Below are 57,671 nucleotides of genomic sequence, written 5' to 3' on the forward strand. Positions count from 1 at the left end.
GGCCTTGCGTGAGCCGGACACGCGCGGGCCGGACACACGAGGGCCGGGCGTGTTCGGGGCGGGCGTGTGCGGGGCGGTGCCGCCGTCGCGGGTCATGATCCGCCGGCCTCGGGGAAGAGGTGCGGCGCGTCGCCGCGCCCGTTCCAGCCGAGCAGGTTGAAGCGCGTGCGGCCGTCGTCGGCGCGGAACGTGCCGCCACCTCCGCCTCCTCCGCCTCCGCCGGCGGCCGTGTTCGCGGGCCTGCCGGGATGGAAGCTCTCCACGCCCATCGGGCCGTTGCCGCCCATGCCGGGCCCGCCCTCGCCGTCCAGGCTGCAGAACAGCTGCTCGTGCTGCGCCATCAGCCGGCCCGCGTCCTCCGCGTGCGCCTTCGGGACGACGTAGCGGTCCTCGTACTTGCCGATGGCGAGCAGCCGGTACAGGTCGTCGAGGTCGTCCGGGGTCGCGCCGACAGACGCGGGCAGGTCCTCGTCCAGGTCGAGGCCGAGCTGCCCCGCCCGCATGACGGCCCGGACCGCCGCCAGCTTCCGCAGCACGTCCCGGACCGTCCCGGTCCTCCCCGCGGTGAACAGGTTCGCCAGGTACTCGATGGGGATCCGCAGGTCGTCGATGGTGGCGAACACCCGGTCGGGGTCGCCGTGGTCGTAGCCCGCGGCGTGCGCCACGTCCGCGACCGGGGACAGCGGCGGGATGTACCAGACCATCGGCAGCGTCCGGTACTCCGGATGCAGCGGCAGCGCCACCCGGTGCCGGACGGCCAGCGCGTACACCGGGGACCGCTGCGCCGCCTCCACCCAGTCCGCCGGGATGCCCGCCTTCGCGGCCTCCGCCCGCACCTCCGGGTCGGACGGGTCGAGGAACACCGACAGCTGCGCCTCGTACAGGTCCTTCTCGTCGGGCGTCGCGGCCGCCTCGGTCACCTTGTCGGCGTCGTACAGGAACAGCCCGAGGTAGCGGAGACGCCCCACGCACGTCTCCGAGCAGATCGTCGGCTGCCCCTCCTCGATGCGCGGGAAGCACAGCGTGCACTTCTCCGCCTTGCCGGTCCGGTGGTTGAAGTACACCTTCTTGTACGGGCAGCCCGACACGCAGAACCGCCAGCCCCGGCAGCGGTCCTCGTCGACCAGCACGATCCCGTCCTCCGACCGCTTGTACATCGCGCCGGACGGGCACGACGCGACGCACGACGGGTTCAGGCAGTGCTCGCAGATCCGCGGCAGGTAGAACATGAACACCTGCTCGAACTCCATCTTGACCCGGTCCTCCAGGCCCGCGAGGTCCGGGTCGGAGAGCGCCGTCTCGGGCGCGCCCGCCAGGTCGTCGTCCCAGTTGCTGCCCCACCGCAGCCGCATGTCGCGGCCGGTCAGCGCCGAGATGGAGTGCACGCTCGGGTTCTGCGTGCCGAGCGGCGCGTCCACCACCGTCTGGTAGTCGTAGGTCCACGGGTCGCCGTAGTCGTCGATCGACGGCAGGTTCGGGTTGTAGAAGATCGACAGCAGCTTCAGCAGCCGCCCGCCCGCCTTCAGCTGGAGCCGCCCCTTGCGGTCGAGCTTCCAGCCGCCCTTCCACTGCGCCTGGTCCTCGTACCGCCTCGGGTAGCCGACCCCCGGCTTCGTCTCGACGTTGTTGAAGTACACGTACTCGGTGCCGGGACGATTCGTCCACGTCTGCTTGCACGTCACCGAGCAGGTGTGGCAGCCGATGCACTTGTCGAGGTTCATCACCATCGCGACCTGCGCCATCGGCCTCATCAGAACCGCACCTCCTGGGACCGCTTGCGGATCACCGCGATCTCGTCGCGCTGGTTGCCGGTCGGGCCGTAGTAGTTGAACGCGAAGCTGAGCTGCGCGTAGCCGCCGACCATGTGCGTCGGCTTGATCACCAGGCGGGTCAGCGAGTTGTCGGATCCGCCGTGCCAGCCGGAGATCTCCGACCGCGGCGTCATCAGATGCCGGTCCTTCGCGTGGTACATGAACACGGTGCCGCGCGGCATCCGGTGCGTGACGACGGCGCGGCACGCGACCACGCCGTTGCGGTTGTACGCCTCGATCCAGTCGTTGTCCTCGACATCGATCCGGGCGGCGTCCTGCGGGCTCATCCAGATCGTCGGGCCGCCCCGGAACAGCCGCAGCATGTGCAGGTTGTCCGCGTACTCCGAGTGGATCGACCACTTCGAATGCGGCGTGAGGTAGCGGACCGTGACCTCCGGGCGCCCCTCCTCGCGCAGCCCCAGCTCCCGGGCGAAGTGGCGGACGTGGTTCAGCGGCGGGCGGTACGCCGGCAGCGCCTCGCCGTACTCGCGGATCCAGTCGTGGTCGAGGAAGAAGTGCATCCGGCCGGTCAGGGTGTGCCAGGGCCTCTTCCGCTCGACGTTCACCGTGAACGGCGAGTACCTGCGCCCGCCCGACTCGCTGCCGCTCCACTCCGGGCTGGTGATGACGGCGCGCGGCTGGACGACGGTGTCGCCGAACGAGATGTGCTCCCCGGCGCGCTCCCCCGCCAGGTCCACCAGGTCGAGCCCGGTGCGCTTCTCCAGGTCCTCCCACGCCTGGACGGCGACGCGCCCGTTCGTCGTGCCGGACAGCGCGAGGATCGCCTCGGCCATGTGCACGTCGCGGGCCAGGGCGGGACGGCCGTCCGCGACCCCGCCGCGCACGACGCCGTTGGCCTTCCGCAGGTACTCCACGGCATCCTCCGGCACCCACGTCATGCCCTTGACGGACGTGCCGAGCGAGTCGACCAGCGGGCCGAGCGCCGCCATCTTCTCCGCGACCGCCGTGTAGTCGCGCTCGACCGTCACCAGCTTCGGCATCGTGACACCGGGCACCGGATCGCACTGCCCCGCCTTCCAGTCCAGGACCCGGCCGCCCGGCTGCGCCAGCTCGTCCGGGGTGTCGTGCATCAGCGGCACCGGCAGCACGTCGGTGCGCGTCCCGAGATGGTCGGCGGCGAGACGGGAGAAGTCCTCGGCGATGAGCCGGAACGCGTCGAAGTCGGTGCGGGTCTCCCACGGCGGCGCGATCGCCGGGTTGAACGAGTGCACGAACGGATGCATGTCCGTGCTCGACAGGTCGTGCTTCTCGTACCAGGTCGCCGCCGGCAGCACCACGTCCGCGTACGTGCACGAACTCGTCATCCGGAAGTCGATCGTGGTGAGCAGGTCCAGCTTGCCGCGCGGCGCCTCCTCCCGCCACACCACCTCCGCCGGGCGCAGCTCCGGCGGCGACTCCTCCGCCCGGACCGCGTCGTCGGTCCCCAGCAGGTGCCGCATGAAGTACTCCATGCCCTTGCCGGAGGAGCCGAGGACGTTCGCCCGCCAGATCGTCATCACCCGCGGCCAGTTCCGCGGCGCGTCCGGGTCCTCGCCCGCGAACCGCAGCCGGCCCGACGTCAGCTCGTCCACCACATGGTCCGCGACCGGACGGCCCGCCGCGGCCGCCTCGTCCGCGAGATCGAGCGGGTTGCGGTCGAACCCGGGATGGCTCGGCGTCCAGCCCATCCGCGACGCCTGCGCCAGGCAGTCGGCGAACGTCCTTTCCCGGAACAGGCCCCGGCCGAGCGGCGTCGCCAGCTCCTGCGGGCCGAACGTCTCGTACCGCCACTGGTCGGTGTGCAGATAGAAGAACGACGTGCCCGTCATGTGCCGGGTGGGGCGCTGCCAGTCCAGCGCGAACGCCGTCTGCTGCCAGCCCGTCAGCGGGCGGACCTTCTCCTGCCCGACGTAGTGCGCCCAGCCGCCGCCGTTCACGCCCTGGCAGCCGCACAGCATCACCAGCGTGAGGAACGTCCGGTAGATCTCGTCGGAGTGGTACCAGTGGTTCGTCCCGCCGCCCATGCAGATCATCGACCGGCCGCGCGACACCTCCGCGTTGCGGGCGAACTCCCGCGCCACCCTCGCCGCCGCCTCGGCCGGGACCGTGGTGATCTCCTCCTGCCAGGCGGGCGTGCCGGGCTGGGACGCGTCGCCGTACCCGTCCGGCCACTCCCCCGGCAGGCCGTCGCGGCGCACCGCGTACTGCGCCATCAGCAGGTCGAGGACCGTCGTCACCAGCCGCCCGCCGACCCGCGCCACCGGCACCCCGCGCCTGATCACCGCGCCGCCCTCGGTCTCGCCGGCGTCGAAGCGCGGCAGGTCCACCGGGCGCGTCTCCTCGTGGCGGCCGTACAGGGTGAGCAGCGGGTCCGTGTCGCCGAGATCCAGGTTCCACCGGCCCACCCCCGACGGCGCGAAGCGGAACCCCAGCGACCCGTTCGGCGCGACCGGCTCACCGGAGCGGGCGTCCAGCAGGACGGGCTTGTGCGCCGCGCCCTCCCCCTCGTCGCCCAGCTCGGCCGCCGTGAGGAACCTCCCCGGGACGACCGCGTCGCCGCGCTCCTCCAACGACACCAGGAACGGCAGGTCGGTGTAGGTCTTGGTGTACTCGGTGAAGTACGGCACCTGCCGGTCGCGGAAGAACTCGGTCAGCACCACATGGCCCATCGCCATCCCGAGCGCCCCGTCCGTGCCCGGCGCGGCGGCCAGCCAGTCGTCGGCGAACTTCGTGTGATCGGAGAAGTCCGGGGACACCACCACGACCTTCTGCCCCCGGTACCGCGCCTCCGTCATGAAGTGCGCGTCCGGCGTCCGCGTGATCGGCAGGTTCGTGCCCCAGACGATCAGGTACGAGGAGTTCCACCAGTCGCCCGACTCCGGGACGTCCGTCTGGTCGCCGAACACCTGCGGCGACGCGATCGGCAGGTCCGCGTACCAGTCGTAGAACGACAGGATCGTCCCGCCGATCATCGACAGGAAGCGGGTGCCCGCCGCGTACGACACCATCGACATCGCCGGGATCGGCGAGAACCCGACCACGCGGTCCGGGCCGTACTCCTTCACCGTGTGGACGTGCGCGGCGGCGATCAGCTCCGTGACCTCCGCCCACGTCGACCGCACGAACCCGCCCTTGCCGCGCGCCCCCTTGTACAGCGCCGACCGCGCCGGATCACCGGTGATCTCCGCCCACGCCGCCACCGGATCGCCGAGCCGCCGCCTGGTCTCCCGCCACATCTCCAGCAGCGGCCCCCGCACGTACGGGTACCGGACCCGCGAAGGCGAATACGTGTACCAGGAGAACGACGCCCCGCGCGGGCAGCCCCGAGGCTCGTACTCCGGGGAATCCGGACCGACCGACGGATAGTCGGTCTGCTGCGTCTCCCAGGTGATGATGCCGTCCTTGACGTACACCTTCCACGAGCACGAGCCCGTGCAGTTCACACCATGGGTCGAGCGGACCTCCCGGTCGTGCCGCCACCGCTCCCGGTAGAACTCCTCCGCGTCCCGGCCGCCGTGCCGGTGCAGCCGCCGGTAGTCGCCGGACGGTTTCCCCGGGACGAAGAATTGGGCCTGCCGCAACACCTTCTCGACCGGCTCACCACCGGGCAGCAACGGCGCCATCAACCCGCCCGGAGCGAGCTTGCTTCCGGCGCTGGTGGCTCGCGGGGTACCGGTGGGTTGCGGGCTGCCGGTGGGTTGCGGGGTCTCGCCGCTCCGCGGATTCTCGCCGTCCGATCCCGGCGGCTCGTGTGCCGATGCCATGCGTCCCCCTCGTCCGCCGAGACCCCCGATGCCGCAGACGCACGCCGGCCCACACCACGGACGTGCGCATACGGCCGGTTAGCTACCCCGGCCCCGGAATGCTCAACCAACCACCACCGGCAATGCGGCCGGCCTTCTCAAGGTGTTGCTGCACATTGGCACCAGAAGGACTGCACATGACCCTTACAAGGGGGCTGCATTGCGATCGCAGAGATTGACCGAAAGTACGAGACTAATCTCGTTCCATCCAGGATCCCAAGGTGGCAGATGTCCAGTTTTATGGCATTATGCCAATCTCTTCTGGGGCAGGCTTGGTCGCCGCAGATGCTTACCCGGGGCATGAATTAATCGCCAACGAACTTCGCCGAGAGAAGGGGACTGGGGTGGCCTTCGAGGTGACGGGGAGGCGCGCGCATCCGGAGATCGGGTGTTCGAGAGATTGGCAAGAGGGGTGTTCGGGTGGTGGGGTGGCGCTTGCGTACGGGGCCGCCCCTCCAAAGTCAAGGGCGCCTTCGGCGTCGCTTCGCGATGGACTTCGTCCACCCTTGACTTCGGAGCCTCTGCGGCCCCTGAGGCAGCGTTATGGGCAGGCTCCGCCTGCCCCGCCCGGGTCGCGCCACCCCACCACCCCCTTCCGTCAGGAGCCAGGCCCTGCGAGGGTTCCAGAGAACAAAATCTGCAAGGGCACACTTGCCTTTCCCGTCGAAATACCGAACGGAATGTGCCGTGAACGGCCTCGAATGTCGGTCACAGCGGGTACTATTTACGTATGCAATCAGTGACGGTCGAGCTTGAGGCCGCGTCCACCATGGAACTGGTGAACGCGCTCTCAACCATCGCCACTGAACTCGCCCAACGCGAAGCCCCGGAATCGGCAGCCGCGTGCCTAGAGTTGACTGAGACCCTCGTGGCCGCGTCCGATATGCAGGAAAGCGCGCTCGCCGCATTCATCGGCCGAGTCGACGCGACCAAGGAGCAGGCCCGGTGGGGATATCCCTCCACCCAGGCATGGCTGCGGTCGAGATTGGGCATGCGCGACAACCGCGCCAAGGAGCGACTCACTCTCGCCCGGCAGCGGCACCGCCTTCCACTGGTGGCTGAGCAGCTCGCAGCCGGGGAGCTGTCCTACGGTTACGCCGTCACCGTCGCCGACTCGGTCTCGCGTTTGGACGACACCGACTGCGCCGAGGCCGAGGCGGCCCTGCTCGGTTTCGTTGACCAGGGCTTCTCGGCGGGGAAGGTCGCCGCGTTCGGGCGCCGTATTCGCGACCTCATCGCCGAGCGCGACGACAGCGAAGACGCGCCGGATGAGGACACCAAGCACGGTTACGACAAGTCGTGGCTCACCACCACCCGATCGCTGGACGGCGGCCGCTACGTCAAAGGGTGGCTGAACCCCGAAGACGCCGCGATCTGGGACGGCGTCCTGGCTCCGCTGGCCAAGCCGGCCGGACCCGACGACCACCGCGACCTCCCCGAACGCACCGCAGCCGCCCTGACGAGCGTCCTGTCCGGCGGACACAAAGCCTCCAAGGTCACCGTCATCTGCGACCTGGAGACGCTCACCGGCGGCAACGCCCCCGCCCGCCTCACCGACGGCACTCCCATCCCCGCCGCGCAGGCACGACGCATCGCCCTGGCCGCCGGAGTCTCACCCCTGCTCCTCGGACGCGGGAACACCCCGCTCTACCTGGGCTACCGGGAACGGTTCGCCTCCGCAGCACAACGACAGGTGCTGGAAACGCTCTACCCCTCCTGCGCGGTACGCGGATGCGAAGTGCCCGGGACACTGTGCGAGGTCGACCATGTCCACGGTTGGGCACTCGGGCGGTCGCCGACCGACATCGATCAGCTCGCCCTCACCTGCGGGTGGCACAACCGGTTCAAGCACACCAACCCCGACCAGATCCAGATCGGCAAGGATCACGACGGGCGATACGTCTATCGGCTACTCCCACCGGCCGACGCCAGGGGATCCACAACCGGGGCCGGACCACCGGGAAGCATCGGCCCGCCCGACAACCCCGCCCTCGACTGGGCCGCATAACCGCACCACCCCGACACACCGCACCCGGCCATGCCCTGCACCGGTCTACCGCCCGCATCCACCCCGGTGACGGGCGGCCCCGGCATGCCCACACCACAGGCGACAACGACCCCACACCGGGCCGCGCATACCCCACCAGACAGCCCGCAGCGAAACCGCCCGAGCCAACCCGGCCACTATGCCGCCCAGCAGCACCGACCCAACCCACACCACCCTGGACTCGGGCCGCATCACCACCCCGCCCCGGCGACACGGCGCCCGGCCGCGCCCGGCGCCGGGCCATTCGCACCCACCCCCACGAAGGGCGATCCAGCCTCCCTCCATGACAGCGCCATGCCAACACGGAAGCGCGATACCGGTGCAACGGCCAAGGATGCCCTGCGAACTCAGCGCATTACCCCTACAGGCCGCAATGCCAGAGCCATCGCCAACACCGAATCCCAACGTCTCCCATCGTCTCTGACGACTTCACGGATGAAGTGCCGGAAGGGGGTGGTGGGGTGGCGCGACCCGGGGCGGGGCAGGCGGAGCCTGCCCCTTAACGCTGCCTCAGGGGCCGCAGAGGCTCCAAAGTCAAGGGTGGACGAAGTCCATCGCGAAGCGACGCCGAAGGCGCCCTTGACTTTGGAGGGGCGGCCCCGTACGCCAGCGTCACCCCACCACCCGAACACCCCTCTTGCCAATCTCCCGAACACCCGATCCCCCAATACACGCCCGACAACCCCACCCCACCCAGACCCCATCCGATTCAAGCCGCCCCCACCCCTAAGGGCTCCTATCAGCTAATGCACACCGCGCCCTCAACAAGGCTCAGAAATACGACCCCACCAGAACGCCACTCCCGCCGATTATCACCTCAGCCACCCGATCAAGCAGAAAAGGCGTAGAGATAGCCAACGGGCAGGGCTTGTTGCCGTTGTCGGCGGCCTCGTCCTTGGCCAGGACGCAGACGAACCGCGCCGCCGGTCGCGTCGACGCTGGAGACGCGGCCGTCCGTCGTGAAGGTGAGGGCGCCGTCGGCGAGGCGAGCGTCGCGTGCCGACACAGTCCGCATCTGGGTGTCGACCGCCCGGACGACGCTGTCCACGCTCGCAGGGCCACCGGGCCACCGGGCCACCAGGCCACCGGGCCACCAGGCCGCCGGGGAAACCGGCGCGGCCTCCGCGGGCGCGCCACCGCACCCTGCCAGTAGCCGCGTCGAGGCAGTGGAGATGGTCGGTGCTGGAGACGGCGACGTAGCTGCCGGGGCCGTCAGCGAACGGGGAGAGCCGTCCGCCTGCGGAGACACTCCAGCGGAGCCCTCCGGTGCCGGGATCGAGTGCCTGGAGGGTGCCTTGGTCATCGGGCTCGTTGCGGGCGGTGGTTAGCCGCGGTGTCGGCGCGTAGAGCTTGCCTTCGAAGGACGCCTAGAACGGTGGCGGATGCGGTCATCGAGTGCGTGAACAGGTCGGCGTTCCCTGAGCCTGAGGTGATGTGTCCGTCGTCCGCAGTGGTGGAGGTTGCTTCCGCAGCGGTTCCGCCCGGTCGTCCTGGTGCAGAGGTCCGGGCTCTGGCCACATCCGGAGGCGAGTGCGGCGGCGCCCGCCGGGGCGTGGCCCGCAGGAACGTGCGGCGCGGCACCGTCCCGTCCGCCGTCTGTCTCCCACCCTCCGGCAACGGGCGAATGGTCGTGGATGCCGGTGCGCGTCCGGTACACGGCGCCGTGTTGCAGGATGGAGGGCATGCGTGCACGACCGATCACGCCCGAACGGGCGGTCGAGGAGGTGTGCGGCCGGATCGCGGGGGCGCCGCGCGAGATGTGGCGGCGGGTGGCGGTGGACGGGCCGCCGGCGGCGGAGCCGTGGGTGCTCGCGGATGCGCTGGTAGGGCCGTTGCGCGCGGCGGGACGTGACGTGGTTCGGGTGTCGGCGCGTGATTTCCTCCGCCCGGCGTCGCTGCGGTACGAGTTCGGCCGTGAGGACCCGGACGTGTTCTACGACCAGTGGCTCGACGTGGGCGGGCTCGTGCGGGAGGTGCTGGGGCCGCTGGAGCCGGGCGGGTCGGGGAAGGTGCTGCCGAGCCTGTGGGACAGCGAGCTGGACCGCGCCACACGCGCGCGGTACACGGCTGTGCTGCCGGGCGGTGTCGTGCTGCTGGACGGTGCGCTGCTGCTGGGCCGGGGCCTTCCGCTCGACCTGGTCGTCCATCTGACGCTGTCGCCGGGCGCGCTGGCACGCCGCACCCCCGACGAGGACGCCTGGACGCTGCCCGCGTTCGCCCGTTACGAGCGCGAGATGGAGCCGCTGCGGGCCGCCGACGTCGTCCTGAAGATGGACGACCCGCGCCACCCCGCGCTCGTGGAGTCCGTCTAGGCGCGCCATTCCTCGTTGTAGTCGGGGTGGTGGGCGTAGGCGAGCGCGAGGAGGCGGAGGGTCTGTTCGCGGACGGCCTGGGCGGCCTGCTGTTCGGGGGTGGCCCGGCCCTGGGCGATGATCCAGGCGTGTTTCTCGTGGTCGTCGACGAGCTGCCGCCGGGCGGCGACCTCCTGGAGGGCGCGGGACGGGTCGTGGCGGGCGATGTGCTCGGCGTAGGCCTCGGTCTCCGCCGACGCGACGAGGGCCGGCTCGCCGTCGGCGTCGAGGTGGACGGCGCCGGAGGGGCCGGCCGCCCAGGACCCCCCGGAGCAGGCCTGGGCGACCTGTTCGTCCTTGGCGAGGCGGGCGCGCAGAAACTCCACCAGATCCATGCGCCCATCCTGCCTCGCGGGGACGACATCGGCGCCCGGATACACTCACGACGGGGAGGATCCATGTCATTGACGACATCCCACGGCGAGCCGGGCACGGTACGGACCGGGCTGCGCGCGCGCCGCGAGGGAGGGCCGCTGCGCGTGGTCGAGAGCGAGCTCGTCGACTACGCCGAGGCGATCGCGACCATGGAGCAGATGGTGCGGGACCGGCAGGCCGGGGCCGCCGACGACACACTCTGGATCCTGTCGCATCCGCGCACGTACACGGTGGGGCGGCGGACGCCGCCGGAGGAGCGGCCCGACCCGGCGCTCGGCATCCCCGTGGTGGAGGTGCGGCGCGGCGGGAAGCTCACCTACCACTCGCCGGAGCAGATCGTCGGGTACCCCGTCCTGAAGCTCGCCGACCAGCGGGACGTGGTGGGGCTGCTGCGCGACATCGAGGTCCTGCTGGTCGGGGTGCTCGGCGAGCTGGGCATCGAGGCGGAGCGGCGCGACACCCCGCCGGGCAGCCCGCTGCTGACGGGGGTGTGGACGGCGGAGGGCCGCAAGATCGTTTCGCTGGGGATGCACATCTCGCGGGGCGTGAGCGCGCACGGGTTCTCGATGGACGTCGACGCCGACCCGGCGCCGTGGACGTGGGCGGTGCCGTGCGGGATGCCGGACGTGGAGATGACGTCGGTGTGCCGGGAGCGGGAGCGGCGCGGGCTGGCTCCGGTCACGCAGGCGGAGGTGCGGCGGCTGATCGCGGACGCCTGGCGGCGCGAGGCCTGAGCACGGCCCGAGCCGCGACCGGGGGCCTGAGGGGCGGACCGTCGCCGGCCCGCCCCCGGAAGAGCTACTTGGCGGAGCAGTTGCCCTGGACGGGCTTACCGGCGAAGCGGTCGGCGAGGAAGCTCATCATGTCCCCCTCGCTCTCGAGCAGGCCGGTCGCGTGCTCGGCGAGCGGATAGCTCTTGTAGGTGACGTTGGCGCCCCGGGCGCACCAGTCGTGGTCGAGGGTCTCGGCCTGCTTCGCCGGGATGATCTCGTCCAGCAGCGCCTGTGCCTGGAAGACGGGGACGTTCGGCGCGGTGGAGCCGAGCTTGTTCTCGTCCAGCCGGGCCTGCCACTGCGGGGTGTCCAGCGGGTTGCTCGTGGTGTAGTCGCCGATCTTCTTGAAGGCGGTCTGGAGCACGGTGAGCGGGCCGTCGACGCTGACCAGGCACATGTCCTCGGCCTTCGCGAGCAGTGCGCGCCCGTTGTCGTTGAGGTAGCCGTCGAGCTTCAGTTCGGGGTAGGCGGCGTCGTAGCCGACGGCGGCCATGAACATCAGCGCGACGAACGGTCCGCCGTCGAGGCTCGCGGCGACGGCGCGCAGGTCGGCGGGGACGCCGCCGGCGGCGACGCCCTTGAGGTCGAGGTCGGGCGCGTAGGACGCCGCGAGTTCGGCGGCCCATCCGGCGGACGTCCCGCCCTGCGAGTAGCCCTTGATCGCGACGGGGGCGCCGGCGAGCCCGGCGTCCGGGAGGCGTTCGGCGGCGCGCGCCATGTTGAGCACGGCCATCCCCTGGGAACGGCCGACCTCGTAGGTGTGCTGGCCGGGGGTACCGAGGCCCTCCATGTCGGTGACGGCGACGGCCCAGCCCTGGTTGAGGGCGTCGATGATGAACAGTTCCTCGTAGTCCAGGCCCTGGGTGAGGGTGTAGGACGGGGCGCAGGAGTCGCCGAGCCCGCGCGTCCCGACGGCGTAGGAGACGAGGGGGCGCTTGCCGGTGCCCTGCCACGGCTTGTCCGGGACGAGGACGGTGCCGGACACGGCGGTCGGGGCGCCGGCGACGGTCTGCGACCGGTACAGCACCTGCCAGGACTTCACTCCGCCGTAGGGCGAGTGCCCGATCGGGTCGACGGTGAAGAGCGACGGGCGGGAGCGGATGACGTCGCCCGGCTGCCCGGCGGGCAGCGGCGAGGGCGGCCGGTAGAACGGGTCCTGGGCGGGAGGCTGGGCGGGAGGCGCGGTGTCCTGCGGCGCGGCGGCGGCGGTCCCCTGCAGGGCGGCCGCCGTCATGGCGGCGCCGGCGCAGGACGCCAGCACGGCGCGCAGGGCCCGGCGGGCACTGCTGTGCATGACGGTGAACCCTTCGTGTCGTCCCCCGTGCCGTCCGGGTGACGGCGAGCCGACCCTAAGGTAATTGGACACTTAATCCAATGCGCGCCGGGACAGATCCGCGGGCCCGATCTGTCAACCGCCTCACAAGACCCGTGCGGCCCGCCGCGCCTCGGAGCCGGGACCAGGGCCGGAGCCGGGACCGGAGCCGATCCGCCCGGGGGCGCGTCAGGACGTCTTGGCGCCGACCCCGCAGAGGAAGTAGCCGCCGGCGGCGCCGATCGTGCCGGTGCCGGGGTCGGGGCGCCATTCGTCCAGCTGGACCAGCCCCGGCTCCAGCAGCGTCCAGCCGTCGAAGAAGCGCAGCTGCTGTTCGCGGCTGCGGTGCGTCATGCCCGTGTTGGCGTTGCCGTAGACCTGGGTCGAGTTCTCCGTGACCGCGTCGTCGCCGGTGATGTGCGAGATCACGACGTGGCTGCCGGGCGGCAGGGCGTCGCGCAGCGCCGCGACGGACCCGTGGGGGTCCTCCTCGTCGCTCAGGCAGTGCAGGACGGCCAGCAGCATCAGCCCGACCGGCTCGCCGAAGTCGATAGTCTCCCGCAGCACCGGGTCGGCGAGGATGCCCTCGACGTTCCGCAGGTCGTGCTCCAGGACGATCGTCCGGTCGTCGGTGGCGGTGAGGGCGCGCCCGTGCGCGACCACGACCGGGTCGACGTCGAGGTAGGCGACCCGCGCGTCCGGCACGAGCTCCCGGACGACCTCGTGGACGTTGCCGCGCGTCGGCAGGCCCGTCCCGACGTCGAGGAACTGCCGGACGCCCGACGCGGCGAGGTGCCGGGCGGCGCGCCGCAGAAAGGCCCGGTTGTGCCTGGCCAGGACGGGGGTGAACGGGGCGCGGGCGAGGATCTGCTCGGCCGCCTCCCGGTCGACCGCGTAGTTGTCCTTGCCGCCGAGGTAATAGTCGTACATGCGCGCCACGTTCGGTACATGCATGTCCATTTCGCGGGGCGCCCAGCCGTCGTCCACCTCGTGCCTCTCCTCCGGCTCCGGAGCGGCCTTCAGCCTAGCCCGCCGGGGTGAGCCGGATTCACGTTTTCCCGGACGACCTCGCCCATCGCGGCCGGCCGTCCGGAAACGGCCGCTCCGCCGGCGGGCGCGCGGCGCGCGACGGCCGCGCCCGGCAGAGCCGCCGGCGGCCGGTGCTCGCGGGGCGGGCGCCGACTCCCTAGAGTCGCCGGTGTGACGGAGACCGGGATCGCGGAACTGCAGGACGTCCTGTGGAAGGCCGCCGCGAAACTGCGCGGGTCCATGGACTCCTCCCAGTACCGGGATTTCGTGCTCGGGCTCGTCTTCCTCAAGTACGCCTCGTCGGCGTTCGCGTCCGTTCCGGAATCGGCCCGGTGGCCCGCCGTCGTCTCCGGTCCCGGGCCGATCGGCGCGCGGATCGACGCGGCGATGGCGGCGGTGATGCGGGCCGAGCCGTCGCTGGACGGCGCGCTCCCGCTGATCTTCGGCGCGGAGAACGTCGACCAGCGGCGCCTCGCGGACCTGGCCGCGGTCATCGGCGACGCCCGCTTCACCGGCCGGGACGGGCGGGACGGCGGGCACGCCCACGGCGGCGGAGACGGCGGGGCGGGCGCGCGGGATCTGCTCGGCGAGGTCTACGAGTACTTCCTGGAGACGTTCGCCCGCGCGGAAGGCCGCCGGGGCGGCGAGTTCTACACGCCGAAGAGCGTCGTGAAACTGCTGGTCGAGATGCTCGAACCGTACAAGGGGCGGGTGTACGACCCGTGCTGCGGTTCGGGCGGGATGTTCGTCCAGGCGGAGAAGTTCGTGCTGAGCCGGCGGGGCCGCAGCGGGGACATCGCGGTCCACGGGCAGGAGGCCAACGCCCGGACGTGGCGGCTGGCCCGGATGAACCTCGCCATTCACGGGATCGCCGGGGACCTGTCCGCCCGGCACGCCGACACCTTCTTCGAGGACGCGCATCCCGGCCTTCTCGCCGACCATGTGCTGGCCAATCCGCCGTTCAACATGTCGGACTGGTATCGCGATCCCGCGGATCCGCGGTGGCGGTTCGGCGTGCCGCCCGCGGGCAACGCCAATTTCGCGTGGATGCAGCACATCGTCGCCAAACTCGGCCCGCGGGGCGGCGCCGGAGTGGTGATGGCGAACGGCTCGATGTCGTCCCGGCAGACGGCCGAGAGCGGGATACGCGCCGCGATGGTCGAGGCCGATCTGGTCTCCTGCGTCGTCGCCCTGCCCCCGCAGTTGTTCCGCACGACGCCGATCCCCGCGTGCCTCTGGCTCTTCTCCAAGGACAAGGGCCCCGGCGGCGGCCGCGACGACCGGAGAGGGCAGGTGCTCTTCGTCGACGCCCGTTCCATGGGGACGCTGCTCGACCGCACCGAACGCGTCCTGACCGGCGACGACATCGCCAGGATCGCCGGGACGTACCATTCCTGGCGCGGCGGTTCGAGCGCACGCGGACCGTACGCGGACGAGCCCGGTTTCTGCCGCTCGGCGGCGCTGGACGAGATCCGCGACCACGGTCACGTCCTCACTCCCGGCCGTTATGCCGGTGCGGCGGAAGCGGCGGACGACGGGGCCGAGCCGGTGCGCGACCGGGTCGAGCGGCTGGCCAAGGAACTGCTCGCCCGGATGGACGAGTCGGCGCGGCTCGACGACGTCGTCCGGGCGCGGCTGGAACGGCTGGACGGCTGAGGAGATGATCCGGCTCGGCGAGGTCGTCGCCTTCACGAACGGCAAGGCGCGGCCTTCGCCCGGCAACGGTCATCCGACATACGGGGCCAACGGCGTCATCGGCACGTCGGGGGATTTCAACGCCGAGAAGGAAAGCACCATCGTCGGGCGCGTCGGCTCCTATTGCGGCATCGTCCATTACGCGCGCGAGCGGTGCTGGGTCACCGACAACGCCATCATCGCGACGGCGCGGGAGGGCGTGAACCCGCGGTACGTCTATTACCTGCTCAAGGGCCTGGGCCTGAACCACCACCGCATCGGATCCGGGCAGCCGCTGCTCACCCACGCCATTCTGAACGGGCTCGCGGTGAGGGATGTGCCGCGCCCCGGGCAGGACGCGGTCGCGGAGATCCTCGGTGCGCTCGACGACAAGATCGCCGCCAACGAGGGGATCGCCGCCGCCGCCGACGACCTGGTCAGGGCCCGGTACACCGAACTCGCCGCGTCCGCGCCCGGCTCGGTCCGGCTGGACGAGCTCGGCCGGCCGGTGACGGTGAGCGTCGCCGCGGCGGACATCGGGCCCGGCGAGAACTACATCGGGCTCGAGCACATCGCGAAACGGCACATGTGGCTCTCCGGATGGGCGGACGCGTCCGCCGTGCTGAGCGTGAAGAAGCGGTTCCGGGCAGGCGACGTGCTCTTCGCGAAACTGCGGCCCTATTTCCACAAGGTCGGCCTGGCGTTCGTGGACGGCGTCGCCTCGACCGACGTGCACGTCGTCCGCCCGGTGGACGCCCGCCACCGCGGCTGGCTGCTGGCGGCGCTGTCCAGCGACGAGGTGGTGGCGCACGCCTCGGCGCTCAGCGACGGCACCCGGATGCCGCGGGTGAAGTGGGCCGACCTCGCCCGCCGCGAGGTGCCGTGGCCGGGCGGGCCCCGCGCCCGCGAGTTCGGCGCGTTCGCGGGCGCGATCGCCGAGCGGGTCGAGGCCGCCGCCGCCGAGAGCGCCGCGCTCGCCGCGCTGCGGGACGCGCTGCTCCCCGAACTGCTGACCGGAAGGATCGAGGCCACTCCATGACCGACGACCGCGGGTACCTGCTGGACAACCGGCGCACCGAGGCCGGGACCCGGTTCGAGGCGATCTCCGAGCTGTTCGACCAGTGGACGTTCCGGCACCTCGAAGCCCTGGGCGCCGGGCCCGGGATGCGCTGCTGGGAGGTCGGCGCGGGCGGGCCGTCCATCCCTGCGTGGCTCGGCGCGCGCGCAGGCGAGCATGGGCGCGTGCTGGCGACCGACATCGACGTCTCCTGGACGCGTCCCGCCGCCGGCGGCGCCGTGGAGGTGCGCCGGCACGACATCGTCGCGGACCCGCCGCCCGCGGAGACGTTCGACCTGGTGCACGCCCGGCTCGTCCTGGTCCACCTGGCCGACCGGGACCGGGCGCTGCGGACGATGGTCGACGCGCTGCGTCCCGGCGGGGTGCTGCTCGTCGAGGACGCGGACCCGGCGCTCCAGCCGCTCGCCTGCCTGGACGAGCACGGGCCCGAGCAGCGTCTCGCCAACCGGCTCCGCCACGACTTCCGCGCGCTGCTCGCCGACCGCGGCGCCGATCTCGCCTACGGCCGCACGCTGCCCCGCCTGCTGCGCGAGGCGGGGCTCGACGGCGTCCGCGCCGACGCCTACTTCCCGATCACGTCCCCGGCGTGCGGCGTGCTGGAGGCGGCGACGATCAGGCACGTCCGCGACGAGCTCATCGCCGCGGGCCACGCCACCCCGGACGAGATCGACCGGCACCTCGACGCCATCGCCGGCGGGCGGCTCGACATCACCCTCGCCCCGCTGATCTCCGCCTGGGGCCGCAAGCCCTGACCCCGCGTCCGGGCGCCGCATCGGCGCGAACAGATTCCATCCGAAAGAAAAACCCTTTTGCGTGGAAATAGCGGAGTTCTCTAGCCTGGAGCCCGACAGCGTGTAGCTCAGCAGTAGAGCATCGGGCTTCAGACCCGAAGGGCGCGGGGGCGGAACCCGCCACGCTGGCTATGAACAAGGACGTACAGGCGAATCCCGGCTACGCCGCGGGACAGATGTCCAAGGCCTTCGCGACCGCGCTGACCCACGAGAGCGAGGAGGCGCGGGAGCGGGCGGAGAAGCGGCTGGAGCGCTGGCGCCGCGTCCTCTCCGGAATGGCGGACGGGTCCCTCTCCATCGGATCCCGGACGCCCGTCAAGGGACTTCCCGCATGGGTGACGCCCGAGGTCGTCAGGGGCGGATTCGCCACCGGGACGGCCGCCGCGAGCGGCCCCCCGCTCCCCCACGAGGAGGACGCGGCGCGCCGCGCCGGCATCGCGGGCGACCGGCGCTCGCTGTTCCTGCACTACCTGACCGACGCGGGCCTCGAAGAGCTGTACGCGCTCCTGGACGGCGGCGAGTACGACGTCGCCCTCCCGGAGGAGGGCGCGCTCCTCACCGTCGCCTGGCTGCTGCGTGCGGGCGACCGCGCGGGCGCGCTGGAGGTCCTGAACGCCATCGGCCCGTTCGCCGACCGGCTGCGCTTCTCGCCCCGTCCCGGAGTTCCGCTGGGCGACGCCTCGCTCGTGCACCGGCAGACCGTCGGCCAGGTCCGCGAGCGCATCGAGGCGAAGCCGATGAACAAGGCCGTCGCCGTGATGAACGAAGCGCTCGTCGTGTGGAACCCGTTCGCGGACGAACTGCTGGAGCACTGGCTCGAGACCGTCGAGGACGGGCAGGTCCTCGCGGTGATGCCGCACGGCTGGGGCGAGCGCGGCGCGGAACTCCTGGCGCGGTACCGGCGGCTGGCGCGGAACCACACCCTCTGCGGCAAGCACCGCAACCCCAAGGAGAACCTCGCGATTCTCCGGTCGTCCCTGGAGAGCCTTTTCGCGGGCAAGGGCGTGTCGGGTCTGCTCCAGCACGCCGTCGACTCGATGGTCGCCAAGCGCGGCCTGCCCGGTTCTCCGGAGCACGCGGCGCTCCGGCGGCGGCAGGCGGCCGACGGCGCGCGTCCCGCGCACCACACGGTCGCGCAGATCGTGCTGGCGCGCCTCGCGGACGCCCGCCAGGACTCCGGTGTGCCGTCCATCGACCCGTTCGTGGCGCCCGTCACGGAGGGCGAGTCGCGCCGTACCGGCGTCGCGGCGGGCGCGGAACTGCCGCAGTGGCTGCGCGACACCGTCAAGAGCGCGCTCCGGGCACCGGTACCGACGCTCATCGAGCGCGGGATCGTCCCGTCGGCGGAGGTGCTGGCGGAGCTCACTCCGCAGCTCGTGGCCGCCACCACCGCGTCCTCCTATCCGGACCCGGCGCTTCGCCGCCTGATGGCGGCGCAGTACACCGCGTTCCGCAACAGGCGCAGCCTGCTCCTGCTGAACCTGGAGAGCCAGGTGCGCATGGAGGAGCTGCCTTGGGTGCGCGCCGTGCAGCGCTACCGCCACGCGGACGGGACCGGTGAGCGCGAGGCGCACGCCGTCCTCGTCCAGCTCGGCGAACTGGCGCTCCAGGGCTTCCCCGGGACCGTCCTGCCCAACCCGCTGCTCAGCGAGCTGGGAGCCCTCGCCAAGCGCGCGGGCCTGCGGGTGCCGTTCGTGGAGGAGCTGGCGGCCGACATCTTCATGGGCACGTTCTCCACCAAGTACCTCCGCGCCGCGCAGATCGCGGCGGACGTTCTCGAAGGCACCCTGTACGAGCGCTACTACGGGATCGACTACGCGGCCGTGCGGGCGATGCAGGGCGGGCGGCAAACGTCCGACGCCTTCGCCGCGCTGTGCCGGACCCGCGCCGGCGACCCCGGGGGACGCTCGTGGGTCGCCGCCAACGGCAAGGTCATCGAGCAGGCGCAGATCCTCACGACCCACAACCTCGCCGTGCTCGTGCACCCCGTCGGGGTGAGCCCGTCGCCCGGATGGGACGACCTGGCGCGCCGCGCGTTCGGCGTCGCCTGCCGCCTCGTCCGGCAGGTGCACGGCAACCCGCGTCCCCTCGGCACGGTCAAGGACGCCGCGTACGCGTGGCGGCAGGCGGTCTTCTTCCTCGCCCTGTGCGGGCTCAAGGAGCAGGTCTCCGCCATCGCGTGGATGCAGGACGAGCTGGACCGGCAGCCGCCGCACACCACCGCCCGCCTCGAGCCGGTCCTGGCGGGGCTCCGGCACGTCCTCACCGGCGGCCGCCTCGACGACGGGACGGCCCCCGCCGCGCGCCGCCTCACCGGCTGGGCGACGGGCGGCCACTGGCTGCTCAAAACCGGCTGACCTGCACTTTCACCGGTTCCGCCGGATTGTCGGTGCCCGCTGCAAGGCTTTCCCCGCCTGCCCGCTCCGGGCGGGGGAACGTCGCGCGGACCATGATCGTCCGCGCCGAGGGCGGAGGTCGAGGCGTTGGACGCGGAAGGGGCCGCCGGGCCCTCCCCGAGCGGCGGGGAGCGGCGCAGCATGGTGCGGGTGATGCGGCCGGTCCGGCCGCGCAGGCTGGCGAAGGTGCCGTTCGTCGAACTGGCGGAGGGCCGGCTGCAAGGGGTCGTGTCGAGCGGGTCGGACCTCGCGCGGGTGTACGTGTCGTCCATCGCGGCGGGCACCCACGACTTCAGCTGCAGCACCAACAACAACCGGCCGTGCGGCGGGCTGGGCGGCGCGTCGATGTGCAAGCACCTGCGCTCGCTCGTCGACGAGGCCGTCACCCAGTACGGCCTGGAGCGGGTGGCGCGCTACCTGAAGGCGGAGCCCGGCGACGACCTCGCCGGGGCGCTCCGCGGGTCCAGGGCGTCCGCGCCGGCGGCCGGGGTGTTCAGCCGGTTCCTGCGCCACCTGGCGTACCTGGAGGTGCCGGGCGTGAACGAGCCGCTGCCGGAGATGCACTGGTTCCCGGCGATGGGAGCGGCCCGCTGATGCTGCCGACCCACCTGGGCGAGCTGCTCGGCGCGACACCGCCGGGCGTGGACGAGGCCCTCGACGTCATCGCCGGGTTCGACGGCGCGCTCGTGCACGGTCTCGGCCGTCTCGGGGAGGACGGGACCGCCGCGCTCACCGCGCTGGCGGGCGCGCTCGGCGGGTCCCCGCTCGGCGGGCCGGCCGCCGAGGCGGCGGAGAAGGTCGCGGCCGGCTCGGTCGCCGACGCGCACCTGGCCGCGCTCGCCGGCGGGCGCACCGCCCTGCTCGGCGCCGTCCACGACGCGCTCCTCGCCCACCTCGACACCGCCCTCGGACGGTCCCGCGCCGCCTGGGCCCCCGGCGGCGATCTCCCGGCCACGCCCCCGAACCTGCTCGCCGGATGCCGGTCCTGGCTCGCCGAGCTGGCCATCGCCGGCTGGCGCGGCGTCGACCACGACCTGGTGTCCGCGTCCGACCAGGCGATCGAGGCGCTGCTCGGGGAGCCCGCGCTGCGCCGCCAGGCCGTCCTGCTCGACGGCCTCGCCGCCGAGCTGCGGGCCTGCTCCCCCGTCGCGACCATGGCGGAGATCCCGGTGCGCCGCTGGGCCGACCTGTGGGCGCGCGGCGTGCTGCTGGCCCAGCCGGGCGGCACCGCGCCCGCGCGCGAGACGGTCGCCGGGCGGCTGCTCCCGCTCGGCGTCGACGTCCACGAGCACGGGACGGCCGTCCAGGCGCAGGCGCACTGGCTGCTGGAGCCGGACGGCGACGGCCCGCCCCGGCTGGTCCGCACCAGCGCCGCCGCCGCGAAGGTCGACACCATCGTCGGCCCGATGGTCTGGCGCGTCCTCGCCGACCGTCCCGTCCTGCTGCGGGCGCTGGCCGAGCAGCGCGCCGTGCACGTCGAGGGCGTCACGCTCGTGGGCGGCGACCTGCTGTGGGAGGAGGACAAGGCGCGCCTCGGCTTCGTCGCCGACCCGTTCGCCACCGCCCGGCTGCACCTGTCCGGCGCGCATGCCGCCGCCGTCCCGCCGCTGGAACGGCACCCCGCCCGCATCGGCGAGCCCGTCCTCCTGGAGGGCTACACGGTGGACGGGACGTCGCTGCGGCTCGACGGGCACGCCCTCGACATCGACACGGACCGCTTCCCTGCGAGCGGCCCCCTCACCCCCGACCTGGTGACCGCGTCGTCCGCGTGCATCGGCCTCGTCCGCTGGGACGCGGGCCGCTGGACGCTCCAGCCCCTCGCCGTCCAGGCCACCGTGAAGAAGAAGCAGGTGGACGCGCACAACGGCGACTGGGCCCTCGGCCCCACCGACCCCAAGGTCGAGAAGGCCATGGCGAGATCCGGCGACACGGTCCTCGTCCTCCAGGAACGAGCAGGACGGCTGCTGCGCAAATGACCGCACGCGAAGCCAAGGCCGACGAGAACCGGCGGCAGGCCCTCTACTGGCGGCTGCTCGCCCGCCTCTTCGACCCGGAGGAGCACGCCTCGCTGGAGGCCGTGAGCGTCGCCGTCGTCGACGACCTCGGCCTGCCCGCCGCGCTCCTCGACCCGTCCGTCTCCGTCGACGCCCTCGTCCAGCGCTTCCCCGAACTCGCCGCCGACTTCGACGGGCTCCTCCCCTCCCCCGACGCGGCCGCCGACGGCACGCCCTCTCCCCTGGAGTCCGGCGGGGAGGACGGGCGGGAGCAGGTGCGGCGGGCCGCGTTGGTCTCGAAGCTGCTGCTCAACGTGTTCGCCACCAAGCCCGGAAGCATCACCGCGGCCCAGCTGTCGGATTGGCAGCGCGACGCGGGGTGGCTGCGGCGAGCGCTCGGCGACGACGGCGGAGCCGGAGCCTGCGGCGCCCCCGGAGCCGGAGACGGAGACGCGGGCGCCGGAGAGCCGGGCGCAGGTGCCGGGGGCAGGGGCGCCGGGGGTGCCGGGCGCGGGCTCGGGCCGGGGAACGGGCTGCGCCCCGTCCTCGCCGAGATCGAGGGCGACCTCGTCCGGCGGATGCAGCTCCGGGAGGTGCTGTCGGACGACCGGCTCGCGCGGCGGCTCACGCCGAGCATGTCGCTGATCGAGCAGTTGCTGCGGGACAAGGCGAACCTGTCGGGCGTGGCGCTCGCCAACGCCAAGGCGCTGATCCGCCGGTTCGTCGACGAGGTCGCCGAGGTGCTGCGCACGCAGGTGCAGCGGTCGAGCGCGGGCACGATCGACCGGTCCGTGCCGCCCAAGCGGGTGTTCCGCAACCTCGACATCGAGCGGACGATCTGGAAGAACCTCACGAACTGGAGCCCGGAGGACGAGCGGCTCTACGTCGACCGGCTCTTCTACCGGCACACCGCGAAACGCACCACGCCCGCGAAGATGATCGTGGTGGTGGACCAGTCGGGGTCGATGGTCGACTCGATGGTGAACTGCACCATCCTCGCGTCCATCTTCGCGGGGCTCCCGAAGGTGGACGTCCACCTGGTCGCCTACGACACGCGGGCGCTCGACCTGACGCCCTGGGTGCACGACCCGTTCGAGGTGCTGCTGCGCACGACGCTGGGCGGCGGCACCGACGGGACCGCCGCGATGGCGCTGGCCCGCCCGAAAATCACCGATCCGCGCAACACGGTGGTCGTGTGGATCTCCGACTTCTACGACAACCGGGCGCTGATGACCGACTTCGAGTCGCTGCACCGGTCCGGGGTGCGGCTCATCCCGGTCGGGTCGGTGAACGGCTCCGGGCAGGCGATGGTGGACGGCTGGTTCCGGGAGCGGCTGAAGAGCCTCGGCGCCCCGGTGCTCTCCGGCCACATCCGCAAGCTCGTGTTCGAACTGAAGACCTTCCTCGCGTGACGGACGCGAGCGCACCGATGAGGAGAGCGATGACCGACGACATGCTGCGCGCCCCGGCCGAGGTCAAGTACGCCGAGGAGCTGGACTACCTCGAATCGGTCGACGACGGCCCGAAGCCGTTCTCGTGGCGGCTGAGCCCGCGGATGGTGCGGCTGTTCGTCCTCGGGTCCGAGCGCGCCGACGGCCTGGACCGGGAGATCCCGCAGAAGTGGTTCGGCGACCGGAGCTTCGTCGAGCGGAGCATCGTGACGCTGGCGTCCGACCGGGGCCTGCTGCTGATCGGCGACCCCGGCACCGGGAAGAGCTGGCTCGCCGAGCTGCTGGCCGCGGCGATCTGCCGGAACTCGACGCTGGTCGTGCAGGGCACCGCGGGCACCACCGAGGACCACATCAAGTACTCCTGGAACGTCTCCATGGTCATCGCCAAGGGGCAGTCCCGGGAGTCGATGATCCCCTCGCCGATCATGACGGCGATGGAGGGCGGGATGATCGGCCGGTTCGAGGAGCTGACCCGCTCCACCAGCGACGTCCAGGACGCGCTGATCTCGATCCTGTCGGAGAAGTACGTCTCGATCCCCGAGCTGGACACCGACGGCATCGTGTTCGCCAAGCCCGGATTCTCGATCATCGCGACGGCCAACAGCCGGGACCGCGGCGTCAACGACCTGTCGTCCGCGCTGAAGCGGCGGTTCAACTTCGTCCGCATCCCGGTGGTGACGAACAAGAGGAGCGAGGCGGAGATCGTCCGGTTCCGCACGTCGGAGCTGCTGCGCCGGCACGCGATCGAGCTGGAGGTGCCGCCGTCGCTGCTGGACGTGCTGCTGCAGAGCTTCGCCGATCTGCGCGCGGCGGCGGCGTCCGCGACCAGCGACGACGAGCGGCTGGAGTCGGCGCTGTCGACGGCGGAGCAGATCGGCGTGCTGGAGGACGCGATCCTGCACAGCCGGTTCTTCGGCGACCGGACGCTCACCTCCGAGACGCTCGGGAGTTCGCTCGTCGCGTCGCTGGCCCGGCGCAGCCCGGAGGACCTGGCGATCCTCAACAGGTTCTGGCACGGGGTGGTGGAACCGCGCAGCCGCGACGACGACGGCGACGGCCCGTGGCGCGGCTTCCTCGACGGCGGCCGCCAGGCGATCTCGACCCTGTCGTGACGGTCTTCGAGCCGCTGCGGGAGCAGCTGACGGGCGCGGCCCGCGCGTTCGGCGGGGACGCGGTCGCGGGGATCCTCACCGGGATCGTCGACGACGTGGACCGGGCGCTGGCCGAGGAGCCGGAGATCTTCCCGGTGTGCCATCACTCGCCGGCGTCGGCGCTGGCGATGGCGCGGCGGCTGCGCGACAAGCGGCCGTCGGTGCTCTACCTGGAGCTGTGCGAGGACCTCGCGCCGCTGCTGGCGGAGCTGCGCAACTGCCGGCTGCCGGTCGCGCTGCAGGCGTTCGCGAGCCGGGTCGAGGGGTTCCCGGCGGCGTGGGCGCCGCTGAGCGTCGTCGCGCCGATCACCGAGGCGTCCGCGGAGTACCAGGCGATCGCGTACGCGCTGGACACGCCCGGCGTGGAGATCGTGCTGGTCGACCGGTCCACCGACCACGTGTTCCAGTGGGAGCCGCGCGACGACGCCGCGCCGGGCGCCGGCCCTCCGTCCGGGGACGGCGAGGAGCCGCAGGAGGCGCTGCACGGCGACGCGGTCGGCATCGAGATCGGCGAGCTGCGGCCCGGCTTCGCCAAGCTCGAGGAGCACCTGCTGCGGCACGGCAAGGTGCGGCACTGGTCGGAGTGGTGGGACCAGTACGTCGAGCAGCCGCTGGCGGGCGCCGACTACGCCACGTACCGGCAGGTCATGGTGCTGATCGGCAGCCTGTTCCGGCGGTTGCGCCCGCAGGACGCCGGCCGGCGCGACCGAGACGAGGACCGCGAGCGGTACATGTGGACGCGGATGCGCGAGCACCTCGCCGCGACCGGCACCGACCCGGCGGACTGCCTCTACGTGTGCGGGGCGTTCCACGCGGCGAGCCGCGTCGAGCAGTTCGGGCTCGCCTCGGACGCGGAGCCGTTCGAGATCACGCCGCGGACGGGGACGCGGTGGCGGTACGGGCTGATCCCGTCCAGCCACTCGGCGATCGAGGCGCAGTTCGGGCTCGCGCCCGGGTCGGTGTCGATCGCCGCGGCGACCTGGGAGAAGGCGGTCAAGCGCAGCGGCGTGAAGCCGTTCCGGCTCAGCGGGCAGGCGGGGCAGGCGCCGCGCGGGAGGAAGGCCGCGCCGGTCAAGGGCGGCCAGGTCAAGGGCGCGCCGGTCAAGGGCGCGCCGGTCAAGGGGACGGCGGCGGACGGCGAGCCGCCCGCCGACCGGCTGTCGGGGTTCCTGTCGGGTCCGCCCGCGCTGGACGGGCTGGACGAGGCGGAGCTGCTCGGCTGGTGCGTCGACATCGTCCGGCTGGCGCGCCGCAACGGCTACCTGGCGAGCACCGCCGACGCGATCGCGGTGTTCGAGACGTCGGTGCTGCTGGCGGGGATGCGCGGGCGGGCGCGCCCGACCCCGTACGACTTCCAGGACGCGGCCGTCACCTGCATCGAGAAGGACCGGGTGCCGGGCCGCCGGGACGTGGCGCGGCTGTGCGAGATCCTGCTCGGCGGCGACCGGATCGGCGCGGTCGGCTACGACGCGCTGCCGCCACTGGCCCGCGACGTCCACGACCGGCTCCGGCCGCTCGGCCTGGACCTGCAGAAGCGGACCGTGCAGCGCGCGCTGCTCGACCTGCACACCGAACCGGATCTGGTGCCGTGCTCGGAGCTGCTGTGGATCCTGCGGCGGCTGCTGCCGGACGGCGCCGTCCGGCCGATCATGGGGTCGCGGGAGCTGGGCGACCGGCCGATCCAGGAGAGCTGGGACCTCGCGATCGGCCGGCACCAGCGGGCGCTGGTCGAGCTCGGCTACGAGGGCGTGAGCGTCGAGCAGGTGCTGGAGCAGCGGCTGCGGCGCGCGGCGTGGGGCCCGGACGCGTCGGCGGTGAAGGCGCTCGAGGCGGTCGAGGACGCGATCCTCTACCTGGGCGGCGGCCGGTTCGCCGACGAGCTCGGCGCCCGCGCGGTGGAGCTGCTGGCCGCCGAGCGGACCGTGGACGAGGCGCCCGAGGTGGTGCGGCGGATCCGGCGGCTGCTCGCGCACTACCGGGCGTCGGAGCCGGCGCTGCCGCGCTGGTGCCAGGCGTTCGTGGTGGAGGGGTACGCGCACTACTGCACGCTGCTGCCGACGGCGTTCGCGGACGAGGGGGGCGGCGTCCGGCAGGTCGCGGCGATGCTGGGGTTCCTGTTCGGGATGGAGAGCCTGGCGCTGTCGCTGGGCTGCGACCACGCGCAGCTGGAGCTGGCGGTCCGGCAGTCGCATCCGGAGGCGCCCGCGAAGGTGGCGCTGCTGTGGGCGGCGAAGGCGCAGCTCGGCCTGATGACGCGGGACGAGCTGCGCTCCCGCTGCGACGCGCTGCTCGCGAACCCGCTGGTGGTGCCGTCGTTCCCGCTGTACATGAGCGGGTTCGTGCAGGCGCTGGACCCGGCGCCGGCGCTGGCGCCGCTGGTGGTGGAGGCGATGTCGAAGGCGTTCGGGCGGCTGCCGGACGCGGTGCTGCTGCCGTGGCTGCCGAACCTGGTCGCGACGCTGCGGGAGCACGCCCGGGAGCTGGTGCCGACGCTGGTGCGGGAGGCGGCGCGGACGTTCCCGGCGTCGCTTCCGGCGCTGGACGCGTGGACGCCGCCGTGGGAGCCGGCGGCGGCACCGGCGCCGTCCGCCGCTCCCGCCGCGTCCGGCCCGGTCGCGGACCTGCTCGCCGCGCACCCGCCGGCGTGCGAGGCCGTGGCCGCGCTGCTCGGCCACCCGGTGGAGTGGGACGCGCCCGCCGCGATCAACGGCGGCGAGGCCGGCGCCGGCGAGGTGCGCGGCCTCCTGGAGCGCCATCCGCAGGCCGCCCATGCGGTCGCCGGGCTGCTCACGCCGGCGGGCGCCGCGTCCCGTTGAGCGGGCCGGCGGCGGGGCGGGCGATGCGGCCCGCCCCGCCGCCGCGGCGTCCTGACAGGGCCTCCGCACCCGCCGTGACGTGGCGGATCTTGGACGGACGGTGACGGCCCGCAGCGTGCCGGAGGGCCCTTGCACGCGCGCAAGCGACGGTGACTGACTCCTGCTCCGTGCGTAAGAGTGTCTGTCGTGTGAGCCGCGCCATGGCGCTCGAAGGCCGTGGCCGCTCGCGCGCCCCACGTCCACAGCCGACTCCACACCAGGCCGAGAGCACATGTTCGCTTACAGCCCGACACGGAGACGTGAGACCGCCGCCGCCATGAACGCAACCGACGCGGGGACGCCCGCGCTCCTTCCGGCCCTCTCCCCCGCGCCCTCGCTGGAGCTCGGGAGCACCGCCGCCCGCAACGGCACGGCCGCCGGCCGGCTGCTCGGCGAGATCGACCTCGCCGCCACTCCCGCCGCCGTCCGGATCGCCCGGAGCTACGTCCGGGAGCTGGTCGGGCAGTACTTCGGCGCGGGCCGGGCCGAGCTGGCCGACCTCGAACTGCTGACCAGCGAGGCCATGACGGAGTCGGTCCTGCGGCCGCGGCCGCGCCGGGACGGCACCGTGACCGTGACGGTGGTGCACCTGGACCGGTTCGTCCGGGTGGAGATCACCGAGGGCGGCGTCCCGCCGGGGCCGCCCCGGCCGCCGGACGACCAGCTTCCCGGCGGTGGCCGGGGACGGGTGCTGATGCAGGCGCTCGCCGCCGACCAGGGAGCCCACCGCAACCGCAACGGGACGGTCACGACCTGGTTCGGGGTGCCCGTAGGGGAGCGGTGGAGGCGCCCGTGATGCCGGGACCGGTGCCGAGCCTGAGCCGGTGGGAGGAGTCCTCCGCCGGCGGGCCGGCCGGCGCCGCGTCCACGTTCCTACGCGCTCCCAGCGTCGCCCGGATGTACGACTACTTCCTCGGCGGCAAGGACAACTACGCGATCGACCGGGAGATGGCGGACCGGGCCCTGGACCGGGCACCGGTCGTCGCGCGGCTCGCCCAGGTGAACAGGGGCTTCCTGGAGCATGCCGCCGCGCGGCTCGCCGAGTCCGGGCTGCGGCAGTTCGTCGACGTGGGCTGCGGGCTGCCGGCGCGGCGCAACGTCGGCGACATCGTCCGCCGCGTCGAGCCGTCCTGCCGGATCGCCTACATCGACAACGACCCCCTCGTCCTCGTGCACGCGCGGGCACTGCTGGCGGCCGAGCGCGGCACCGGCGCGTTCGGCGGGGACGTCCGGGTCCCGGCGGCGCTGCTCGGCCATCCGGGGCTGCGCCGGCTGATCGACTTCGGCCGGCCGGTCGCGCTTCTGCTGCTCGGCGTGCTGGACTTCGTGACGGACGCCGAGGACCCGCGCGGGATCGTCCGGACGCTGCTCGGCGGCCTGCCCGCCGGGAGCCACATGGTCATCACGCACACCGAGCGGACGCCGCAGCTGGAGTCGCTGGCGGAGACGGCCCGCGGCGCCGGGCTGGCGTTCACGCCGCGGGACCGCGCGGAGATCGCGGAGATCTGCGCGCCGCTGGAGCCGGCCGGCCCGTACCCGGCGGCGCTGCCGCTCGCGGACACCGCGGACCTAGACGGTCCGCTGCCGCTCGCCGGCTTCGTCGGGCGCAAGCCGGGCTGACCTCCGCGATGCTCTCCACCCTCGATCACGAGGCGGCCGCACATCCCCGCGAACCGGTCCCGCCGCCGCGCGTTTCGCTACGATCGGAGCGTCGGCGACCGGCGGCTCTGGGGCGAGTGATGACAGCGGACGGCGAGCCGAAGTCCCTCTCGGAGATCACCCGGGACATGGGCTTGAACATGTCGGACGTGGCCGCGTTCTCGGGGCTCGACGAGAGCACGGTCTTCCGGCTCTGGGACAACGCGGAATGGCTCGACCGGGTCAGCGGGCGGTCCCTGCAGAGCCTGATGGCGTCCATTCCGGGAATCGCGGAGTACTCCAGGGCGCACGCGATCCGCAAACGGCTGGACGGGCTCGTCTCCGACCTCGGCGCGGAGGGCCTGGCCGTCGATCTGGACGCGCTCGACGGGTCCGCCGTCCCGCAGCAGCTGCTGCTGAACGCGCTGGAGGCGGGGCTGCGGATCGTCCGGGGCGAGGCGAACCAGCGGACGTCGTCGTTCATCGCGCGGTTCTGGGGCCGCGAGCCCGACACGGCGCTGGAGGCCCTCTATTCCACCGAACGCGGGCACGGCCTGCTGACCGACCCCGCCAAGCTCGTCGAGTCGTCGGTCGAGCTGGCGCCCAGGCTGAACCGCAAGACCTACTCCTTCCATTCGATCCTGGCCCTGAACATCCTCACCCACCAGGTCAGCAAGGTGACCGGCTCGCTGGAGGCCGACCTCGGGTTCGAGGTGCCGGGCCGGCAGACCGCGTTCATGATGCGCGGCGTGGTGATGGGCTCGCTGATCAGTTCGGGCGACCTCGACCTGGCCGAGCGGTACCGCAGGGAACTGGACGCGACGCCGGTGTACGCCGCGCTGGAGGAATGGTCGTTCCCGACCTACATGCGGGACGGCCGGATCAGCTCCGACTTCACCCTGCCGAGCTCCCTTTCGCTGCGGAACACGGCGAACGAGGTGCTGCGGGAGATCGCCGGCTACAACGACGCCTACGTGTACTACCTGGCGTCGACGTACATTCCGCTGGCGCTGAAACGCGACCCGGCCTTCGGCGGGCGGCTCGCCGAGCTGACGCGGGCGCTGGAACTGCGCGGCGCCGACTGCGAGGACCGGAGGATCAGAGAGACGTGCAGCACCCTGGTGCGGCGGCTGAAAGAGCTGCCATAGCGGGTGCTGCGTTCTCGGGGGTGCCGCGCGGCGCATGAGCCGCGCATTGCAGGTCGTTGAGGTGAAAGGCCCGGGAGCGGGCCGGAGAATGGGGAGCCGGTGGAAGAGACGGCGGAAGCCATCGCGAATCTCACCAGGGAGCGGTGGGAGGCCAACGCGGACTACTGGGTGAAGGTGATCAGGGAGGGCCGCGACCGGTACCGCACCGAGCTCACCGACGCCGCCATGCTGGACGCGATCGGGCCGTGCAAGGGGCTGCGGGTGCTGGACGCCGGCTGCGGCGAGGGCTACATCGCGCGGACGCTGGCCGCCGAGGGCGCCGACGTCGTCGGCGTGGACGCCTGCCAGGGTTTGATCGACGCGGCCCGGGACGTGGCCGGCACCGCGGTGCCGGCCGGGGGCGCGGGCTCGCTGTCGTTCACCCGGGCCAGCGTCGACGCGCTGCCCGTGGAGGACGACGGGTTCGACCTGGTCGTCTGCAACCACCTGTTCAGCCACCTACAGGACCCGTCGCGCGCGATCGCGGAGTTCGGCCGGGTGCTGAAGAGCGGCGGGCGGCTGGTCTCTCTGACCCTGCACCCGTGCTTCTACGTGGAGGACTCCGAGCACGGCGCGAGGCAGAGCGTGCCCGCCGCGCAGTACTTCGCCTCGCGCGGGGTCGACCAGCGGTTCCTGGTGGACGGCCTGGAGTCGCCGTCGATGATCACGTCGTGGCTCCGTCCGCTGGAGTTCTACTCTGGAACGCTCCGAGACAACGGGTTCGTCATCGCCGACCTCCGCGAGCCGCATCCGACCCCGGAGCAGCTGCGCGACGACCCGTGGTGGCGCGAGGGCTTCCCGACGGCCCTGTTCATGCTCCTGATCGCCGAACGCCGCTGACCTCCCCCGCCGAGTCGCGGCGCGTCGCCGCCACGGGGCGTCGCCGTCACGGGGCGCTCATGACGGCAACACGCCGCGCCTCAACGCGAGGCGGGGATGGGGTGGGGGGCGACGCATAGGGTCGTGGCATGGAATCCCGTAGGGGCGGGGTGCCGGCGGCGCTCGCGGGGCATCCCGACAGGCTCCGGTGGAACGCCAAGTACGAGAGCGCGCCCGAGCCGTCGTTCGCGCCGCACCCGCTGGCCGTGCGGGCGCTGGCCGAGACGCCGCCGGACGGGCCCGTCCTCGACCTGGCGTGCGGGACGGCCGGGTCGGCGCTGCTGGCCGCAGAGGCGGGACGGCGCGTCACGGCGGTGGACGTCTCCGAGGTGGCGCTCGAGCGGCTCGCCGCGGAGGCGCGCCGCCGCGGCCTGGACGAGCTGGTCACGCTCGTCCAGGACGATCTCGGGTCGTTCCGGCCCGCACCGGCGTCGTACGCGCTCGTCCTGTGCACGGGCTTCTGGGACCGCGCCGTGTTCCTGCGGGCCGCCGGGGCCGTCGTCCCGGGCGGACTGCTGGCCTGGGAGGCGTTCACGGCGGAGGCGCGGCGCGTCCGCGACGCGCTGCCGGCCGAGTGGTGCCTCGGCGACTGCGAGCCCGCGTCGCTGCTGGACGGGGGCTTCGCGGTCCTGGAGCAGGACGACCTGCCGGACGGCCAGAAGCGGCGTTTGCTCGCGCGCGGCCCCGCGGCAGTATCCTGACGAGTCCCTGTGTCCTGCGGAGACCGCCCCTACGGGCGGGCCCCCTGGCAGGAACGCCCTTCCACGGCGAGTGACCGGTAGATTGCGGGTCGGCCTCCTTTGCACGGTTTTCACACTGTTCTTAGGCCGGTGCTGGAAGGGTGGTCACTTTCGTGATGTCGTCGACCCCGGAGCGAGTGAGGAACCATGGCCGAGGATGACAAGCCGGCGGTCAAGGCGAAGATCCCTAACGCCAAGAACATCCGCAGCCCGGAGTTCACCCCGCACGGGATCAGCGCCGGGCGCGGCAGCGGGCTGAACCGGCCGTCCGCGCTGACCGCGGCCCAGGCCCGCAAGCGGCGGATCGCGACGATCGCCGGCATCGTGGTGGCCGTGCTCGCCATCGCGGGCGGCGTCACCTACTACGTGACGCGGCCCGGGCCGAAGATCGAGGTGTCCGGCAAGTTCGGGGCCGAGTCGAAGGTGAAGATCCCGACGAAGCTGGCGCCGAACACGTCGCTGAAGACCCGGACGCTGATCAAGGGCAGCGGCCCGGCGATCGCCGACGGCGACACGATGTTCGTGCAGTACTCCTTCTACCAGTGGGCGAAGCAGACCAACGCCGACGACTCCCGGAAGAAGAGCACCAGCAAGAAGATCGGCTCGTCCTACGAGCAGGGCCAGCAGGCGCAGGCCCTCACCGTCGGCAAGAGCGGCGTCAAGGGCCTCGACAAGGGCCTGCTCGGCAAGTCGGCCGGCAGCCGGGTGCTGGTGGAGGTCCCGCCGTCGATGGGCTTCGGCGACCAGGGGTCGCAGCTCGGCCTCGGCAAGAACGACTCGGTGGTCTTCGTCGTCGACGTCCAGGCGGTCGTGAAGAAGAACGCCGGTCCGCAGGGCGCCCCGCAGAAGCTGGACGACAAGAACCTGCCGAAGGTCGAGGACCAGGGCGCCGGCAAGGCCCCGAAGATCACGGTCCCGAAGGTGGACGCGCCGTCCAAGCTGCAGGTCAAGACGCTCGTCCAGGGCACCGGCCCGGCGCTGGCCAAGGGCGACGACGCGGTCGTCAACTACCAGGGGCAGATCTGGAAGGACGGCAAGGTCTTCGACTCCAGCTGGAAGAACGGCCAGCCGGCGATGTTCCCGATCGGCACCGGCGGCACCGTCCCCGGCTTCGACAAGGGCCTGACCGGCGCGAAGGTCGGCAGCCGGGTGCTGCTGGTCCTGCCGCCGGCCGAGGGCTACGGCAAGAACGGCAACGCCCAGGCCGGGATCAAGGGCACCGACACCCTGGTGTTCGTGGTGGACATCCTCGCCAAGGTGCAGAAGTGAGCGCCCGCGCCGCGTGACGGCGCGCAGGCGGAGACGAGCGGCGGGCGGCCCCGGTGGGGGTCCCCGCCGCTCGCGTTACCGGGGGCGATGGTTCCCGCGGAGCGTGCGAGATCCGTCACGACAACCCCGAGGGCGCTTTGACCGTCCTCTTATCGGGAAGCCAAGGATGTGCATTGGGCGGCCCATCGCATGGATCCCCTCAGGTATCGTCGGTAACGCAATAATCACGGGGGGCTTGTGAGCAGCAAGGAAAAAGGTCAAGAAGACGGCGCACCGGGCATTGCGGACGATCTTCGCCAGGACGGTGCGAAGGCCGCTCCGGCGGGCGGATCAGACGATTCCGCGCCGCGCCCGGAGCCGGCCCGCGCGGTCGCCGAGGGCGACGACCAGGCCCGTGACCAGGAACCCGACGAGGCGGCCGGGCGCGCGGCACAGGCCCCCGCGGCCCGGACGGCGACGCTCACCGTGGACTCCGGAGAAACCACCCCGGACCCGAAGAACTCCCCTAACACCGACATATCTCAGAAGAACGACAAGGACCCCGCAGAGGGCCGCGCGGAGAGCGCTGTGAAGAGCGCGGCGCCCGCCGCGACCGCGCAATCCCCCGCCGCCGGACCGGGGGCTCCGGCCACCGAAAAGGGCGCGTCCCCCGATAACGACCGCCCCGGGCGGGACGATCCGGACGGCTCCGGAAGCGCTGGTGTGAGCGGCTCCCCGGCCGGAGATACCAAGACCATGCCGGCTGCGTCGTCGAGGCAAGGAGGCCCGCCGGGGCGCGGCCCCGGCGGCGGCTCGGGCGGCGGTGGCGGCAGGGGGCCGAAGAAGCCGCGCAGCCGCCGCGTCCGGTACCTGCGGCGCATCCTGTTCACGCTGCTCGGCATCCTCGGGTTCCTCGTCGCGGCGTTCGCGATCGCCTACGTCTTCACGCCCGTCCCCTCGCCGCAGCAGCAGGCGCTCGCGCAGGGGCCCGCGTTCTACTACTCCGACGGCAAGACCCTGATCGCCAAGACGGGCATGAACCGGGACGCGGTGAAGTTCGACCAGATCCCGAAGAGCACCCGCGACGCGGTCATCGCGGCCGAGAACCGCAGCTTCTACCAGGACCCGGGCGTGTCGATCCAGGGCACCGCGCGGGCGTTCTGGTCCACCGCGACCGGCGAGCAGCTGCAGGGCGGCTCCACCATCACCCAGCAGATGGTCCGCAACTACTACGGCGGCATCGGCAAGGAGCGCTCGGTCACCCGCAAGCTCAAGGAGATCATGGTCTCCCTGAAGGTGGGCCGGGAGAAGTCCAAGGACTGGATCCTCGAGCAGTACCTCAACACCATCTACTTCGGCCGCGACGCCTACGGCGTGCAGGCCGCCGCGCACGCCTACTACAACAAGGACGTCAAGGACCTCACGCCCGCCGAGTCGGCGTACCTGGCGGCCGCGATCCAGCAGCCGAGCAACTTCGCCGACCCGACCGGCCAGCACCGCGTCTACGCCGAGCAGCGCTGGCACGCGGTGGTGAACAACATGGTCCGGGACGGGGCGCTGACGCCCGCCGACGCCGCGTCGATGACGTTCCCGCTGCCCGGCAAGGAGAAGATCACCGACGTCCTCAAGGGCCAGAAGGGCTACATGGTCAACCTGGCCAAGAAGGAGCTGGAGGAGCGGCGCGGCTACACCGAGGACGAGATCAACCGCAGCGGCCTGAAGATCACCACGACGTTCGACAAGCGGCTGATGGACGCGGCGAAGCAGGCCGTGGAGAACAACGTCCCCGCCGGGACGAGCAAGAAGATCCGGACCGGGCTGGTGTCGGTCGACCCCGCCACCGGGCAGGTGCTGGCCTTCTACGGCGGCCGCGACTACCTGACGGAGGCCGCGAGCAGCGCGTTCTACGACACCGCGCAGGCCGGGTCGGGCTTCAAGCCGATCGCGCTGGCCGCCGCGCTGGAGGACGGCAAGAGCCTGTCCGACACCTATGACGGCAGCTCCCCGCAGTACTTCGGCGGCCACTCCATCAAGAACGACAGCGGCGAGAGCTTCGGGAACATCAACCTCGTCACCGCGACCGAGCACTCGGTCAACACCGCCTACGTGAACCTCGGCCAGGACATCGGCAACGACAAGATCGCCGCGATGGCCGAGAAGCTCGGCATCTCGGCGTCGCAGATGACGCCGGAGCAGCGCGCCGCGGCGTCGTTCCCGCTCGGCATCGTGTCGCTGCACCCGGTGCAGCAGGCCGGGGTGTACGCGACGTTCGCCGACGAGGGCGTGTACCGGCAGCCGTACGTGGTGAAGTCGGTGACCGACAACGAGGGCCAGACCCGCAAGTTCTCCGAGAAGGGCGACCGGGCGTTCGGCGCGCAGGTCGCGCGGGACGCCACGTACGCGATGCAGCAGGTCGTCCAGGGCGGCACCGGCACCGGCGCGCAGCTGCCCGACGGCCGCGACGTCGCCGGCAAGACCGGCACCACCGACGAGGGCCGGGCGATCTGGTTCAACGGGTTCGTCCCGCAGATGGCGACGAGCGTGGCGATGTTCCGCGAGGACAACAAGGCGCTGAACATCCCCGGGTACGGCTCCTACGGCGGGCAGCTGCCCACCCAGATCTGGCGCTCGTACATGACCGACGCGATCGACATCAAGGGCTACGACCCGAAGTCGTTCGGGTCGCCGTCGGAGACGCCGGGCAGCGGCTGGGGCGTCCCGACGCCGGGCGGCGGCACGCCGGGCACCGAGGGGCCGCGCACCGACGGCCCGACGCACCGCCCCTCCGGCGGGACGGACGGGCCGCGCCAGCCGAAGCCGCCCACGGACCTGCCGACCATCATCCCGTCGCTGCCCGGCGGCGGTGACGGCGGCGGCACCGGCGGCGGAGGCAACGACGGCGGCGGCACCGGCGGCAACGACGGCGGTGGAGGCACCGACGGCGGCGGCGGTACCGGCGACGGCACCGGCGGCCAGATGTTCAACTGAACGCGAAGGGGCCCGGCGGTTCGCCGCCGGGCCCCTTCGCGTCCCGCCCCGTGCCGCTAGGCGCACGCCTTTCCGATGCGGGCCGGCGTGTCGTTCATCACGGCGCTGAGCTGCGAGGCGTCCCCGGTGCCGACGGTCGAGGCCGCCGCGCGCAGCCGCTGCGACTCGGCCTGCAGCGCCTTCTTCAGCGCCCCGTCGTCGGCCTCCTTCGCCAGCGCGTCGAGGCGGGTCGCGAGCCGCTGCGTCGCCTGGCCCCACTGCGCGGGCTCCGCCGCCGGCACGCTCCTGACCTGGGTGATGTACTGCTGGAACGCCTTCTTGGTGTCGGTGCAGACCTGGCCGGAGTTTCCTCCCAGCGCCCCGCACGCGCCCAGCAGGCCGGACACGCCGAGCATCACCACGCCCCCGGCCAGCGCCCGAACCACCCGGTACCGCATCGCACCCTCCCCTTGATCTGCCACAGGCTCCGCATATACTTCCGCACTAGGTCATGAGCGCCAGCGCCAAGCCCCGGCTCGCTGGCCGGCAACCCTTCGTCCGCGATGGGGTGCCCCGGGTGAGGACCTGGCCGGACGCGGCACCGCGTTCCGGCAAGCGCGGATCCCGCAGGCACGCCCCCGGGGTCCCTGACCCCGGAAGGAACCGGCATGCCCGCCACGCTCGCCTCCGCACCGTCCCTCGCCCCGCTCACGCCTGCTGAGACGTCGCGCACCGCACGCGAAGTTCGCGCCTTCCCGCGCGTCGTCGGCGCGGACGCGCCCGTCCCGCTGGACGACGGCCGCCGCGTCCCGTACGCCAACCTCGACTACGCCGCCAGCGCGCCCTGTCTCGAGGCGGTGCACGAGGCCGTCACCCGTGCGCTGCCCTACTACAGCAGCGTGCACCGCGGCGCCGGCTACGCCTCGCAGGTCACGACGGAGGCGTACGAGAGCGCGCGCGAGACCGTCCGCGGGTTCCTCGGCGCGTGGCGCCGCGCCGCCGTCGTGTTCACCCGCAACACCACCGACGCGATGAACCTGCTCGCGCACGCCGTCCCGTCCGGGACGAGCGTCGTCGTGTTCGACTCCGAGCACCACGCGTCGCTGCTGCCGTGGAAGCGGCCCGTGCGGCTCCCCGTCCCCGCCACGCCCGCCGAGGCGATCGACGCCGCCGACCGCGCGCTCGCCGCGACCCCGGTCGGCGCGCGGCTGCTCGTCGTCACCGCCGCGTCCAACGTCACCGGCGAGCTGTGGCCGATCCGCGAGCTGGCGCAGGTCGCCCGCCGGCACGGCGCCCGCATCGCGGTGGACGCCGCGCAGCTCGTCCCGCACCGCCCGCTCGACATGACCGCGCTCGGCCTGGACTACGTCGCGTTCTCCGGCCACAAGCTGTACGCGCCGTTCGGCGCGGGCGTGCTCGCCGGGCGCGGCGACTGGCTGCGCGCCGCCGACCCTTATCTCAAGGGCGGCGGCGCCAGCGCGTCCGTCGGCGGCACCGTCCGGTGGGCGCCGGCGGCGGAGCAGCGGCACGAGGCCGGCACCCCGAACGTCCTCGGCGTCATCGCGCTCGCCGCCGCCTGCGAGGCCCTCGCCGCGGCGGGCTGGGACGCGCTCGCCGCCCGCGAGGAGCGGCTCCTCGCCCGGCTGCGCGCCGGGCTCGCCGCGCTCCCCCACGTCCGCGAGCTCACCCTGTGGGGCGACCGGTCGCCGCGCGTGGGAATCGTGTCTTTCACCGTGACCGGCTGGAACGCGCGCGACGTGGCGCTTACGCTGTCCGGGGAGCACGGCATCGGCGTGCGGGACGGCAGGTTCTGCGCGCACCCGCTCGTCCGGCACCTGCTGGGCGGGGACGACTCCGCCGGCTGCGGCGGCGAGGGGGCGGCCGTCCGCGCGAGCTTCGGGATCGGGACCATCGAGGAGCACATCGACCGGCTGTGCACCGCGCTGGCGCGACTGGCACCGCGCTGACCTGCGGACTCGCTCGCGAGCACAGACGTTTATGACCTTTGGTCCTGTTCGCCCCTGTAGCGTAGGCAGTCGCGCTACTTCCCGCCGGATCTCCCACCGGGACCCGGCGGGTCGGGGATGAGCACGGACGAAACAGGGGGTGGCGGCGGTGGCCGACGCGTGGCGACCCACGTCGGAACTGGAACGCCGACTGGAGGAGAGCGTACGGGCCGGAGACCAGGAGGGCTACTTCCGCATCCTCGCGGGCAGCGAGCTCGTGGTGCCCGTCCCGGACGACGCCGTCGACGAGGTCCTCGCCGGGCGGGCGCGGCCCGCCTGGCCGACCCACGAGGAGGACGGCCGCGTCCACGTCCTCGTCTACACCTCCGCCGCCGCGATGCGCGCCTGTCTCGGCCCGTCCTGGCGGCACTTCATGACGCTGCGCTTCGGCGACCTCGCCGAGACCTGGCCCGACGCCCGCTGGTGGCTGGCCGTCGACGCGCCCGGCCACCCGGGCGGCACCCCGCTGCCGATCGAGGCGCGGATGCCCGCCTGGTTCGTCCGGCAGGTCGCCGACGGCGACGGCCGCCCGCCGCAGGTCGGCCGCCCCGAGCTCGCGTCCGCCGCCGCCCCGGCACCCGCGCCCGCCCGGGCGGCGTCGTCGGCACCGGCGTCGCCTGAACCGCCCGCCTCGGTGGCGGATCCCTCCCTCGTGGCGGATCCCTCCCTCGTGGCGGATCCCTCCCTCGTGGCGGATCCCTCCCTCGTGGCGGAGCCCGCACCGGAACCGGCTCCCGAGCCCGTCCCCGAGCCGTCGGCGCCCCCCGCTCCGGCTCAGACCGCGTCGCCGCCGGCACCGCCGCCCCCGGCACCGCCCCCGTCGCCGTCACCGCCGGACGAGTCGCCGTGGGAGGAGCTGCAGGGCCAGCACCGCGAGCTGCCCCGCGAGGCGCCCCGCGAACCGTCCCGGCCCGAGTTCCACCCCGCCAACGACGTCGAACGCGAACTCCTGCGCGCCGCGGCGAACAACGACCACGACCTGTTCCTGCAGACGATGGCGGACACCGAGATCCTGCTGCCCGTCCCGGACGACACCGACTACACGCTCCGCCCCGGCCGCCCCGGCTTCCCGTGGCGGACCCGCGAGGTCGACGGCAACACCGTCGTCCCCGTCTTCACCTCCCCCGAGCGCCTCATCGAGGCCGCCCACGCCGCCGGGACCGGCACCGAGTACATCAAGCTGCCGTTCACCGTCGCGCTGCGCTACTGGCCCGACCACGGCTGGCTCCTCGCCATCAACTCCGGCTCGCCCGCCGGCGGCACCGTCATGGCCGCCCAGCTCCCCGGCCTCGCGACCTGGGCCGACCAGCGCGCCGCCGCCCGGATGACCGACCGGTTCGAGCCGCAGAACGACATCGAGCAGCGCCTCTTCGACGCCGCCCGCCGCCGCGACACCGACACCTTCTTCAAGGTGCTGCTCGGCGCGCAGGTCCTCGTCCCCGCCGACCCCGACACACCGTGGGGCATCGCGCCCGAGGACCCGGCGTTCCCGTGGCGGCCCGTCACCGTCCACGGCCGCACGTCCGTGCAGCTGTTCACGTCCCTCAAGTGGATGAACGAGGCCATCGGCTCGTCCCGCTTCGTGATGCCGAGCCTGCTGGACGTCGTGTCCGCGTGGCCCGACGCCGACTGGACGCTCGTCCTCAACCCCGGCACCCCGATCGACGCCACGATGCCCGGCGAGCAGGTCCGCGCGCTCAGCGGGCCGCCCCGCACCGCGCCCGAGAAGGCCGCCACCCCGCCGTCGGCCGCGACGCCCCCTCCCCCGGAGAACCCCGCCGTTCCCGTCGCTCCGGCCGTCCCGTCCACGGACGCGTCCCCGATGCCCGACGGCGCGCCCGACGTGCCGGCCTCCACCGGCACGGGACCGCAGCAGCGACCCGGCCACGTCCCGACCGACCCCGGCGCACCGGCGATCCCGACCGGCGAGGCGGCCCGGCCGTCCGGCGGCCACGCCGCGCCGGGCACGCCTCCCGGGCCCGAGCAGCCCGCCTTTCCCGCCGCCGACCCCGCCGTCCCCGGGCCGCCGGACCACGCGCCGGCGGCACCGTCGGTCACGACCGGCGGTCACTCGACCGCCGTCCCGCCCCCGCCGGCGGAGCGGCCCGCCTTCGGCGGTCCGGAGCCCGCACCGGGTGACGGTCCGCACCAGACCGGCCCGCAGCCCCAGGTCAGCGCGCCGGACCACGAGCCGACGGCACCTTCCGTCACCTCCGGCGGATACCCCACCACCGGCCCGACGCCGCCGACCGAGCAGCCGAGCTCCAACGCGCCGGAACCCGTGCCCGCGCCGGGTGACGGCCTGCACCAGACCGGCCCGCAGCCCCAGGTCAGCGCGCCGGACCACGAGCCGACGGCACCGTCCACCACCTCCGGCGGACACCCCGTGGCCGTGCCCACGCCACCGGCGGAGCGGCCCGGCTTCAGCGCCACGGGCCCGCAGCCGCAGGTCGGCCTGCCCGGGGCCGGTGAAGCGACGCCGCCGCCGGTTCCGCCCGGCGTGCGGGACGACGCGCCCGCCTACGGGCCGCAGGCACCGGCCGCAGAGTCCCCCTACGGCGCGTACAGCACGGCCTTGCCCGGAGACACCGGCCCGCACGGCTACCCGCCCACCGGACCGGGGACGCCCGCGGCGACGGCGGGCCCCGGCCTGCCGGAGACGACCGGCCCGCAGCACCTGCCCGGCCACGCCCCCGCCGCGGAGACGCCGGCAGAGCCCGCGCCGTCCGCGCAGGACGCGGCGGGCGGTAACGCGCCCGAAGCCGGCACGGCGGCGCGGCACGGCTACGAACCGTCCAGCCCCTCCGAAGCGGCGGCACCGGCCGACGCGGAACCCGGCGCCAACGCGTCCACCGTGACCGCCGGCCACGCGATCGTCGGCCTGGGCCCGGCGAGCGACCCGTCCGCCCCGCAGCCGCCCGCCGCGACGGAACCGCCGGGCGACCGGCAGGCGACGGGCGACCAGCAGGCGACGGAGCGGCGGCTGCGGCCGGTCGGCGCCCCGGAGGCGGAGTTCGAGCCCGGGAACCGCATCGACCAGGAGCTCTACGAGGCGGCCCTCGGCGGCGACTCCGACGCGTTCCTCCGCGTCCTGCTGAACGCGAACGTCCTCGTCCCCATCCCGGTGGACGCCCCGCTCGAAGTGACGCCGGTGCAGAGCGAGTTCCGCTGGGACGCGGCGCTGCGCGACGGCACCGCCGTCCGGGTGTTCACCTCCCTCGTCCGGCTGCGGGAGGTCCTGCCGGAGTCCCGGTTCGTCTACGCCGACTTCCGCGAGCTGATCGGCGCGTGGCCGCGCGACGACTGGGCGCTGCTGCTGAACCCGGGAACGCGGATCGGCGCGTCCCTGCGCGGCGACCAGGTGCGGGCGCTGAGCGAGTGGGCCCTGCGCGTCGGCCTCGTCCAGGCGCGCACGGCCGCCCCTGCCGCGCCGCCCGCGCCGCGGGAACCCGCCGCGGACATGACCGTGCAGGACGTCGTCACGGCGGCCCCGGCGCGGACCGAGGACCTCGACGACCGCGTGTCCCAGCCGACGATCATGCAGAAGGTCGTCCCGCACGGGCACGTCGGCTGGTACCTGGAGCAGGGCTACGACCGCGTCGGCGGGTTCGTCCACCCGACGGGCGACGTCGCGGAACTCCAGACGCCCGTCCAGCTGTACGAGGCGCTGGGGCTCCTCTACGAGGACACGCCGTTCTCGCCCGCGGACGAGGGCGTGTACGTCATCCGGTGGCCCGCGTACTGCCCGGACCTGTACCGGATCCCGTTCGGCGGGCGCGACGCGGAGGAGATGGCCTCCTGGGGCGACGCCGGCTGGGTGATCGAGCGCCCCCCGTTCGTCGGGGGCGGGTTCGCGCCCGGCAGCGCGGGCTCCATCCGCGAGTACAAGGTGGACAGCGTCCGGCTCCCGTACGGCGCCGAGATGTACTTCCTGGGCATGGATCGTTCGGAGAGGTTCGTCGCGATGTACGACCCCGACCGGCTCGCGTGGCTGCGGCCCGACGCGTCCACCGGCTCCGACGGGCGCGACGGCCGGGCGGGAGCGGCGCAGTGATCAGGGACGGTTACGTGGCGCGCTGGCTCGGCCGCGACTTCGAGGCCGCGCCGGGCGCCGACGGCGAGGTCCGGCTCTACACGCCTGGGCCGACGGACGGGTTCGAGGAGCTGCGCCCCGGCCGGTTCCGGCGGATCGTCCCCGCGTCGGAGGTCGAGGAGCTCCGGTACGTCCGGACGACGTGCCGGTGGCGCGGGGAGCGGTTCGTCATCGTCGGCGAGCACGAGACGTGGCTGCGCGTCGAATATGTCGGCGGCCGTGCCCCGGTGGCCGAATCGCTCGGCCTCGAACGCATTGACCAGGGCGTTTGGCAGGCGTGGGCGCCCACGACGGAGATAGAGGACGTCCGAGAGGAAGTCATGTGAGCGTGTCCGGGCTTGCTTTGGCCCGTTCATCCGTGTTCGCATGAGTCCTGGGACGATCTCCCGGGTGCAGCGGGCACAGGCGCTCAAAGGCGATGCGACGGAGGTGCTGGGGCGGTGTACTGCCGACCGGCGGTGAAACCGATCTTTGTGGGGCTCGGGGCGGCGGCCATCCTCGCCGCCGGGGGCGCGTCCGCCTCCGCCGAGGACTCCCCTACGCCGACCCCCTCCGACTCGGGGTCCGCGTCACCCGCTCCGGCGCCGAAGCTCACGGTGGTGGCGTCGGCAGAGAGCCCGGCGCAGGCGGGGACGAACGCCCTCGTCACGACGCGGGTGTCCACCACCGCGGGCACCGCCGAGGCCGTCCATGTGGTGTCCGTCACCCTGAGCACGTCGAACAAGGCCGCGAAGGCGACGCTCAGCGAGGGATGCCGTCCCCCGACGACGGTCAAGCTCTGCAACCTCGGCAACGTGGACACCGATCCGAAGACGGTCACGACCTCCGTCCTCGTTCCCAAGACCCTGCCCAAGTCCATGATCGTCACCGTCACCGTCACCGTGGCGGGAACCGCCGACGGCAAGGAGCTGACCGGCAGCGACACGGCGGCGGTCGCCTACCGGCCGCTGAAGACGTCGGCGCCGCCGACCACGTCGAAGCCGACGAAGTCGCCGTCGAAGTCGCCGTCGCCGTCCAGGAGCGCGACGCCGTCGGCGTCGGCGTCCGGCGGGCACGGCTCCTCGTCCGGCGGCAGCGGCAGCGGCAGCGGATCGTCGGGCGGCACGAGCGGGACGGCCGGGAGCGGCGGGACGACGTCCGGCTACGTGCCGCCGGAGCCGAACTCCTCGTTCCAGGCGAAGAACCCGCAGGTGGCGTTGCCGCCGATCGCGGCGCCGAGCCCGTCGGTCGCGCCGAACACCGTGTCGGTGACGCCGGCGAGCAGGCTGCGCGGGAACAAGGCCCCCGTCGCCCAGGACCTCACCTTCGAACGGGTCGCGAGCACGCAGGTGGCGTGGCTGGCGGCGCTGATGGTGGCGATCGCGGTGCTGCTCACGCAGCTGCGGCTCGGCAAGCGGCGCGCCCCGGCCGGCGCGGCCGCCGTGCGCCCCGCGAAGGGCATGCACCGCCGGACCCGCCGCGGCATGTTCGGCAAGTGATCGACGGAATCCATCCCGGCCGAAGCCATTCTCACCGGGCGCACGCCGTCCGCTCTAGGGGCCGTTTTCAAGCGCCCTTCTGATTTGCGGCGGAATTGGCGTGGCTTTTCTCGACGGCGCCCTGGCCCGCCATGCGGTCCGCTGAGCGGCGCAGCAAGCCCGCGCACCACCGCAGCGCTCTCCTCATCAGAAGGAAGATGGCGCCGCCTGCTCCGAAGTAGACGAGCACGCACAGGATGGCCCATACGAAGGAAGGCCGCGACGTCCCTTTCTTGACCATTTCGTAGGACGTTCCGCCCTTCCCGTGCTCTACGCGGATCTCGAACGTGACCTTGCCGTGCACGGGCCGCCAGGTCTTGAGCAGGGGCCGGTGGACGAGCGAGGGCTCGTACGGCGCCCCGTCCTTCTCGAGCGCGCATCCGTACTGCGCCCAGCCGGTGATGGCGTCGCGGTGGCAGGACGTCGCCGTGGCGGTGTCCACGGTCACGGTCTCGCCGCCGTTGCGGACGAAGGACAGCGGCGCCAGCAGGAACTCGACCGCCAGAAGGAAGGACGAGACGAGCAGGGCCGCGGTGGCCCAGCGCGGCGGACGTTCCAGACGCAGAGCGACGTCCCGGCGCTTCGTCGCCCGGCGTGATCGCTCGGTCTTTCGTCCCATGGGAGCAGCTCCTTGCGGCGGCGCGGCGAGGGACGATAGCAGGCGCGGTCGGCTCGGCGGCGGCACCGCAGGTCACGTCATGCGCGGCTGAGGGCGTGGCAGGCGATGGCCGCGGCGGCGGTGACGTTGAGGGAGTCGACGCCGGCGGTGAGGGCGCCGGGGCTCATCGGGATGCAGACGCGCTCGTCGGCCTCGTCCAGCCAGTGGGACGTCAGGCCGTCGCCTTCGGAGCCGAGGAGGAGGGCGGCGCGGTCCCCCAGCGGGGCCTTGTCCAGCGGGGTGGCGCCCTGGTCGGGGGTCAGGGCCAGGAGCGTGAAGCCGGCGGCGCGCAGCTCGCCCAGGTCGCCGCGCCGGTCGGCCATCCGGGCGTAGGGGATCGCGAAGACCGCGCCCATGGAGACCTTCACCGCGCGCCGGTAGAGGGGGTCGGCGCAGCGGGGCGACAGGACGATCGCGCCGATACCGAGGGCGGCGGCGCACCTGAAGATCGAGCCGACGTTCGCGTGGTCGACGAGGTCCTCGAGGACGAGGATGCGGCGGGCGTCCTTCACGACGGCGCCGAGGGACGGGAGAGGGAGGCGTTCGAGGGAGGCCAGGGCGCCGCGGTGGACGGGGAAGCCGGTGACGCCTTCGAGGGTGGCGTCGTCGGCCACGTAGACCGGCGCGTCGACGCTGTCAAGGACGTCCGAGAGGGGGCCTGTCCAGCGGCTCGCCATCAGCAGGGAGCGGACGGGGTGGCCGGCGGCGATCGCGCGGCGGATCACCTTCTCCCCCTCGGCGAGGAAGAGGCCGTGCTCGGCTTCGAGGCTTTTCCGCAGGTTGACGTCCCGGAGCCGGGTGTAGTCGGCCAGCCGCGGGTCGGCCGGGGAGGTGACGGTGACGAAGCTGGCCATGCCTCGATTGTGACGGAGGGAGCGGGGTGCCCGGGCCGCGGCAAGGGCGCGGGGCGGCCGGTTCCGGCCGCGCGCGGGGGTTCCGGTTTGCGGGAGGATCACGCTCGGCCCCGGCCCCGCGCGGGCCCGATCCACCCATGATCGCGGCCGCTCCGCCGCCCCGTGGTACCCCGAACGCGAGGCGTGACGGCGGGGACGCTGTGCCAGGATCGTCCGGACATACGCTGATGACCTGCGTCATCATCGATTTTGAGTTCTTTGTAACCTCTAGTTCGTACTACTACAGTGCCGTGGAACATAGGCGGGTTTCTGGTGAATCGAGGGCAGCCATGAGCGGACGTCATCGCAATGACTTCCCTGAGGGGGACGGGGGCGGTCACGACCCGTCCACGCCCGTGTTCGGACCGGCGAACGACGGGTCCTCCGACTGGTTCGGCGCCAGGGGCTCCGAGAGCCGCCCGCTGACCCAGGAGCCGCAGGCCGGGCCGCCGCCGGGCGCGCCCGCGGGCCCGCCCCCCGGTCCGCCGCGGGCGTCCGGGCCCGGCGAGACGCCCGAATGGTTCACCCCGCGACGCTCGTCCGAGGAGCCCGTCTACGGCGCCGGCGGCTTCACCGGCGCGTCCGACGCCGGCGGGTACGGGCTCGGACGGTCCGGCGGGTACGGCGCCGAGCGGCAGGACCCGATGGCGGCGCCCGCGCCGCAGGAGCCGCCGCCCGGCCGGTCCTCGTCCCCGCTGGCCGGGACGGGCTACAGCGAGTACGACGCCATCCGCAGCTCGGACGAGACGCCGGCCGGGTTCTTCGGCGGCGGGTCCGCGGGTTCCGGCGGGTCCGGCGGCTACGGCGGCGGATCGGGAGGCGGCGGCGGATCCGGCGGCGGATCCGGCGGCTATGGCGGCGGCACCGGCGGCTACGAGTACGGCAAGCGGAAGCGGAAGCGGAGCAAGGCCGCGCTGATCGGGCCGATGGCCGGGGCGGTGGGCCTGGCGCTGCTGCTCGGCGTCGGCGTGTACGCGTTCGCCGAGAGCGGCGGCGGCTGCTCCGGCGACAACGCGCTGGCCCTGTCGGTCGCGGCGGCGCCCGACATCGAGCCGGTGGTCGTGAAGGCGGCGGGCCGGTTCAACGACGCCAAGCACAAGGTCGGCGGCAAGTGCGTGCGGGCCGACGTGAAGAAGGCCGACCCGGCGTCGGTGGCGACGCTGCTGTCCGGGCAGGGCGTCGCGGACTCGGCGAACGAGCGGCCGGACGTGTGGATCCCCGACTCCTCGCTGTGGACGGCGCTCGCCCGCGGCGAGGGCGGCGACAACAACCTGGAGTCGGCCAGGACCTCGCTCGCGAGCAGCCCGATCGTGGTGGGCCTGCCGAAGTCGCTGGCGGTCCAGCTGAAGAAGCAGGGCGTCACGGCCAGCCCGTCCTGGGACAACCTGCTGAAGGCGGCGGGCGGCGTCGCGGGCGGCGCGGTGACCAAGAACCAGATGATCCCCGCCGGATCGGTGCGGATGGTGGTCCCCGACCCGACCAAGAACGCCGCCGGCATGGGCTCCCTGATGATCACGAGCATGCTGCTGGCGAACGACCCCAACAAGGACTCGATCTTCACCGGCATCGTCAGGACAGTCCGGGAGAACCTCGTTCCGTCAACCACGGAGGAGTTCGCGCACTTCAGCAAGGACCGCACCGGCAAGCAGCCGATCTCCCTGTCGTCGGAGCAGGCGCTCTGGAGCTACAACCAGACCAAGCCGGCCCAGCCCGCGGTGGCGCTGTACCCGACCGAGGGCACGCTGTCGATGGACTACCCCTTCACCGTCACCGCGCAGAACGGCGACGAGCGGAAGGCCGCGCAGCTGCTCGAGAAGGCGATGACGACCGACGCGACCCGCAACGACCTGCGGCGGCTCGGGTTCCGGACGTCCGACGGCAAGGCGCCCACCGGCTTCGGCGCGGCGACCGGGGTCAGCCCGGCGCGCCCGCGGCAGCTCCCGACGCCGAAGAGCGGCGACGTCGCGCAGGTCATGCAGGCGTGGTCGAAGCTGACGCTCGGGCTGCGGATGCTCACGCTGATCGACGTGTCCGGCTCGATGGCCGAGCAGGTCGCCCCGCACACCAACCGGCTGCAGGCGATCGCGCAGGTGTCGCAGGGCGGGCTGGCGATGATGTCGAACGACACCGAGCTCGGCCAGTGGCTGTTCTCCACCAACATGAACGGCAAGTCGCCGTACAAGCAGACCGTGCCGATCGGCCCGCTCGGCGACCGCATCGGGTCCACCACCCGGCGCGGGCTGGTGCTGTCCTGGCTCAACCAGATGAAGCCGAAGCCGACCGGCGACACCGGGCTCTACCGGACGATGCTGGACGCCTACAAGCTGATGAACAAGACCTACAAGCCGGAGTTCGGCAACTCGATCCTGCTGCTCACCGACGGCCAGAACGACGACCCGGACGGGCCGACGCTCGACCAGACCCTGTCGGAGCTGAAGCAGCTGAAGGACCCGAACAAGCCGATCCAGGTCAACATGATCGGCTTCGGCAAGGGCGTCGACCGGGGCGAGCTGGAGAAGATCGCCGCGGCGACCAACGGGAACGTCCAGGTCGCGATGACACCGCAGGAGATCTCCAAGATCTTCCTGAAGATGCTGTCGCGGCGCATCACGTCGTAGCGCTCCGACCGCGCCCGGTAGTTCCGTGATTTTCTTGGATTCGGCGTCAACCGGGCGCGGGGGTCGATCGTCATTTCATGTGGAGGCCCGACGGGGAGCGGGGCCGTCGGGCCTCCGACCTTCTCTCCTCCCCGGCCCGCGACGGGGAGCCGCCCGGAGCGCGGGCCTGGAGAGCGGAACAGCTCCCCTGACCTTCCTGAGTCCGTCCGTGACGCCGCGGACGAGGACCGCCCCAGAGGCAGCACCCTGATCCCGCGGGAGGACCCTGTGTCCGGTTGGCCCACCCTCGACCGCGCGGACGACGAGCGTCTCGCGCGGGAGCTGGCGGCCGGCGATCCCGGCGCCCTCATCCAGGTCATGGATCGCTACGCGGCCCGCCTGTACGACTACTGCCACGCGCTGCTGCGCGACCAGGAGCCCGCCGCGGGCGCCCTCCACGACGCCCTCGTCGCCGCGTACGCGCAGGTGTCGGTGCTGCGCGAGCCCGAGCGGTTCCGCGGCTGGCTGTACGCGCTGGCCCGCGACGAGTGCATGCGGCGGCTGCGCGACCCGGACCGTCCCACCGAACGCCACGAGGCCCCGGAGGTCGGGGACGGCTTCCTGGACGGCGAGGAGCTCACCCGGCGGCTGGAGGCGCGGCGGCTGGTCCACGGGGCGCTGGCGGGGCTGCGCGGCCGCGAGCGGGAGGCTCTCGACCTCATGCTGCGACACGGCCTGGACGCGGCGGACGTCGGCGCCGTCCTCGGCCTGGACGCGCAGGAGGCCACCGACCTGACCGGCACCGCCCTGGCCCGCCTCGACGACGCGCTCGCCGCCGCCCACATCGCGCACTCCGGGCGCGACGGCTGCCCGGCGGTCGCCGGCCTCGCCCCCGACGGCGACTGGCCGCTGCCGCCGCCCGCCGTCCGCCGGCTCGTCCACCACATCCAGGAGTGCCCGGTCTGCTCCGAGCGGCGCGAGCGGAACGTCTCGGCGGCGCGGCTGCTGAACGTCCTGCCGGTCGCGATGATGCCGACGGACCTGCGCGGGCACGTCATGGCGACCGCGACGGACGCGGCGCTCGCCGCCGACATGGCGGCCATCGCGCACCGTGCCGGGCCGTTCGACGCGTGGGGCTGGCCCGAGCACCCCGGGGAGGCGCACGCCGAGCAGCGGCGCCGCGGCACGCCGCGCGCCCTGTGGCCGGCGCTCGCCGCCGCCGCCGCGGTCGTGCTGATCGTCGTGGGGGCGTTCTTCCTGATGCCGGGCGGATCGTCGGGGAACACGAGCGCCCAGTCCGCGCCGTCGGGATCGTCGTCGGCGCCGGACCCGTCGGAGTCCACGACGTCCCTGGAGCCCACGGAGTCGCCGACGCCGTCGGCGACCAGCACGTCCCCGGCGCCGACGCCCACGCGCACCTCGGCCACGCCGACGCCGACGCACACCCGCACCCGGGCGTCCCATTCCACCAAGCCCGCCCCCACCCACAGCAAGCCCACCAGGGGCACCCTGTCGGTGGGCGGGTGCAGCATCTCCACGACCACCACGAGCAGCTGTTCCATCAGCGTGCAGGCCGTCGGCGGTCCGGTCACGTGGTCGGTGACCAGCGCCTCCGGCGTCTCCGCGAGCGGTGGCGGCAGCCTCGCTGCGGGCGGCACCGGAACGGCGACGGTCACGGGCGCCTGCGACCCGAACGGCGGGAGCGGCACCGTCCGGTTCTCGCCCAACGGCGTGGCCACGGTCACCCTGACCTGCGCACCGGAGGGCGGCGGGAGCGGCTCGTCCAAGCAGTGAGACCCAGATCACATTTGATCGCGTAGTCGCTGTTCCGGAAGGCGATACGGCCACGCCGCGTACCGTCATGGTCACAAAATTCGGATCAATGGGAGAAATTCCATCAAGTTGGTGGCAAGATCGGGCAACCAGAGCGCGCCTATGGGCGTCCATACGCCGACGCTCACCGGGGGCACGTTCGACGACACCGATTCGACTGGGAGGGTTCCGTGGCCGGTGAGCCGGGGTCCGCGCGCAACGACGACCTGAGGCTGGCGGACTCGCTGCGGGCCGGGGACGTCATCGCGCTGACCGAGGTGTACGACGCCTACGCTCCTTTCCTCTTCGACTACTGCCACGGCCTGCTGCGCGACCGCGTCGAGGCGGCGGGGGCCCTGCGCAACTGCGTCATCTCCGCCCGCGAGCACGTCGGGCGGCTCGGCGAGCCGGACCGGCTGCGCGGCTGGCTGTACGCGATCGCCCGCAAGGAGTGCATGCGGCGCCGCGACAGCCCGAACCGGCACCACGGGCAGGAGGCGCCGGAGGCGGAGGACGACCTGTCCGCCGAGCAGCTGGCCCGCCGCGAGGAACGGCGGCTGCTCGCGCACAGCGCGCTCGCCGCGCTCAGCGGCCGCCAGCGCGAGGCGATCGACCTGTCCGTCCGGCACGAGCTGGACGAGGTGGACCTGGCCGGGGTGTTCGGCATCCCGCTGGAGGAGACCCTCGAACTCGTGGAGCGGTCCCGGGCCGGCCTGGACGCCGCGATCCGCGCCGCGCTGATCGCGCAGAACCACTGGAAGAACTGCCCGAGCGTCTCGGCGCTGACGGAGTCGTGGCCGCTGGCGCCGCAGACGGCGGCGTCGCTGGTCCGGCACGTGGCGAGCTGCCCGGTGTGCGCGGAGCTGGAGACGCCGCCGCTGCCCGCGGACCGGCTGCTGTCGGTGCTGCCGATCGCGGCGATCCCCGCCGACCTGCGGCTGGACGTGCTGACGGCGGCGACGGCCGAGGACCGGGCCGGCAACCGCCGGGCCATCGCGGCGTGGACGGAGCCGTTCGACGAGTACGGCTGGCCGCTGCCCTACGACGCGACGCCGGCGCGGGCGAAGGACCGCGGCACCGGCGGCCGGCGGCGCGGCCCGATCATCGGCGCGGTCGCGGCCGCCGTGGCCGCCGTGGTGGTGCTGGCCGGGGCGATGACGGCGTTCGGCGGCGAGGGCGAGCCGGACGCGGCGGGCACGCCGTCGACGTCGTCGACCGGTTCCGGCGGCGGCTCCGGCGACCCGAGCGCCCCCGCCGAGCCGGTGCCCACCGACCCGTCGTCCCCGAGCGCTTCGCCCACGTCCTCCTCGCCCTCGCCGTCGAAATCCCCGTCGAAGACGCCGTCCCCCTCGAAGACGACGTCGGAGGGCCCGACGAGCCGCCCGCCGTCCCCTCCCCCCACGCAGGAGCCTCCCAGGCCGGGCCACCTCACGGTGAACGGATGCGACATGGGCCACAACCGCTCCTGCACGATCACCGTGACGGCGGTCGGCGGGCCGGTGAACTGGCGGGTGACGGGGGCCTCCGGCGAACTGAGGGCGAGCGGATCCGGGCATCTGGCGGCAGGCCAGTCCAGTGGCGTGACCGTGTCGCGGACGAACGGGACATGCTGGTGGCCGCAGGACGGTTCCGTCTCGTTCTCGCCGGGCGGCTCGGCGTCCGTCGGCTACTGCTGAGACGGCGAGAGCGCGCCCGGACGCACGGGCGCGCTCTCCTGGACGGCCGGTCGCCGGCGGGACGGCGGCCAGGCGGTTACCAGGGGGAGCCGGCGTCGAGGATGGCGTGAGCTCGGCCGAGCAGGAGGGGGACGGCGGCGCCGATCTGGTCGAAGCCCTCGCCGACGGTCGCGTTCTGCAGGAAGCGGGCGTGGATGCCCTCGAGGATGACGGCGAGCTTGAAGCACGCGAACGCGACGTAGAAGTCGAGGTCGGCGAGGTCGAAGCCGGTCAGCTCGGCATACCGCTCGGTGAACTCGCGGCGGCCGAAGAACCCGTGCGCGGCGGTGATCGTGGCGCCGACGGGGAGCTGCTCGGCGTCGCCCGCCTCGGCCCAGTAGACGAGGGTGAGGCCGAGGTCGGACAGCGGGTCGCCGAGCGTCGACATCTCCCAGTCCACGACGGCGGCGATCTCGGGGCGCGGCTCCAGCCGGGCCAGGGCGTTGTCGAGCCGGAAGTCGCCGTGGACGAGCCGGGCCGGGGCGTCGGCGGGGAGCCGCTCGGCGAGCCGCGCCACGAGCCGGTCGTACTCGGGCAGGTCGTGGGTGTTGCCGGTGGCCTTGATCGCGTCCTGCGAGCCGTCCCACTGCTTGCCCCAGCGCTTGAGCTGCCGGGCCATGTAGCCGGTGGGGCGGCCGAAGTCCTCCAGGCCGGCGGCCTTCACGTCCACGGTGTGGATGGCGGCGAGCGCGCCGGCGAGCGCCTCGCTGAGGCCGCGCGCCTGCTCGGGGGTGAGGTCGTCGGCGTCCTCGCGGGTGCGCAGCACGCGGCCGTCGACGAAGTCCATGAGGTAGAAGCGGGCGCCGATGACGCCCTCGTCGTCGCAGAAGGCGAGGGTGCGCGGGACGGGCACGGAGCCGGCGTCGCCGAGCGCGGACAGCACCCGGTACTCGCGGCCCATGTCGTGGGCGGTCGGCAGGACGTGCCCGAGCGGCGGCCTGCGCAGCACGATCCGGCGCCCGCCGGCGAGGGTGAGCCCGTAGGTCAGGTTGGAGCGGCCGCCCGCGATCAGGTCGATCGCGCTGATGCGGCCGGCGCCGGGCAGTTCGCGGGCCAGCCAGTCCGCGAGGCGGGGGGCGTCGATGCCGGGCACCCCGGCCGGAAGGTCAGCGTCAACGGTCATGACCCACCATTAGAACGCGGCTCGGTCCGGGCCGTGCAGCCGACCCCCGGGGTGCGGTCCCCGGCGGCGCCCGGCCGGGAGGGTTTGTGCGCTCGGTAACGCCTCGGCCACATCCGGACACCGGCCGTGGGCGGTAAACCGGATCCCCATCACGGTGGTGACCTGCGCCGATGATGTCCGAAATGCCGTTAAACCTCCGAGGCACTGAAACTTGCGGAGAAAACGGGTTTGCTCGGGTGGATTCGGAAGACGCCATGGGTACGCCTCTGCATCGACTGCCGCGAAGAGTGGGCTTCGTCGTGGTCGCACGCGCCGGCCGTTGTTCCCAGCCCGTGGCGGCAAGCTGGACTTATGGGTCCCGCTGGGCTAAGAGAAGAGGACTAGACCATTCGGGGCTAGACCGCCCGATTGGGGGGACGCAACCGTGGCAGACGCATGGCTGCCGGGAGCCGGCCGCATGCCGGCACGACAGGACGGTGGAGCGCTACGGGGAGGTGCGCCCCGTGCCGTATGGCTGTCCGGTGAGTGCGATCCCCGCAGCGTCTCGGCGCGCTCGGCGGCCGCCGACCTGCTGAAGGAGGAACGGCCGCCGCACCTGGTCTGGCACCCCGGCTCCGGGGACGTCGTCCAGCTCGTGCCCGCCACCCGGGCGGCCCTCCTGCTCGGCCCGCCGGCCGGCCGCGAGGGCCGCGCCTGCGTGCAGATCATGGTGGTCGGCCAGTCGCGGGTGCCGTTCACCAGCTCGCTGCTCCTCGGCGTCGAGGCGATCGTCGCGTGGCTGGACACCTGGGGCGTCGCCCGCCGCTGGCCCGCCGGTCCCCCGCTGCCGTCGCCGCAGTCCTACCACGCGCTGCGGTCCCGCCGGGACTGGGCGCGCGGCGGCCACTTCGGCGCCTCGCAGGTGCCGCTGGCCGAACGCCCCGACCCGGGCGGCATCGACATCCGCCGCATCACCGGCCCCGAGACCCCGGTCGCGCCGATCCCCGCGCCCCGCGCGCCGATCCCCGAGCCGCCCGGCGCGCCGCTGCTGCGGGCGCGCCCGCCCAGGACGGCGCCGCTGCCCACCCCCCAGTCGACCCCCGACCATCCGCCGCCGCAGGGCGACCCGGTGCCGGTCGGTTCGCCGGCGCTGTCGAACTAGGTCCCGCCGCGGTCTCCCGCGGCTCCGGCGCCCGGCTCAGAGCGGGGCGCCGGGCGCGTCCTGCCCGGCTCCCGCCGCGTCCTGCCCGGCTCCCGCTGCGGACCGCACCGCGGAATCCGCGGACCGTGCCGCGCACGCCAGCTCGCGGACGATCGCGCATCCGGCCCGCAGCTCGGCGGGGCTGCCCGCCGAGCCGTAGCCGACGACGAGCCCGCCGAACGAGCCCGGCCCCGCGTGGTGGCGCTCCAGCGGGTCCACCAGGACGCCGCGGCCCGCCGCGTCCCGCGCGACCCGCTCCGCGACCGCGTGCGGCAGGTCCACGACGAGGTGCAGCCCGGCCGTGTCGCCGCGCAGCCGCAGCCCGTCCAGCGCCCGCACCACGACCTCGCGGCGCCGCGCGTACTCCCCGCGCATCCGCCGGACGTGCCGGTCGAGGTCGCCGCGCTCGAGGAACAGCCGGAGCGCGTGCTGCGGGACGACCGCCGTCCGGTCGTTCAGCTCCTCGCGCCGCAGCGCGATCGCCGCCACCAGGTCGGGGCGGCCGACGAGCCAGCCCACGCCCATGTCCGCGGTGAGGATCTTCGCCGACGTGCCGAGGTAGACGACGGCGTCGGGGTCGAGCCCGTACAGGGCGGGCAGCGGCGCGACGTCGTAGCGGAACTCGCCGTCGTAGTCGTCCTCGGCGATCAGCGCGCCGGTCCGCCGCGCCCACGCCAGCAGCGCCTGCCGCCGCGGCACCGGCAGCACCCCGCCCATCGGGTACTGGTGGGACGGCGTCGTGTACACCAGGCGCAGATCGTCCGGCAGGCCGTCGACGATCAGGCCGTGCTCGTCCACCGGGCACGACACGATCTCGGCGCCGCGCCCGGCCAGCACCGAGCGCGCGCGCCGGTACCCCGGCTCCTCCACGCCGACCCGGTCGCCCGGCCGCAGCACCGTCGCGGCCAGCAGGTCCAGGCCGTTCGTCGCGCCGCGCGTGATCAGCAGGCCGTCGACCGGGCAGACCACCCCGCGGCTGCGCCGGATGTACTCCGCCAGCGAAATCCGCAGCTCCGGCACCCCGTGCGGCTCCTGCCGCTGCTGCGGCGGCATGCCCGCCGCGAGCCGCCACGCCCGCCGCCACGCCGGGGTGTCCAGCGCACCGACCCACGCCATCCCCGGCCGCAGGTCGACCTCGCCCGGCCGGGCGGGCCTGCGGGCGCTCCCGGCGAGGTCGCGCGGCGGCTCCCGGCCCGGGGCGGGATCGGCGGCGACGCCGTCCGTCACGTACGTCCCGGACCCGTGCCTGCCCTCCAGCCAGCCCTCCGCGTACAGCTGCTCGTACGCCTCCGTCACCACCGTCCGGCTGACGCCCAGCAGCGCGGCCAGCGCCCGGCTCGCGGGCAGCCGCTCCCCCGCGACCAGCCGCCCCTCCCGCACCGCGGCCCGCAACTGCCCGACGAGCTGGGCGTTCATCGGCTCGGCGGCGGTCCGGTCGATGGTGAGCGGCAGATCGATCGACAAAGTGGTCTCCAGCTATCTGTTCCAAGTGGCCCTACTGACCAGGCCACTCGCGTCCTAGCGTAAACGGACATGAAGCCGCTTTCCGCCACGCCCCGCACCAGCCTCGGCCGCTACCCGGAACGGTCCACGTCCGACCGCGCCGTCCTCCACGAGATCCTCGACGCCGGCCTGATCTGCCACCTCGGCCTCGTCGTGAACGGCACGCCCCGCGTCGTGCCCACCTGCTACGGCCGCCAGGGCGACACCCTCTACGTGCACGGCTCCACCGGCGCGTCCAGCATGATGACGGCGCCGTCCCAGGAGGTCTGCGTCACCGTCACCCATCTCGACGGCCTCGTCCTCGCCCGCTCGCTCTTCCACCACTCGATCAACTACCGCAGCGCGATGATCTACGGCGTCCCGTCCCCGGTGACCGGCGAGGACGAGAAGCTCGCCGCCCTCCGCGCGGTCACCGAGCAGGTCGCCCCCGGCCAGTGGGACGTCGCCCGGCGGCCCACCCGCAAGGAGCTCGCCGGCGTCGCCGTCCTCGCCCTCCCGCTCGACGAGGCGTCGGTCAAGGTCCGCCAGGGTCCGCCCGGCGACGAGGACGAGGACTACGCCCTGCCGGTCTGGGCCGGCGTCCTGCCCGTCCGGCAGGCGTTCGGCGCCCCCGTCCCCGACCCGGCCCTCGCCCCGGGCATTTCCGTCCCCGCGCACATAGCCGCCCGGTAACTCGATGCCCCGCGCAGTCGTCCATGGTCGTAGGGTGAACCCCATGAACGAGCGGCTCGTGTGGATCGACTGCGAAATGACGGGACTCGACCTGCGCGCCGACGCGCTCATCGAGATAGCCGCCCTGGTCACCGACAGCGAGCTGAACATCCTGGACGAGGGCGTCGACGTGATCATCAAGCCGCCGCCCGAGTCCGTCGCGCAGATGACCAAGGTCGTCCGCGACATGCACACCACGTCCGGCCTGCTGGAGGAGCTCCCGGGCGGCATCACGCTGCCGGAGGCCGAGGAGATCGTGCTGAACTACGTGCGGTCCCACGTCAAGGACGCCAAGAAGGCCCCACTGTGCGGCAACTCCATCGCCACCGACCGCTCCTTCCTGGCCCGCGACATGCCCGCCCTGGACGCCCACCTGCACTACCGCATGGTGGACGTCTCCTCCATCAAGGAGCTGGCCCGCCGCTGGTACCCCCGCGTGTACTTCGCCAGCCCGGAGAAGAAGGGCGGGCACCGCGCCCTCGCCGACATCACCGAGAGCATCCAGGAGCTGCGGTACTACCGCGCCGCCGTGTTCGTCCCGCAGCCCGGCCCCGACTCCGAGACGGCCCGCGCGCTCGCCGCGGACATCTCGGCCGGCTGACGCCCTTCACGGCTGACCCACTCCCCGGGAGCCGCTACACTACTTGGAGCCGGGAATGATTCCGGCCGCGGTGGGTGTAGCTCAGCTGGCAGAGCACTTGGTTGTGGTCCAAGATGTCGGGGGTTCAAGTCCCCTCACTCACCCCAGGCGAGAGAAGCCCTGGTCGTCATGACGGCCAGGGCTTCTTCCTTTCCCCCCACGCAAGGAGATCGCCATGTCCTACGACCCGTCGGTCCGCACGGACGTGCCCCCGCCCGGCGAGCTGTGGGCCCGAGGCGTGGTCAAGGCCATGCTCGCCCCCTACCTCGACGACCGCGCCGGAAGGCTCCATGTGGACGGCGGCGGCCTGCGCACCGACGACATCGGGAACGGCTACTGGGCGCTGAGGTGGGTCGAAGGCGGCCGGGCGGTGCTGTACGGCTATGACAACGACTACCCGGACACGCACATCCAGGACCTGCCCGCCGACCTGCTCGCCGGAGGCCCGGCGTGGCTGCCCTGGGAGTGGCTCCAGGACCTCCTGGTGAAGGAGGGCTGGTCCGTGGCGTTCCTGCGCTGGTGGGACGGCTCCTGGGCCGGTGCTCCGATCCCCGAGGACGTCGACGACGGGCTGCCGATCATCCTCGCCGACGACGCCGTGAGCATGGACGGGATCATCGGCGAGGACGGCTCCCCCTCGGCCGGCGCCCACCGGGACCTGATGCGCGCGGTGACCTCGGGAACCGTCGACCAGGCCGCCGTCGAGGCGCTGCTCGCCGCGCTGGACCTGCGGGGAGGAGACGCGCGAGAGGCGCTGGACGTCGCCGCCCGCGCGGGCGTCACGCGGGACGCCGTCCTGCCCGAACTGCCCGCCGGCCAGGGCGAACCGCCCGGCCGCCGCGTCCCCGTCGTCAACGACGACCACCTGCCGGCGGTGACGGCCATGGCGGCGCGCGAAGGCGTCCGGATCGACGAGCCCTCCGGCGGGGCGCCCCTCGCGACCGTGCCGCCCCGGTTCTGCTTCAACGGTCCCGAGAGGGCCCCGGCACCCTGACCCAGGGGCTCCGAACCCGGCGGACCGGGGCCTTCGCCTGGACGGCGCGCGCGCTCGTTCGTTGGCTCAGGATGATCGGACGGTTATGCTCCGTCCTTATAAACGCCAACGACACCCCAAGGGCGACGGATGAGTGTCGATGAGACCGCCCCACTGCGCGTACTGGTGGTGGACGGCGACGCCCACGTGCGGGCCGATGTGATCTCCCTGCTCGACGGCAGCAGCGAACTGCAGGTCGTGGCCGAGACCCACGACGCCGCGGCGGCGGTGCCGCTGGCGGAGCGGCTGCGGCCCGACATCGTGCTGCTGGACGTCGGCGCCGCGCACCACGCGACCCCGCTCAGCCGCTCGTCCCGGGTGTTCGTGCTGGCCTCGGCCGACGACGGCCCCGCCGTCGAGACGGCGATCCGCGGCGGCGCCTGCGGCCACCTCGTGCCCGGCGCGTTCACCGTCCACGACCTCATCCGCAGCGTCCGCGACGCCAACCGGGTCTCGCTGGGCCTGTCGGCGCGCGAGGCCGAGGTGATGGACCTGATCGCCACCGGCCGCTCCAACGGCGAGATCGCCCGGCAGCTGTTCCTCAGCGAGAAGACGGTGAAGAACCACGTCAACCGCATCTACGGCAAGCTCGGCGTCAGCTCCCGCGCCACCGCGATCGCGCTGTGGCGGGGCATCGTGA

At 73.2% G+C, this 57,671-nt stretch carries 43 protein-coding genes, 1 tRNA gene, 1 pseudogene and 1 riboswitch (2 of these 46 cut by a window edge); of the genes and pseudogenes, 32 read left to right on the forward strand and 13 right to left on the reverse strand.

All coding sequences use genetic code 11. From position 1 onward, the window contains the following. From narJ to J4557_RS39605, 3 genes are all read right to left on the reverse strand, one after another. Positions 1-21, reverse strand: partial view of a nitrate reductase molybdenum cofactor assembly chaperone gene (narJ, locus tag J4557_RS39595; RefSeq protein WP_307800475.1) — the 5' end (the start) only. It extends 630 nt beyond the left edge of the window; the window shows 21 of its 651 coding nt (coding positions 1-21); it begins with the start codon at positions 19-21; its stop codon lies off the left edge, out of view. Positions 22-92: 71 nt separating this feature from the next. Continuing rightward, entirely contained in the window at positions 93-1,751 is a 1,659-nt protein-coding gene (gene narH, locus J4557_RS39600) for a nitrate reductase subunit beta (RefSeq protein ID WP_208271956.1), read from the reverse strand. After that, the gene (locus J4557_RS39605; protein WP_208271957.1) at positions 1,751-5,434 is read right to left on the reverse strand and encodes a nitrate reductase subunit alpha; all 3,684 of its coding nucleotides are present in this window, start codon (positions 5,432-5,434) and stop codon (positions 1,751-1,753) included. Before J4557_RS39605 ends, narH begins: the two co-directional genes overlap by 1 nt. Before the next feature lie 910 nt (positions 5,435-6,344). Between J4557_RS39605 and J4557_RS39610 the strand changes: the two genes are divergently transcribed. Next, entirely contained in the window at positions 6,345-7,622 is a 1,278-nt protein-coding gene (locus J4557_RS39610) for an HNH endonuclease signature motif containing protein (RefSeq protein ID WP_208271958.1), read from the forward strand. An 868-nt stretch (positions 7,623-8,490) separates the two neighbouring features. Here J4557_RS39610 and J4557_RS50235 read toward each other — a convergent pair. Both J4557_RS50235 and J4557_RS52310 read right to left on the reverse strand, forming a co-directional pair. Next, the gene (locus tag J4557_RS50235) at positions 8,491-8,709 is read right to left on the reverse strand and encodes a hypothetical protein (RefSeq protein ID WP_243777082.1); all 219 of its coding nucleotides are present in this window, start codon (positions 8,707-8,709) and stop codon (positions 8,491-8,493) included. Between the two features lie 88 nt (positions 8,710-8,797). After that, positions 8,798-8,947 (reverse strand): annotated as a pseudogene (locus J4557_RS52310) (hypothetical protein); the annotation flags it as partial. A 396-nt stretch (positions 8,948-9,343) separates the two neighbouring features. Here J4557_RS52310 and J4557_RS39620 point away from each other — a divergent pair. Next, complete coding sequence (locus tag J4557_RS39620) at positions 9,344-9,973, forward strand: nucleoside/nucleotide kinase family protein (protein WP_208271959.1); 630 nt, start codon at positions 9,344-9,346, stop codon at positions 9,971-9,973. On the opposite strand, the gene J4557_RS39625 is transcribed toward J4557_RS39620, so the two are convergent. Further along, positions 9,970-10,347, reverse strand: coding sequence for a DUF6221 family protein (locus tag J4557_RS39625; RefSeq protein ID WP_208271960.1), 378 nt, complete (start codon positions 10,345-10,347; stop codon positions 9,970-9,972). The genes J4557_RS39620 and J4557_RS39625 overlap by 4 nt on opposite strands. A 63-nt stretch (positions 10,348-10,410) precedes the next feature. On the opposite strand from J4557_RS39625, the gene lipB reads away from it, so the two are divergent. Beyond that, positions 10,411-11,121, forward strand: a complete 711-nt coding sequence (gene lipB / locus J4557_RS39630; RefSeq protein WP_208271961.1) for a lipoyl(octanoyl) transferase LipB — start codon at positions 10,411-10,413, stop codon at positions 11,119-11,121. A gap of 64 nt (positions 11,122-11,185) precedes the next feature. Here lipB and J4557_RS39635 read toward each other — a convergent pair whose 3' ends face one another. Continuing rightward, complete coding sequence (locus J4557_RS39635) at positions 11,186-12,454, reverse strand: lipase family protein (RefSeq protein WP_243777083.1); 1,269 nt, start codon at positions 12,452-12,454, stop codon at positions 11,186-11,188. Between the two features lie 207 nt (positions 12,455-12,661). Further along, the gene (locus tag J4557_RS39640; RefSeq protein WP_307800477.1) at positions 12,662-13,459 is read right to left on the reverse strand and encodes an SAM-dependent methyltransferase; all 798 of its coding nucleotides are present in this window, start codon (positions 13,457-13,459) and stop codon (positions 12,662-12,664) included. 213 nt (positions 13,460-13,672) lie between these two features. On the opposite strand from J4557_RS39640, the gene J4557_RS39645 reads away from it, so the two are divergent. The 16 genes from J4557_RS39645 (at position 13,673) to J4557_RS39720 (ending at position 35,571) form a co-directional block, all read left to right on the forward strand. Beyond that, positions 13,673-15,157, forward strand: a complete 1,485-nt coding sequence (locus tag J4557_RS39645; RefSeq protein WP_307800478.1) for a type I restriction-modification system subunit M — start codon at positions 13,673-13,675, stop codon at positions 15,155-15,157. Positions 15,158-15,161: 4 nt separating this feature from the next. Continuing rightward, positions 15,162-16,214, forward strand: a complete 1,053-nt coding sequence (locus tag J4557_RS39650) for a restriction endonuclease subunit S (protein ID WP_208271962.1) — start codon at positions 15,162-15,164, stop codon at positions 16,212-16,214. Next, positions 16,211-17,005 (forward strand): class I SAM-dependent methyltransferase, encoded by a 795-nt coding sequence (locus tag J4557_RS39655; RefSeq protein WP_208271963.1) that lies wholly within the window; start codon positions 16,211-16,213, stop codon positions 17,003-17,005. The genes J4557_RS39650 and J4557_RS39655 overlap by 4 nt, the downstream gene beginning before the upstream one ends. Before the next feature lie 170 nt (positions 17,006-17,175). After that, entirely contained in the window at positions 17,176-19,401 is a 2,226-nt protein-coding gene (locus J4557_RS39660; protein WP_208271964.1) for a transcriptional regulator, read from the forward strand. 180 nt (positions 19,402-19,581) lie between these two features. Continuing rightward, on the forward strand, positions 19,582-20,034 hold the full coding sequence (locus J4557_RS39665) for a hypothetical protein (RefSeq protein ID WP_208272004.1): 453 nt from the start codon (positions 19,582-19,584) through the stop codon (positions 20,032-20,034). Beyond that, the gene (locus tag J4557_RS39670; RefSeq protein ID WP_208271965.1) at positions 20,034-21,416 is read left to right on the forward strand and encodes a hypothetical protein; all 1,383 of its coding nucleotides are present in this window, start codon (positions 20,034-20,036) and stop codon (positions 21,414-21,416) included. The genes J4557_RS39665 and J4557_RS39670 overlap by 1 nt, the downstream gene beginning before the upstream one ends. Then, the gene (locus J4557_RS39675; RefSeq protein WP_208271966.1) at positions 21,413-22,846 is read left to right on the forward strand and encodes a VWA domain-containing protein; all 1,434 of its coding nucleotides are present in this window, start codon (positions 21,413-21,415) and stop codon (positions 22,844-22,846) included. Before J4557_RS39670 ends, J4557_RS39675 begins: the two co-directional genes overlap by 4 nt. 29 nt (positions 22,847-22,875) lie before the next feature. Further along, positions 22,876-23,997 (forward strand): ATP-binding protein, encoded by a 1,122-nt coding sequence (locus tag J4557_RS39680; RefSeq protein WP_208271967.1) that lies wholly within the window; start codon positions 22,876-22,878, stop codon positions 23,995-23,997. Further along, positions 23,994-26,852 (forward strand): DUF5682 family protein, encoded by a 2,859-nt coding sequence (locus J4557_RS39685; RefSeq protein ID WP_208271968.1) that lies wholly within the window; start codon positions 23,994-23,996, stop codon positions 26,850-26,852. The genes J4557_RS39680 and J4557_RS39685 overlap by 4 nt, the downstream gene beginning before the upstream one ends. Before the next feature lie 316 nt (positions 26,853-27,168). Beyond that, positions 27,169-27,687 carry an ATP-binding protein gene (locus tag J4557_RS39690; protein ID WP_208271969.1) on the forward strand — a complete coding sequence of 173 codons (519 nt, stop codon included), beginning with the start codon at positions 27,169-27,171 and terminating at the stop codon, positions 27,685-27,687. Further along, positions 27,687-28,511: an SAM-dependent methyltransferase gene (locus J4557_RS39695; RefSeq protein WP_243777099.1), complete on the forward strand. Its 825-nt coding sequence runs from the start codon at positions 27,687-27,689 to the stop codon at positions 28,509-28,511. Before J4557_RS39690 ends, J4557_RS39695 begins: the two co-directional genes overlap by 1 nt. A gap of 119 nt (positions 28,512-28,630) precedes the next feature. Then, a complete protein-coding gene (locus J4557_RS39700) occupies positions 28,631-29,677 on the forward strand; it encodes a hypothetical protein (protein ID WP_208271971.1) in 1,047 nt (348 codons plus the stop codon). Between the two features lie 99 nt (positions 29,678-29,776). Next, on the forward strand, positions 29,777-30,556 hold the full coding sequence (locus J4557_RS39705; protein ID WP_208271972.1) for a class I SAM-dependent methyltransferase: 780 nt from the start codon (positions 29,777-29,779) through the stop codon (positions 30,554-30,556). A gap of 128 nt (positions 30,557-30,684) precedes the next feature. Next, positions 30,685-31,296 carry a class I SAM-dependent DNA methyltransferase gene (locus tag J4557_RS39710; protein ID WP_208271973.1) on the forward strand — a complete coding sequence of 204 codons (612 nt, stop codon included), beginning with the start codon at positions 30,685-30,687 and terminating at the stop codon, positions 31,294-31,296. Between the two features lie 186 nt (positions 31,297-31,482). After that, the gene (locus tag J4557_RS39715) at positions 31,483-32,604 is read left to right on the forward strand and encodes an FKBP-type peptidyl-prolyl cis-trans isomerase (RefSeq protein WP_208271974.1); all 1,122 of its coding nucleotides are present in this window, start codon (positions 31,483-31,485) and stop codon (positions 32,602-32,604) included. 735 nt (positions 32,605-33,339) lie between these two features. Then, positions 33,340-35,571 (forward strand): transglycosylase domain-containing protein, encoded by a 2,232-nt coding sequence (locus J4557_RS39720; RefSeq protein WP_208271975.1) that lies wholly within the window; start codon positions 33,340-33,342, stop codon positions 35,569-35,571. A gap of 56 nt (positions 35,572-35,627) precedes the next feature. On the opposite strand, the gene J4557_RS39725 is transcribed toward J4557_RS39720, so the two are convergent. Beyond that, on the reverse strand, positions 35,628-36,008 hold the full coding sequence (locus J4557_RS39725) for a DUF8711 family protein (RefSeq protein WP_208271976.1): 381 nt from the start codon (positions 36,006-36,008) through the stop codon (positions 35,628-35,630). A gap of 49 nt (positions 36,009-36,057) precedes the next feature. Further along, positions 36,058-36,174: riboswitch (SAM riboswitch) on the forward strand. Positions 36,175-36,218: 44 nt separating this feature from the next. On the opposite strand from J4557_RS39725, the gene J4557_RS39730 reads away from it, so the two are divergent. The 4 genes from J4557_RS39730 (at position 36,219) to J4557_RS39745 (ending at position 43,127) form a co-directional block, all read left to right on the forward strand. Continuing rightward, complete coding sequence (locus J4557_RS39730; RefSeq protein WP_208271977.1) at positions 36,219-37,517, forward strand: aminotransferase class V-fold PLP-dependent enzyme; 1,299 nt, start codon at positions 36,219-36,221, stop codon at positions 37,515-37,517. A 148-nt stretch (positions 37,518-37,665) separates the two neighbouring features. Further along, the gene (locus J4557_RS39735) at positions 37,666-41,610 is read left to right on the forward strand and encodes an SseB family protein (protein WP_208271978.1); all 3,945 of its coding nucleotides are present in this window, start codon (positions 37,666-37,668) and stop codon (positions 41,608-41,610) included. Continuing rightward, complete coding sequence (locus tag J4557_RS39740; protein WP_307800480.1) at positions 41,607-41,975, forward strand: UCP033725 family protein; 369 nt, start codon at positions 41,607-41,609, stop codon at positions 41,973-41,975. Before J4557_RS39735 ends, J4557_RS39740 begins: the two co-directional genes overlap by 4 nt. 273 nt (positions 41,976-42,248) lie before the next feature. Next, the gene (locus J4557_RS39745) at positions 42,249-43,127 is read left to right on the forward strand and encodes a hypothetical protein (RefSeq protein ID WP_208271979.1); all 879 of its coding nucleotides are present in this window, start codon (positions 42,249-42,251) and stop codon (positions 43,125-43,127) included. A 67-nt stretch (positions 43,128-43,194) separates the two neighbouring features. Here the strand turns inward: J4557_RS39745 and J4557_RS39750 are convergent, their stop codons facing one another. Both J4557_RS39750 and J4557_RS39755 read right to left on the reverse strand, forming a co-directional pair. Further along, entirely contained in the window at positions 43,195-43,785 is a 591-nt protein-coding gene (locus J4557_RS39750) for a hypothetical protein (protein ID WP_208271980.1), read from the reverse strand. 77 nt (positions 43,786-43,862) lie between these two features. Further along, entirely contained in the window at positions 43,863-44,678 is an 816-nt protein-coding gene (locus J4557_RS39755) for a TrmH family RNA methyltransferase (protein ID WP_208271981.1), read from the reverse strand. Between the two features lie 329 nt (positions 44,679-45,007). Here J4557_RS39755 and J4557_RS39760 point away from each other — a divergent pair, with 329 nt between their 5' ends. From J4557_RS39760 to J4557_RS39770, 3 genes are all read left to right on the forward strand, one after another. Beyond that, positions 45,008-47,335 (forward strand): substrate-binding domain-containing protein, encoded by a 2,328-nt coding sequence (locus J4557_RS39760; RefSeq protein WP_208271982.1) that lies wholly within the window; start codon positions 45,008-45,010, stop codon positions 47,333-47,335. Positions 47,336-47,602: 267 nt separating this feature from the next. Continuing rightward, on the forward strand, positions 47,603-49,108 hold the full coding sequence (locus J4557_RS39765) for an RNA polymerase sigma factor (RefSeq protein ID WP_208271983.1): 1,506 nt from the start codon (positions 47,603-47,605) through the stop codon (positions 49,106-49,108). A gap of 209 nt (positions 49,109-49,317) precedes the next feature. After that, positions 49,318-50,802: an RNA polymerase sigma factor gene (locus tag J4557_RS39770; RefSeq protein ID WP_208271984.1), complete on the forward strand. Its 1,485-nt coding sequence runs from the start codon at positions 49,318-49,320 to the stop codon at positions 50,800-50,802. Between the two features lie 76 nt (positions 50,803-50,878). On the opposite strand, the gene J4557_RS39775 is transcribed toward J4557_RS39770, so the two are convergent. Next, positions 50,879-51,964 carry a phosphotransferase family protein gene (locus J4557_RS39775; RefSeq protein WP_208271985.1) on the reverse strand — a complete coding sequence of 362 codons (1,086 nt, stop codon included), beginning with the start codon at positions 51,962-51,964 and terminating at the stop codon, positions 50,879-50,881. A 457-nt stretch (positions 51,965-52,421) separates the two neighbouring features. On the opposite strand from J4557_RS39775, the gene J4557_RS39780 reads away from it, so the two are divergent. Then, positions 52,422-53,105 (forward strand): hypothetical protein, encoded by a 684-nt coding sequence (locus J4557_RS39780; protein WP_243777085.1) that lies wholly within the window; start codon positions 52,422-52,424, stop codon positions 53,103-53,105. A 36-nt stretch (positions 53,106-53,141) separates the two neighbouring features. Here J4557_RS39780 and pdxR read toward each other — a convergent pair whose 3' ends face one another. Further along, entirely contained in the window at positions 53,142-54,608 is a 1,467-nt protein-coding gene (gene pdxR, locus J4557_RS39785) for a MocR-like pyridoxine biosynthesis transcription factor PdxR (RefSeq protein WP_307800481.1), read from the reverse strand. Positions 54,609-54,677: 69 nt separating this feature from the next. Between pdxR and J4557_RS39790 the strand changes: the two genes are divergently transcribed. The 5 genes from J4557_RS39790 to J4557_RS39810 form a co-directional block, all read left to right on the forward strand. Further along, positions 54,678-55,319, forward strand: a complete 642-nt coding sequence (locus J4557_RS39790) for a pyridoxamine 5'-phosphate oxidase family protein (RefSeq protein WP_208271986.1) — start codon at positions 54,678-54,680, stop codon at positions 55,317-55,319. Between the two features lie 43 nt (positions 55,320-55,362). Then, on the forward strand, positions 55,363-55,959 hold the full coding sequence (orn, locus tag J4557_RS39795; protein ID WP_208271987.1) for an oligoribonuclease: 597 nt from the start codon (positions 55,363-55,365) through the stop codon (positions 55,957-55,959). A gap of 70 nt (positions 55,960-56,029) precedes the next feature. Beyond that, positions 56,030-56,105, forward strand: a tRNA-His gene (locus tag J4557_RS39800). A 68-nt stretch (positions 56,106-56,173) separates the two neighbouring features. Beyond that, positions 56,174-56,992 (forward strand): hypothetical protein, encoded by an 819-nt coding sequence (locus tag J4557_RS39805; protein ID WP_208271988.1) that lies wholly within the window; start codon positions 56,174-56,176, stop codon positions 56,990-56,992. A 129-nt stretch (positions 56,993-57,121) separates the two neighbouring features. Next, a protein-coding gene (locus J4557_RS39810; RefSeq protein ID WP_208271989.1) for a response regulator transcription factor crosses the window boundary here: on the forward strand, positions 57,122-57,671 show its 5' portion. It continues 23 nt past the right edge of the window; 550 of the gene's 573 nt are visible here — the first part of the coding sequence; its start codon is at positions 57,122-57,124; its stop codon lies beyond the right edge, outside the window.

The organism is Actinomadura nitritigenes (genome assembly GCF_017573545.1).
GTDB lineage: Bacteria > Actinomycetota > Actinomycetes > Streptosporangiales > Streptosporangiaceae > Spirillospora > Spirillospora nitritigenes.

Bases quoted from the DNA above. Each gene is read 5' to 3' on its own strand.
- J4557_RS39695 (WP_243777099.1), top strand. From the start codon at position 27,687: ATGCCGGGACCGGTGCCGAGCCTGAGCCGGTGGGAGGAGTCCTCCGCC.
- J4557_RS39790 (WP_208271986.1), top strand. From the start codon at position 54,678: ATGAAGCCGCTTTCCGCCACGCCCCGCACCAGCCTCGGCCGCTACCCG.
- J4557_RS39805 (WP_208271988.1), top strand. From the start codon at position 56,174: ATGTCCTACGACCCGTCGGTCCGCACGGACGTGCCCCCGCCCGGCGAG.
- J4557_RS39730 (WP_208271977.1), top strand. From the start codon at position 36,219: ATGCCCGCCACGCTCGCCTCCGCACCGTCCCTCGCCCCGCTCACGCCT.
- J4557_RS39625 (WP_208271960.1), bottom strand. From the start codon at position 10,347: ATGGATCTGGTGGAGTTTCTGCGCGCCCGCCTCGCCAAGGACGAACAG.
- J4557_RS39715 (WP_208271974.1), top strand. From the start codon at position 31,483: ATGGCCGAGGATGACAAGCCGGCGGTCAAGGCGAAGATCCCTAACGCC.
- narH (WP_208271956.1), bottom strand. From the start codon at position 1,751: ATGAGGCCGATGGCGCAGGTCGCGATGGTGATGAACCTCGACAAGTGC.
- J4557_RS39760 (WP_208271982.1), top strand. From the start codon at position 45,008: ATGAGCGGACGTCATCGCAATGACTTCCCTGAGGGGGACGGGGGCGGT.
- J4557_RS39710 (WP_208271973.1), top strand. From the start codon at position 30,685: ATGGAATCCCGTAGGGGCGGGGTGCCGGCGGCGCTCGCGGGGCATCCC.
- J4557_RS39635 (WP_243777083.1), bottom strand. From the start codon at position 12,454: ATGCACAGCAGTGCCCGCCGGGCCCTGCGCGCCGTGCTGGCGTCCTGC.
- J4557_RS39775 (WP_208271985.1), bottom strand. From the start codon at position 51,964: ATGACCGTTGACGCTGACCTTCCGGCCGGGGTGCCCGGCATCGACGCC.
- J4557_RS39680 (WP_208271967.1), top strand. From the start codon at position 22,876: ATGACCGACGACATGCTGCGCGCCCCGGCCGAGGTCAAGTACGCCGAG.
- J4557_RS39690 (WP_208271969.1), top strand. From the start codon at position 27,169: ATGAACGCAACCGACGCGGGGACGCCCGCGCTCCTTCCGGCCCTCTCC.
- J4557_RS39660 (WP_208271964.1), top strand. From the start codon at position 17,176: ATGAACAAGGACGTACAGGCGAATCCCGGCTACGCCGCGGGACAGATG.
- J4557_RS39700 (WP_208271971.1), top strand. From the start codon at position 28,631: ATGACAGCGGACGGCGAGCCGAAGTCCCTCTCGGAGATCACCCGGGAC.
- J4557_RS39720 (WP_208271975.1), top strand. From the start codon at position 33,340: ATGCCGGCTGCGTCGTCGAGGCAAGGAGGCCCGCCGGGGCGCGGCCCC.
- J4557_RS39605 (WP_208271957.1), bottom strand. From the start codon at position 5,434: ATGGCGCCGTTGCTGCCCGGTGGTGAGCCGGTCGAGAAGGTGTTGCGG.
- J4557_RS39755 (WP_208271981.1), bottom strand. From the start codon at position 44,678: ATGGCCAGCTTCGTCACCGTCACCTCCCCGGCCGACCCGCGGCTGGCC.
- J4557_RS39665 (WP_208272004.1), top strand. From the start codon at position 19,582: ATGGTGCGGGTGATGCGGCCGGTCCGGCCGCGCAGGCTGGCGAAGGTG.
- orn (WP_208271987.1), top strand. From the start codon at position 55,363: ATGAACGAGCGGCTCGTGTGGATCGACTGCGAAATGACGGGACTCGAC.
- J4557_RS39725 (WP_208271976.1), bottom strand. From the start codon at position 36,008: ATGCGGTACCGGGTGGTTCGGGCGCTGGCCGGGGGCGTGGTGATGCTC.
- J4557_RS39620 (WP_208271959.1), top strand. From the start codon at position 9,344: ATGCGTGCACGACCGATCACGCCCGAACGGGCGGTCGAGGAGGTGTGC.
- J4557_RS39780 (WP_243777085.1), top strand. From the start codon at position 52,422: ATGCCGGCACGACAGGACGGTGGAGCGCTACGGGGAGGTGCGCCCCGT.
- J4557_RS39650 (WP_208271962.1), top strand. From the start codon at position 15,162: ATGATCCGGCTCGGCGAGGTCGTCGCCTTCACGAACGGCAAGGCGCGG.
- J4557_RS39670 (WP_208271965.1), top strand. From the start codon at position 20,034: ATGCTGCCGACCCACCTGGGCGAGCTGCTCGGCGCGACACCGCCGGGC.
- J4557_RS39675 (WP_208271966.1), top strand. From the start codon at position 21,413: ATGACCGCACGCGAAGCCAAGGCCGACGAGAACCGGCGGCAGGCCCTC.
- J4557_RS39655 (WP_208271963.1), top strand. From the start codon at position 16,211: ATGACCGACGACCGCGGGTACCTGCTGGACAACCGGCGCACCGAGGCC.
- J4557_RS39750 (WP_208271980.1), bottom strand. From the start codon at position 43,785: ATGGGACGAAAGACCGAGCGATCACGCCGGGCGACGAAGCGCCGGGAC.
- J4557_RS39610 (WP_208271958.1), top strand. From the start codon at position 6,345: ATGCAATCAGTGACGGTCGAGCTTGAGGCCGCGTCCACCATGGAACTG.
- lipB (WP_208271961.1), top strand. From the start codon at position 10,411: ATGTCATTGACGACATCCCACGGCGAGCCGGGCACGGTACGGACCGGG.